Origin of the sequence: Streptomyces sp. WAC 04229 (assembly GCF_003947455.1) — a bacterium.
Taxonomy (GTDB): domain Bacteria; phylum Actinomycetota; class Actinomycetes; order Streptomycetales; family Streptomycetaceae; genus Streptomyces.
The window spans coordinates 1-57,671 of the sequence record NZ_QHJH01000026.1 but is presented as its reverse complement, the minus strand read 5'-3'; the positions used below and the strand labels follow the sequence as shown (position 1 = coordinate 57,671).

General features: G+C 69.3%; 47 protein-coding genes, 1 tRNA gene and 1 pseudogene (1 of these 49 running past the window's edge). 28 read left to right on the top strand and 21 right to left on the bottom strand.

All coding sequences use genetic code 11. The features are described from left to right. Positions 1-703, bottom strand: partial view of an MFS transporter gene (locus tag DMH12_RS10605; RefSeq protein WP_125491314.1) — the 5' portion only. It extends 509 nt beyond the left edge of the window; only the first 703 of its 1,212 coding nucleotides appear in the window; it begins with the start codon at positions 701-703; its stop codon lies off the left edge, out of view. 140 nt (positions 704-843) lie between these two features. Here DMH12_RS10605 and DMH12_RS10600 point away from each other — a divergent pair, with 140 nt between their 5' ends. After that, the gene (locus tag DMH12_RS10600; protein WP_125491313.1) at positions 844-1,308 is read left to right on the top strand and encodes a MarR family winged helix-turn-helix transcriptional regulator; all 465 of its coding nucleotides are present in this window, start codon (positions 844-846) and stop codon (positions 1,306-1,308) included. Positions 1,309-1,347: 39 nt separating this feature from the next. Next, positions 1,348-1,800, top strand: a complete 453-nt coding sequence (locus tag DMH12_RS10595; RefSeq protein ID WP_125491312.1) for a GNAT family N-acetyltransferase — start codon at positions 1,348-1,350, stop codon at positions 1,798-1,800. A 79-nt stretch (positions 1,801-1,879) separates the two neighbouring features. Here DMH12_RS10595 and DMH12_RS10590 read toward each other — a convergent pair whose 3' ends face one another. Together DMH12_RS10590 and DMH12_RS10585 are read right to left on the bottom strand one after the other, a co-directional pair. Then, the gene (locus tag DMH12_RS10590; RefSeq protein ID WP_125491311.1) at positions 1,880-3,265 is read right to left on the bottom strand and encodes a serine hydrolase; all 1,386 of its coding nucleotides are present in this window, start codon (positions 3,263-3,265) and stop codon (positions 1,880-1,882) included. A gap of 81 nt (positions 3,266-3,346) precedes the next feature. Further along, positions 3,347-4,027, bottom strand: coding sequence for a TetR/AcrR family transcriptional regulator (locus tag DMH12_RS10585; protein ID WP_125491310.1), 681 nt, complete (start codon positions 4,025-4,027; stop codon positions 3,347-3,349). Positions 4,028-4,099: 72 nt separating this feature from the next. Between DMH12_RS10585 and DMH12_RS10580 the strand changes: the two genes are divergently transcribed. Next, positions 4,100-5,215 carry an NAD(P)/FAD-dependent oxidoreductase gene (locus tag DMH12_RS10580; protein WP_125491309.1) on the top strand — a complete coding sequence of 372 codons (1,116 nt, stop codon included), beginning with the start codon at positions 4,100-4,102 and terminating at the stop codon, positions 5,213-5,215. A gap of 11 nt (positions 5,216-5,226) precedes the next feature. On the opposite strand, the gene dnaB is transcribed toward DMH12_RS10580, so the two are convergent. After that, positions 5,227-6,705, bottom strand: a complete 1,479-nt coding sequence (gene dnaB, locus DMH12_RS10575; protein ID WP_125491308.1) for a replicative DNA helicase — start codon at positions 6,703-6,705, stop codon at positions 5,227-5,229. A 459-nt stretch (positions 6,706-7,164) separates the two neighbouring features. On the opposite strand from dnaB, the gene DMH12_RS10570 reads away from it, so the two are divergent. After that, entirely contained in the window at positions 7,165-8,502 is a 1,338-nt protein-coding gene (locus DMH12_RS10570) for an MATE family efflux transporter (RefSeq protein WP_125491307.1), read from the top strand. A 92-nt stretch (positions 8,503-8,594) separates the two neighbouring features. Here DMH12_RS10570 and rplI read toward each other — a convergent pair whose 3' ends face one another. The 4 genes from rplI to rpsF all read right to left on the bottom strand — a co-directional run bounded on the left by rplI (position 8,595) and on the right by rpsF (position 10,310). Next, a complete protein-coding gene (gene rplI, locus DMH12_RS10565; RefSeq protein ID WP_007388913.1) occupies positions 8,595-9,041 on the bottom strand; it encodes a 50S ribosomal protein L9 in 447 nt (148 codons plus the stop codon). A gap of 18 nt (positions 9,042-9,059) precedes the next feature. Further along, the gene (rpsR, locus tag DMH12_RS10560) at positions 9,060-9,296 is read right to left on the bottom strand and encodes a 30S ribosomal protein S18 (RefSeq protein ID WP_003949403.1); all 237 of its coding nucleotides are present in this window, start codon (positions 9,294-9,296) and stop codon (positions 9,060-9,062) included. A gap of 44 nt (positions 9,297-9,340) precedes the next feature. Then, positions 9,341-9,940, bottom strand: a complete 600-nt coding sequence (locus DMH12_RS10555) for a single-stranded DNA-binding protein (protein ID WP_122616540.1) — start codon at positions 9,938-9,940, stop codon at positions 9,341-9,343. A gap of 79 nt (positions 9,941-10,019) precedes the next feature. Then, on the bottom strand, positions 10,020-10,310 hold the full coding sequence (rpsF, locus tag DMH12_RS10550) for a 30S ribosomal protein S6 (protein WP_003975025.1): 291 nt from the start codon (positions 10,308-10,310) through the stop codon (positions 10,020-10,022). Between the two features lie 278 nt (positions 10,311-10,588). On the opposite strand from rpsF, the gene DMH12_RS10545 reads away from it, so the two are divergent. From DMH12_RS10545 to DMH12_RS10535, 3 genes are all read left to right on the top strand, one after another. Further along, positions 10,589-10,894, top strand: a complete 306-nt coding sequence (locus DMH12_RS10545) for a hypothetical protein (protein WP_125491306.1) — start codon at positions 10,589-10,591, stop codon at positions 10,892-10,894. Positions 10,895-11,030: 136 nt separating this feature from the next. Further along, the gene (gene femX / locus DMH12_RS10540) at positions 11,031-12,152 is read left to right on the top strand and encodes a peptidoglycan bridge formation glycyltransferase FemX (protein WP_064728796.1); all 1,122 of its coding nucleotides are present in this window, start codon (positions 11,031-11,033) and stop codon (positions 12,150-12,152) included. Positions 12,153-12,213: 61 nt separating this feature from the next. Next, positions 12,214-13,245, top strand: a complete 1,032-nt coding sequence (locus DMH12_RS10535) for an alanine racemase (protein ID WP_064728797.1) — start codon at positions 12,214-12,216, stop codon at positions 13,243-13,245. 78 nt (positions 13,246-13,323) lie between these two features. Here the strand turns inward: DMH12_RS10535 and DMH12_RS10530 are convergent, their stop codons facing one another. Both DMH12_RS10530 and DMH12_RS10525 read right to left on the bottom strand, forming a co-directional pair. Continuing rightward, positions 13,324-14,832 carry a glycosyltransferase family 87 protein gene (locus tag DMH12_RS10530; protein ID WP_125491305.1) on the bottom strand — a complete coding sequence of 503 codons (1,509 nt, stop codon included), beginning with the start codon at positions 14,830-14,832 and terminating at the stop codon, positions 13,324-13,326. A 130-nt stretch (positions 14,833-14,962) separates the two neighbouring features. Further along, complete coding sequence (locus tag DMH12_RS10525) at positions 14,963-17,320, bottom strand: transglycosylase domain-containing protein (protein WP_125491322.1); 2,358 nt, start codon at positions 17,318-17,320, stop codon at positions 14,963-14,965. A gap of 625 nt (positions 17,321-17,945) precedes the next feature. Between DMH12_RS10525 and DMH12_RS10520 the strand changes: the two genes are divergently transcribed. The 4 genes from DMH12_RS10520 (at position 17,946) to DMH12_RS10505 (ending at position 21,723) form a co-directional block, all read left to right on the top strand. Beyond that, positions 17,946-18,623 (top strand): PadR family transcriptional regulator, encoded by a 678-nt coding sequence (locus tag DMH12_RS10520; RefSeq protein ID WP_125491304.1) that lies wholly within the window; start codon positions 17,946-17,948, stop codon positions 18,621-18,623. A gap of 44 nt (positions 18,624-18,667) precedes the next feature. Then, positions 18,668-19,750 carry an inositol-3-phosphate synthase gene (locus DMH12_RS10515; RefSeq protein WP_125491303.1) on the top strand — a complete coding sequence of 361 codons (1,083 nt, stop codon included), beginning with the start codon at positions 18,668-18,670 and terminating at the stop codon, positions 19,748-19,750. 78 nt (positions 19,751-19,828) lie between these two features. Continuing rightward, positions 19,829-21,106, top strand: a complete 1,278-nt coding sequence (locus DMH12_RS10510) for an MFS transporter (RefSeq protein ID WP_125491302.1) — start codon at positions 19,829-19,831, stop codon at positions 21,104-21,106. Between the two features lie 107 nt (positions 21,107-21,213). Further along, a complete protein-coding gene (locus tag DMH12_RS10505; protein ID WP_260474172.1) occupies positions 21,214-21,723 on the top strand; it encodes a hypothetical protein in 510 nt (169 codons plus the stop codon). Positions 21,724-21,863: 140 nt separating this feature from the next. On the opposite strand, the gene DMH12_RS10500 is transcribed toward DMH12_RS10505, so the two are convergent. Next, the gene (locus DMH12_RS10500; protein WP_125491301.1) at positions 21,864-23,315 is read right to left on the bottom strand and encodes a CCA tRNA nucleotidyltransferase; all 1,452 of its coding nucleotides are present in this window, start codon (positions 23,313-23,315) and stop codon (positions 21,864-21,866) included. A 226-nt stretch (positions 23,316-23,541) separates the two neighbouring features. On the opposite strand from DMH12_RS10500, the gene DMH12_RS10495 reads away from it, so the two are divergent. From DMH12_RS10495 to trxA, 7 genes are all read left to right on the top strand, one after another. Further along, a complete protein-coding gene (locus tag DMH12_RS10495) occupies positions 23,542-25,938 on the top strand; it encodes a DUF6049 family protein (RefSeq protein ID WP_125491300.1) in 2,397 nt (798 codons plus the stop codon). Positions 25,939-25,982: 44 nt separating this feature from the next. Further along, entirely contained in the window at positions 25,983-28,451 is a 2,469-nt protein-coding gene (gene murJ, locus DMH12_RS10490; protein WP_125491299.1) for a murein biosynthesis integral membrane protein MurJ, read from the top strand. Between the two features lie 139 nt (positions 28,452-28,590). Then, a complete protein-coding gene (locus DMH12_RS10485; protein WP_125491298.1) occupies positions 28,591-30,288 on the top strand; it encodes a protein kinase family protein in 1,698 nt (565 codons plus the stop codon). Between the two features lie 35 nt (positions 30,289-30,323). Next, positions 30,324-31,058 carry an RNA polymerase sigma factor SigM gene (gene sigM, locus DMH12_RS10480; protein WP_260474171.1) on the top strand — a complete coding sequence of 245 codons (735 nt, stop codon included), beginning with the start codon at positions 30,324-30,326 and terminating at the stop codon, positions 31,056-31,058. Beyond that, positions 31,055-31,972, top strand: coding sequence for an anti-sigma factor (locus DMH12_RS10475; protein ID WP_125491296.1), 918 nt, complete (start codon positions 31,055-31,057; stop codon positions 31,970-31,972). The genes sigM and DMH12_RS10475 overlap by 4 nt, the downstream gene beginning before the upstream one ends. Before the next feature lie 161 nt (positions 31,973-32,133). Beyond that, complete coding sequence (gene trxB / locus DMH12_RS10470; protein WP_125491295.1) at positions 32,134-33,102, top strand: thioredoxin-disulfide reductase; 969 nt, start codon at positions 32,134-32,136, stop codon at positions 33,100-33,102. A gap of 38 nt (positions 33,103-33,140) precedes the next feature. Continuing rightward, positions 33,141-33,473, top strand: a complete 333-nt coding sequence (trxA, locus tag DMH12_RS10465) for a thioredoxin (RefSeq protein WP_125491294.1) — start codon at positions 33,141-33,143, stop codon at positions 33,471-33,473. 81 nt (positions 33,474-33,554) lie between these two features. On the opposite strand, the gene DMH12_RS10460 is transcribed toward trxA, so the two are convergent. The 9 genes from DMH12_RS10460 to rpmH form a co-directional block, all read right to left on the bottom strand. After that, a complete protein-coding gene (locus DMH12_RS10460; protein ID WP_125491293.1) occupies positions 33,555-34,172 on the bottom strand; it encodes a GNAT family N-acetyltransferase in 618 nt (205 codons plus the stop codon). Between the two features lie 296 nt (positions 34,173-34,468). Beyond that, the gene (locus DMH12_RS10455; protein ID WP_125491292.1) at positions 34,469-35,569 is read right to left on the bottom strand and encodes a ParB/RepB/Spo0J family partition protein; all 1,101 of its coding nucleotides are present in this window, start codon (positions 35,567-35,569) and stop codon (positions 34,469-34,471) included. Further along, positions 35,566-36,639, bottom strand: a complete 1,074-nt coding sequence (locus tag DMH12_RS10450) for a ParA family protein (protein ID WP_163015882.1) — start codon at positions 36,637-36,639, stop codon at positions 35,566-35,568. The genes DMH12_RS10455 and DMH12_RS10450 overlap by 4 nt, the downstream gene beginning before the upstream one ends. Before the next feature lie 265 nt (positions 36,640-36,904). Further along, a complete protein-coding gene (rsmG, locus tag DMH12_RS10445) occupies positions 36,905-37,624 on the bottom strand; it encodes a 16S rRNA (guanine(527)-N(7))-methyltransferase RsmG (RefSeq protein WP_125491291.1) in 720 nt (239 codons plus the stop codon). 125 nt (positions 37,625-37,749) lie between these two features. Next, a complete protein-coding gene (locus DMH12_RS10440; RefSeq protein ID WP_125491290.1) occupies positions 37,750-38,262 on the bottom strand; it encodes a R3H domain-containing nucleic acid-binding protein in 513 nt (170 codons plus the stop codon). Positions 38,263-38,277: 15 nt separating this feature from the next. After that, positions 38,278-39,579 carry a membrane protein insertase YidC gene (yidC, locus tag DMH12_RS10435; protein ID WP_125491289.1) on the bottom strand — a complete coding sequence of 434 codons (1,302 nt, stop codon included), beginning with the start codon at positions 39,577-39,579 and terminating at the stop codon, positions 38,278-38,280. Positions 39,580-39,582: 3 nt separating this feature from the next. Next, entirely contained in the window at positions 39,583-39,957 is a 375-nt protein-coding gene (gene yidD, locus DMH12_RS10430) for a membrane protein insertion efficiency factor YidD (protein WP_125491288.1), read from the bottom strand. Then, complete coding sequence (gene rnpA / locus DMH12_RS10425) at positions 39,954-40,325, bottom strand: ribonuclease P protein component (protein WP_125491287.1); 372 nt, start codon at positions 40,323-40,325, stop codon at positions 39,954-39,956. Before rnpA ends, yidD begins: the two co-directional genes overlap by 4 nt. A gap of 21 nt (positions 40,326-40,346) precedes the next feature. Beyond that, entirely contained in the window at positions 40,347-40,484 is a 138-nt protein-coding gene (gene rpmH, locus DMH12_RS10420) for a 50S ribosomal protein L34 (protein ID WP_003975051.1), read from the bottom strand. A 377-nt stretch (positions 40,485-40,861) separates the two neighbouring features. On the opposite strand from rpmH, the gene dnaA reads away from it, so the two are divergent. The 10 genes from dnaA to DMH12_RS39025 all read left to right on the top strand — a co-directional run bounded on the left by dnaA (position 40,862) and on the right by DMH12_RS39025 (position 54,058). After that, positions 40,862-42,874, top strand: coding sequence for a chromosomal replication initiator protein DnaA (gene dnaA / locus DMH12_RS10415; protein ID WP_125491286.1), 2,013 nt, complete (start codon positions 40,862-40,864; stop codon positions 42,872-42,874). Positions 42,875-43,784: 910 nt separating this feature from the next. Continuing rightward, positions 43,785-44,915: a DNA polymerase III subunit beta gene (gene dnaN, locus DMH12_RS10405; protein WP_125491285.1), complete on the top strand. Its 1,131-nt coding sequence runs from the start codon at positions 43,785-43,787 to the stop codon at positions 44,913-44,915. Positions 44,916-45,109: 194 nt separating this feature from the next. Continuing rightward, on the top strand, positions 45,110-45,985 hold the full coding sequence (gene gnd, locus DMH12_RS10400) for a phosphogluconate dehydrogenase (NAD(+)-dependent, decarboxylating) (RefSeq protein WP_125491284.1): 876 nt from the start codon (positions 45,110-45,112) through the stop codon (positions 45,983-45,985). 32 nt (positions 45,986-46,017) lie between these two features. Next, positions 46,018-47,139 carry a DNA replication/repair protein RecF gene (gene recF / locus DMH12_RS10395; RefSeq protein ID WP_122616565.1) on the top strand — a complete coding sequence of 374 codons (1,122 nt, stop codon included), beginning with the start codon at positions 46,018-46,020 and terminating at the stop codon, positions 47,137-47,139. After that, positions 47,136-47,699: a DUF721 domain-containing protein gene (locus DMH12_RS10390; RefSeq protein ID WP_125491283.1), complete on the top strand. Its 564-nt coding sequence runs from the start codon at positions 47,136-47,138 to the stop codon at positions 47,697-47,699. Before recF ends, DMH12_RS10390 begins: the two co-directional genes overlap by 4 nt. A 456-nt stretch (positions 47,700-48,155) precedes the next feature. Further along, positions 48,156-50,216 (top strand): DNA topoisomerase (ATP-hydrolyzing) subunit B, encoded by a 2,061-nt coding sequence (gene gyrB, locus DMH12_RS10385; RefSeq protein WP_185832242.1) that lies wholly within the window; start codon positions 48,156-48,158, stop codon positions 50,214-50,216. A 42-nt stretch (positions 50,217-50,258) separates the two neighbouring features. Continuing rightward, positions 50,259-52,853 (top strand): DNA gyrase subunit A, encoded by a 2,595-nt coding sequence (gyrA, locus tag DMH12_RS10380; protein WP_125491281.1) that lies wholly within the window; start codon positions 50,259-50,261, stop codon positions 52,851-52,853. Between the two features lie 18 nt (positions 52,854-52,871). After that, positions 52,872-53,588, top strand: coding sequence for a DUF3566 domain-containing protein (locus DMH12_RS10375; protein ID WP_185832241.1), 717 nt, complete (start codon positions 52,872-52,874; stop codon positions 53,586-53,588). Positions 53,589-53,688: 100 nt separating this feature from the next. After that, positions 53,689-53,765 (top strand) — tRNA-Ile (locus tag DMH12_RS10370). A gap of 128 nt (positions 53,766-53,893) precedes the next feature. Then, positions 53,894-54,058: a hypothetical protein gene (locus DMH12_RS39025; RefSeq protein WP_185832240.1), complete on the top strand. Its 165-nt coding sequence runs from the start codon at positions 53,894-53,896 to the stop codon at positions 54,056-54,058. Positions 54,059-54,384: 326 nt separating this feature from the next. Here the strand turns inward: DMH12_RS39025 and DMH12_RS10365 are convergent. Further along, positions 54,385-57,579, bottom strand: a pseudogene (locus DMH12_RS10365) (WD40 repeat domain-containing protein); the annotation flags it as partial. Positions 57,580-57,671: the final 92 nt, after the last annotated feature.

Sequence of the window (57,671 nt, the reverse complement as noted above, 5' to 3'; positions counted from 1 at the left end):
CGTCCGCGAACCCCGCGACGTGGGTCATCATCGGCGCGATGTAGGTGATGGCCGCGAAGACGCCGCCGAACCCGAGGACGGTCATGGCCATCGCCAGGAGGACCTGGACGTTCTTGAAGGCGGCCAGTTCATGGCGCAGCCGCACGCCCTCGGGCTTGGGCACGTCCGGGACCAGCTTGGCGACACCGGCCAGACCCACGACGCCGAGCGCGGCGACGACGGCGAAGGTGACGCGCCAGCCGGCGGACTGCCCGATGAGCGTGCCCAGCGGGACGCCGACGACATTGGCGACGGTCAGACCGGTGAACATCATCGCGATGGCACCGGCCTTCTTGTGCGGGGCGACCAGGTCGGCCGCGACGACCGAGCCGATGCCGAAGAAGGCGCCGTGGGCGAGAGACGCGACCACGCGGCCGATCAGCATGACGGAGAAGGCGGGGGCGAGGGCGGAGAGCAGGTTGCCCACGATGAACAGGCCCATCAGCAGCATCAGCATCCGCTTGCGCGGGACCTTGGTGCCGAGGACGGTCATCAGCGGGGCGCCGAACATCACGCCGAGCGCGTATCCGGTCACCAGGAAGCCGGCGGTGGGGATGGAGACCCCGTAGTCGCTCGCGACCTCGGGCAGCAAGCCCATGATCACGAACTCGGTGGTTCCGATACCGAAGGCCCCGATCGCGAGGGCCAGAAGCGCGAGAGGCATGGAGGGGTACACCTTCCCAGAAGATTGCAGGAGCGCTTTGCGTGCGTTCACAATAGTTGCAGACGCGGGATATATGCAAACGCAGACTATTGCATGCCTGGTCTATCCTGGTCTCAGCCACTCCGGGACGGAGGAACCACATGACAGCGACGGACCCCGCGCTCACCGCCCTCTCCCAGGGCTGGTGCGCACTCTCCCTGCTGCACGGGAGGATCGAGGCCCACATCGAGCGCGCACTGCAGGCCGGGCACGACCTGAGCGTGCGCGAGTACGCCCTGCTCGACGTGCTCAGTCGGCAGCACGACGGCGACGGAGGGCACCTGCAGATGAAGCAGGTCGCCGACGCCGTCGTACTCAGCCAGAGCGCGACGACCCGCCTGGTCACCCGGCTCGAGGACCGCGGGCTGCTCGAGCGCTACCTGTGCCCCACGGACCGCCGCGGCATCTACACCAACGTCACCGCGGCCGGCCTCAAGCTGCTGGACGAGGCTCGGCCCACCAACGACGCCGCGCTGCGCGAGGCCCTCGACGAGGCAGCCGCCAACCCCGACCTCGCCCCGCTGGTCCGGGCCGTGGAGACCCTCAAGGCGCCGGTGCCCGCCTAGCCCGACTCGGGGCGCGGCCCACGGACATAGGGTGCGGTCATGGCAGATCTTGAAATACGCCGGACCACCGCAGCGGACATCCCGGCGGTCGTCGCGATGCTCGCCGACGACCCCTTGGGCGCCCAGCGTGAGTCACCGGAGGACCTGAACCCGTATCTGGCCGCGCTCGAACGGCTCGACGCCGATCCGAACCAGCACGTGGTCGTCGCCGTCCGCGACAGCCGTGTCGTCGGCACCCTCCAGCTGACGATCGTCCCCGGCCTGTCCCGGCGTGGCGCCACCCGGTCGATCATCGAGGGTGTACGCATCCACGCCGACGAGCGCGGCAGCGGCCTGGGCACACAGCTCATCGAGTGGGCGGTCGACGAGTCCCGTCGGCAGGGATGCCAGTTGGTGCAGCTCACGTCCGACAAGACCCGCACCGACGCTCACCGTTTCTATGAGCGTCTGGGCTTCTCGGCCTCGCACACGGGGTTCAAGCTCCAGCTGTGAGCAGTACTTCCATCCGGAGCGCCCAACGGCTGGGGGGCCTGTTTCACGTGAAACAGGCCCCCCAGCCGTTGGGCAACGCCTAGCCGATCCCTCGCCAGCCCTCCGGGTCCACCCCGCCCGGCACGGGAGAACCCGCGTCGTACGGCTGCCGAGTGAAGACGAACGATCCCAGGTCCAGGTGGCTCACACTTCCGTCCGGACGTCGTACCGCCTCCAGCAGTTCCCCGGCGTAGTAGCCCTCCAGGCCCGTCCAGGTCCCGTCACCGATGGCCCGGAAGCGCGACCGTCGGCCCTGACCCGACAAGGGCTCCAGCGACACTCCCCCGTCGGAGGTCAGCCGCAGGGCGAAGGCGTGCGTCCCCCAGTACCACTGCCCGGCCAACTCCAGTACGGAGGCGTCCGCCTGCGGCAGCGGGCGCCACGGTTCAGGGATCCGGGGTTCCGCCTCGGCGACGATACGCACGAGGTCGGCACCCACCCCGCCGAGCAGCGGTCCGGAGGTGCAGTTGGTCAGCACCACCGCGGCGACGTCGTCGTCCACGGCGATGGTGAGGTTGGCCAGGAAGCCCGGCAGGGAGCCGGAGTGCCCCACGAGCAGCCGCCCGTCCCGGTGCTGGATCTGCAGTCCCAGGCCGTACGCCGCACCATCCGCGACGTCCGCGGCCTCGACCGCTGCGGCGGGGGCCCGCATCTCCCGGATGGTGTCCGCGCACAGGACCCGGTCGTCCCCCGTGGTCAGAAAGACGGCGAACCGCGCCAGATCCCCGGTGGTGGACCAGAGTTGACCGGCGGGGGCCATCCTGCCGAGATCCTCGGCCGGCTCGGGCAGCATCACGTCGGCCCAGGGATGCACCGCCCAGCCACCCGCGTGCGGAGTGCTCGGGCGCGTCGCCGTGCGCTCCAGGCCCAGCGGCTCCAGCACCTCCCGCCGCAGCACGTCCTCCCACGCGGCACCGCGAAGCTCCTCGACCAGCGCACCGAGCAGGGTGTAGCCGGGGTTGGAGTAGTGGTGCCGGCGGCCCACCGGGTGCAGCAACGGCCGCTCGCCCAGCACGTCGGTGAGCTCGGGCCGCAGTGATCCCGGCGTCCGCTCCCACCACGGCGCGGGCGACTCGGCGGCCAGTCCGCCCGAATGGGCCAGCAGTTCGGCGATCGTGGCCTCACCCGCCCCGGTACCCGGCAGATGCTTCTCCAGAGAGTCACCGAGGTCGAGAAGACCCTCATCACGCAGCCTCAGGACGAGAACAGCCGTGAACGTCTTGGTGATCGAGCCGATGCGGTACTGCACGTTCTCGTCGGGGCCGTGCCCGTCGACCGAGGTCCGCGCACCGTGCCACACGGTCCGTCCGCCCCGGACGACCGCCGCCACGAGCGAGGGCGTGCGCCCCTCGGCCTGTGCCACGGCGATCCGGTGCAGCAACTGCCGACGGGTGGCGGGAAGCAGCTCATCCTGAGGTGTCGTCATGCCCCCAGTCCACCGTCCCGGGCGGTCCACGTCGAGCCGATTACGTCGCGGCCCCGGCCCGTGGCCTGCGCGGCGAGCACGTCACCTTGAGATGCGGGCTTCGATGCCTGCGAGCAGGAAGTCCAGGCCGATCTGGAACGTTTCGTCGGCGTCCAGGTGGGCGGCATCGCGCACCACCGTGGCCAGCGCAGGAAATCGGCCCGTCGCAAAGGTCCGTTCCAGGTAGGGCCCGAGTGAGGTCTGCCAACGCCGCTCGTCCATCCCGGTGGCTCGCTCCGCACGCCGGTCGGCGATCTCCCGGCGCACCGCCCCGATCACGTAGGCGTCGACCGCGGTGACCACCGGCATCACGGCGTCCACGTCGACGCCGTCCAGCGCGGCCACCACGGCCTCGCCCCTGGCCAGCGCGTGCGGCCCGAGCTGCGGTCGCCCACCGAGCAGGTCGGCGAGCCATTCGTGCTCGTGAGCCGCCCGCCGAGTCGTCTCGGCAAGAGACCGCAGCACCTCCCGCCAACTGTCCCCGACCGGCCGGATCTCGGCGTAGACCGCGTCGACCATCAGGTCGAGCAACTCCTCCTTGCCGGCGATGTAGCCGTACAGCCGCATCGGCCCCACACCCAGCGCGGTGGCGACCTTGCGCAGCGACACCGCCTCCAGACCGTCCGCGTCGGCCAGCCGGATCGCCGCTCGCACGATCTTCTCCCGGTTCAGCGGGGCCGGCACGGGTCGTTCCGGCGGCTCCGGCCTCTCCCATACCAACATGCCGCTAACCGTACATCGCATGGAGCGATACAGTGTATCGAGCGGTACGGTGTATCAGCGGGAGGGACAACCATGACATCCACCATCGCCATCGTCGGAGCCGGCCTCGGCGGCCTCGCGCTCGCCCGTGTGCTGCACGTGAACGGCATGGACGCTGTCGTCTACGAGCGTGAATCGTCACGCGTCGCGCGTGGTCAAGGCGGCATGCTGGACATCCACTCCGGCCAGCGGGCGCTGCGCGAGGCCGGCCTGATCGACCAGTTCCACGCCATCGCCCGGGGTGAAGGCCAGGACATGCGCCTTCTGGAGCCGGACGGCACCCTCCTCCTCCAGGAGGACACACCCGACGGCGCCCCACTCGACCGGCCCGAGGTGGACCGCGCCGCTCTGCGCGACCTGCTGCTGGACTCGCTCCCCGAGGACACGGTGCGCTGGGGGCACGCGTTCAGGAGCGCCGATCACGGCCTGCTGCACTTCGCCGACGGCGGCAGTGCCGCGTACGACCTGCTGGTCGGCGCGGACGGCGCGCAGTCCCGGGTCCGCGCGCTGCTCACCGACGCCTGCCCGTCGCACATCGGCCAGAACATCGTGGAGGTCGGCATCCCCGACATCGACCGCACGCATCCCGACCTCGCGGCGATGGTCGGGCGCGGCAACTACTGGGTGCTCGGCGACGGTCTGTCCCTGGCGGCGCAGCGCAACGGCGACGGCCGTGTCCGTATCGGCCTCAGCTTCTACAACACCGGCGAGGACTGGTTCGCCACCAGTGGGATCCCGTTCGACGACCCGCCCGCCGCCCGGGCCCGGCTGATCGAACTGCTCCCCGGCTGGGACGCGCGGTTCACCGCGCTGATCGCGGCCTGCGACGACACGGTCGTGCCGCGACCGATCACCACGCTCCCGGTCGGCCTGACCTGGCCGTCGAGGCCGGACGTCACGCTGCTCGGCGACGCCGCACACCTGATGCCACCGGTGGGAGAGGGCGCCAACATGGCGCTGCTCGACGGCGCCCTGCTCGGCCTCGCGCTGGCCGCGCGCCCGGACGACGTCGGCACCGCCGTCAGCGCGTACGAACGCGAGATGTTCGAACGCACGGGCGCCGCCGCCCGGATGTCCGCCGGCCTCCACGAACTGCTGACCTCACCGGACGCCGCCCAGAAGATGCTCGCGTTCTTCCAGCCGGACTGACGGACCCGCGCTCAGGTCTGCGCCATGTCCACGAACCGCGAGTAGTGGCCCTGGAAGGCGACGGTGATCGTCGCCGTCGGACCGTTGCGGTGCTTGGCCACGATCAGGTCGGCCTCGCCCGCGCGCGGGGACTCCTTCTCGTAGGCGTCCTCGCGGTGCAGCAGGATGACCATGTCGGCGTCCTGCTCGATCGAGCCGGACTCACGCAGGTCGGAGACCATGGGCTTCTTGTCGGTGCGCTGCTCGGGACCACGGTTCAGCTGGGAGAGCGCGATGACCGGGACCTCCAGCTCCTTGGCCAGGAGCTTGAGGTTGCGGGACATGTCCGAGACCTCCTGCTGACGGCTCTCGGCGCGCTTGGAGCCGCCGGACTGCATCAGCTGGAGATAGTCGATCACCACGAGCCTGATGTCGTTGCGCTGCTTGAGACGGCGGCACTTGGCCCGGATCTCCATCATCGACAGGTTCGGGGAGTCGTCGATGTAGAGCGGGGCCGCCGAGACGTCCGGCATCCGGCGGGCCAGGCGGGTCCAGTCGTCGTCCGTCATCGTGCCGGACCGCATGTGGTGCAGCGCCACGCGGGCCTCGGCGGACAGCAGACGCATCGCGATCTCGTTGCGCCCCATTTCGAGCGAGAAGATGACGCTCGGGAGATTGTTCTTGATCGACGCCGCGCGGGCGAAGTCCAGCGCGAGCGTCGACTTGCCCATGGCGGGGCGGGCGGCGATGACGATCATCTGACCGGGGTGCAGACCGTTGGTCAGCGAGTCGAAGTCCGTGAAGCCCGTGGGCACACCGGTCATCTCGCCGCTGCGCGAACCGATCGCCTCGATCTCGTCGAGCGCGCCCTCCATGATGTCGCCGAGCGGCAGGTAGTCCTCGCTGGTGCGCTGCTCGGTGACGGCGTAGATCTCGGCCTGGGCGCGGTTGACGATCTCGTCGACGTCGTCGTCGGCCGCGTACCCCATCTGCGTGATCCGGGTGCCGGCCTCCACCAGGCGGCGCAGGACGGCCCGCTCGTGCACGATCTCCGCGTAGTAGGCGGCGTTGGCGGCCGTCGGCACGGTCTGGACGAGGGTGTGCAGATACGAGGCGCCGCCGACCTTGTTGATCTCACCGCGCTTGGTGAGTTCGGCCGCGATCGTGATGGGGTCGGCCGGCTCGCCCTTGGCGTAGACGTCGAGGATGGCCTGGTAGACCGTCTCGTGGGCGGGCTTGTAGAAGTCGTGGCCCTTGAGGATCTCGACTACGTCGGCGATGGCGTCCTTGGACAGGAGCATTCCGCCGAGGACGGACTGCTCGGCGTCCAGGTCCTGCGGGGGGACTCGCTCGAACGACGGTCCACCGCCGTCCCACGAGCCGTTGTCCGCGCCGCGCTCGTGCTGCTCGTCGCGGCCCCGGCCTCCGTCACCGCGCCGACGGGCAGTAGGCAGACGATCACTGGGACCGCTGTCGGCCCACGGGTCGTCCAAGGGCTCGGAAATGCTCACCGAGCCACCTCCTCCCGTCCGCCGAGCGGACCTCGCCGTGCCCCTCATTTCTACGGCACGGCACTGACAAATAAGACGCCCAACTCCGGTTCTGGCGCGTCGGTTTTGTGATGGTTCACAGGGCGACGGACGGAGCGGGCGCCGGACCACCGTAGGCCGGTCGGCACCGTCAGCCAATCTGGTTATCCACAGGCCATGTGGACGACGGGCCAGATGCTGTGGAGAACTCCGCCAAACCTGTGCACGACCCGGTGGACAGCCCTGTGAACAAGCCCGCAGCCAGATCGCAGAAGCGACCCTGACCTGCAAGTTCACCATCCACGGCCTGTGCAGAAGAAAAACTTGCCCGGTCAGCTCAAGATCACTTCGAACGGTGCCCAGAAGTGCACGGGGAGAGACGGTGGGTAAGGGTTGCAAAAGCTTTGCATCTCTTACCTGTGGACGATTAGATTGGTGCTCATGACACAGGCCCCCGCGCGTCCCCGAACCGTCCGGCGCCGGCACGACCGAGAGATCGTCGCGCTGGCCGTTCCGGCCTTCGGCGCGCTCGTCGCCGAGCCCCTTTTCGTGATGGCCGACAGTGCGATCGTCGGCCATCTCGGCACCGCGCAACTCGCCGGACTCGGGATCGCCTCGGCCCTGCTCACCACAGCCGTCAGCGTGTTCGTCTTCCTCGCCTACGCCACCACGGCGGGCGTGTCCCGGCGCGTGGGTGCGGGTGACCTCCAAGCCGCGATCCGCCAGGGCATGGACGGCATCTGGCTGGCGCTGCTGCTCGGAGCCGCCGTCATCGCCGTCGTACTGCCCACGGCTCCGTCCCTCGTGGAGCTCTTCGGTGCCTCCGACACGGCGGCCCCGTACGCCATCACCTATCTGCGCATCTCCTCCCTCGGCATCCCCGCCATGCTCGTCGTGCTCGCCGCGACGGGTGTCCTGCGCGGACTCCAGAACACGCGGACCCCGCTCTACGTGGCCATAGGCGGCTTCGTCGCCAACGCCGTCCTCAACGTCCTGCTCGTCTACGGCGCCGGCCTCGGCATCGCGGGATCCGCCTGGGGCACCGTCGTCGCTCAGTACGGCATGGCCGCGGTGTACCTGTGGGTCGTGGTGCGCGGAGCGCGACGCCACGGGGCGTCCCTGCGTCCGGACGCCGCCGGCATCCGGGCATCCGCTCAGGCCGGGATGCCGCTGCTCGTGCGCACACTCTCGCTGCGGGCGATTCTCATGATCGCGACGGCCGTTGCGGCCCGCCTCGGAGACGCCGACATCGCGGCCCACCAGATCATCCTGTCCCTGTGGAGCCTGATGGCCTTCGCCCTCGATGCCATCGCCATCGCCGGTCAGGCCATCATCGGACGCTACCTGGGCGCCGGGGACGCCAAGGGTGCCCGCGAAGCCTGCCGCAGGATGGTGGAGTGGGGTGTCGCGGTCGGCGTCGTACTCGGACTGCTCGTGGTGCTCTCCCGCCCAGCGTTCCTGCCCTTGTTCACCGGTGACTCCGCGGTCAAGGACGCCGCGCTACCGGCGCTGGTGATCGTGGCCGTCGCGCAGCCGATCTGCGGAGTGGTCTACGTCCTGGACGGTGTCCTGATGGGTGCGGGTGACGGCCCGTACCTGGCCTGGGCGATGCTGCTGACCCTGGCGGTCTTCACTCCCGCGGCCCTCCTCGTCCCCGCCGTCGGCGGAGGGCTCACCGTGCTGTGGGCGGCCATGACGCTGATGATGGGGATGCGGCTGGTGACGCTGTGGCTGCGCACCAGGTCGGGTCGCTGGATCGTCACGGGCGCGACGCGGTGACCGTTTCACGTGAAACACAATGAAGAGGGGGCCGTATCTCCCAGCTGGGAGATACGGCCCCCTCTCACATCGCTTCAGCGAGAGCAGAGCGCTCAGGCAGCGACGACCTCGACGCTGACCTTGGCGTCAACCTCGGGGTGCAGACGCACGGACGTCTCGTGAGCGCCCAGGGTCTTGATCGGCGAGCCCAGCTCGATGCGGCGCTTGTCGACCTCGGGGCCACCGGCAGCCTTGATCGCCGAAGCGACGTCGGCCGGGGTAACGGAACCGAAGAGACGACCGGCGTCGCCGGAGCGGACGGCCAGACGGACCTTCACACCCTCGAGCTGGGCCTTCACCTGGTTGGCCTGCTCGATGGTCTGGATCTCGTGGATCTTGCGAGCGCGACGAATCTGCTCGACGTCCTTCTCGCCACCCTTGGTCCAGCGGATCGCGAACTTCCGCGGGATCAGGTAGTTGCGAGCGTAACCGTCCTTGACGTCGACGACGTCGCCCGCGGCACCGAGGCCGGAGACCTCGTGGGTGAGGATGATCTTCATTGTTCGGTCACCCTTCCCTTATCGCGCGGTGGAGGTGTAGGGCAGCAGCGCCATCTCACGGCTGTTCTTCACGGCCGTGGCGACGTCACGCTGGTGCTGGGTGCAGTTGCCGGTCACGCGGCGGGCACGGATCTTGCCGCGGTCGGAAATGAACTTCCGCAGCATGTTCGTGTCCTTGTAGTCCACGTACGTGACCTTGTCCTTGCAGAACGCGCAGACCTTCTTCTTCGGCTTGCGCACAGGCGGCTTAGCCATGATGTTTCTCCTGTGTGATCAAGAAGTGTGGGGTGGAGCCCGCCCTAGAAGGGGGGCTCGTCCGAGTAGCCGCCACCGCCGCCGGAGCCGCTGGAGCCACCGCCCCAGCCGCCGCCCTGACCGCCGCCGCCCTGCTGGCCACCGGCGGGAGCGCCGGTCGCCCAGGGGTCGTCGGCCGGAGCGCCGCCGCCCTGCTGGCCGCCACCGGGGCCGCCGCCCCAGCCGCCGCCACCCTGGCCGCCACCGCCGCCGTAACCGCCCTGGCCACCGCGGCCCTGGCCCGAGGTCTTGGTGACCTTGGCCGTGGCACTGCGCAGGCTGGCACCGACCTCGTCGACGTCCAGCTCGTAGACCGTGCGCTTGACGCCCTCACGGTCCTCGTAGGACCGCTGCTTCAGCCGGCCCTGCACGATGACGCGCATGCCTCGCTGGAGCGACTCGGCGACGTTCTCCGCCGCCTGACGCCAGACCGAGCAGGTGAGGAAGAGGCTCTCGCCGTCCTTCCACTCGTTGGTCTGGCGGTCGAAGGTGCGGGGGGTCGACGCGACACGGAACTTCGCGACGGCCGCACCGGACGGGGTGAAGCGCAGCTCGGGGTCGTCGACAAGATTGCCGACGACCGTGATGACGGTCTCGCCTGCCATGGGGGTACCTCTCGGCGGGTTTGCTGCTCTGGCTGCTTGGTTGCTGCTACTCGGATCCCGGGATCAGCTGAGCGGAAGCTCAGTGCATCTCGGGACGGAGGACCTTGGTCCGGAGGACCGACTCGTTCAGGTTCATCTGGCGGTCGAGCTCCTTGACGACCGCAGGCTCGGCCTGCAGGTCGATGACCGAGTAGATGCCCTCGGGCTTCTTCTTGATCTCGTACGAGAGACGACGACGGCCCCAGGTGTCGACCTTCTCGACCTTTCCGCCGCCGTCACGGACGACAGAGAGGAAGTTCTCGATCAGCGGGGAGACAGAACGCTCCTCGAGATCGGGGTCGAGGATGACCATCACCTCGTAGTGACGCATGTGGAACCCACCTCCTTTGGACTCAGCGGCCACGGTCGTTCCGTGGCAGGAGGGTTGCGATGCGTTGGCACCGGCATCAGCGAGTAAACCAGGACCCACTGACAATCGGGCCTCCTCCAGGAAGGCGGCCCGGCCGTGGGAGGCAGCAGACACCAGTGCAGAAGGTACAGAGTACCCGGCCGCGCGCTTGCGGTTGAAATCCGCCCCTGAGGGGACACAATCGATACCCAGCGGATGTGATAGGGCGACGACGCACTGCCTTCGGCAGGAGGTTCCCCATGGCACAGATCATGCGACCGGCAAGGCCCCGGACCGGGCTGCTGGCCACCGACGGCAAACCGCACCCCCTCCAGCACGCGCTGCTCGCCGCGACCGTGGTGCTCGGCGTGCTCGCCCTCGCCACGGCGAGCTTCCGGGGTCTGCACGTCCTGACCTCCTGGGCGGGACTGCTCGGTGTCCTGACCGGCGGATACGGCCAGTACGTCTCCGAGACGACGCGGGAGCGCTTCGGTCTGATCCTGGGCCTGGGAGCCTCCGCGGCCGGACTCTTCTTCGGCATCTACCACGGCGGACTCATCGGCTGAGCCGGTCGTCGCCCGACCGCCGGACCACGGCTTCCAGCCGTACGCCGGACGGGGCGCTCACAGGGCGCAGTAGGCTTCGCGCGAGAGCCGGAGCCCCTGTACCCATGGGGACACACCAGCCCGAGGAGCGCCCCGAATGAGCCTGACCCTGAGGACCATCAGCCGCGAGCAGCATCTGGCCTACATCCAGAGCCTGCCGGCGGCTAGTCACATGCAGGTCCCCGCATGGGCAGACGTCAAGGCCGAATGGCGCTCGGAAAACCTCGGCTGGTTCGACGACCGGACCGGTGAGCTGGTCGGCGCGGGTCTGGTGCTGTACCGGCAGCTGCCCAAGATCAAGCGCTACCTCGCCTACCTCCCCGAGGGCCCGGTCATCAACTGGTTCGCGCCCAACCTCCAGGAGTGGATGGAGCCGATGCTGGCGCACCTCAAGCAGCAGGGCGCCTTCTCGGTGAAGATGGGCCCGCCGGTGATCATCCGGCGCTGGGACGCCACGTCCATCAAGAAGGGCATCCAGGACCCCGACGTCAAGCGCCTGCGGGACATAGAGGCCGACCACATCGAGCCGCGCGCCTTCGAGGTGGCCGACAAGCTGCGCCGCATGGGCTGGCAGCAGGGCGAGGACGGCGGCGCCGGCTTCGGCGACGTGCAGCCCCGCTACGTCTTCCAGGTGCCGCTGGCCAACCGGTCCCTGGAAGAGGTCCACAAGAACTTCAACCAGCTCTGGCGCCGCAACATCAAGAAGGCCGAGAAGGCCGGCGTCGAGGTCGTCCAGGGCGGCTACCACGACCTGGAGGAGTGGCAGCGCCTGTACGAGATCACGGCCGTGCGCGACCACTTCCGGCCGCGTCCGCTGTCGTACTTCCAGCGCATGTGGGCGGCCCTCAACAACGAGGACCCCAACCGCATGCGGCTGTACTTCGCCCGGCACAACGGGGTGAACCTGTCGGCGGCGACGATGCTGGTGGTCGGCGGGCACGTCTGGTACTCCTACGGCGCCTCCGACAACATCGGCCGCGAGGTCCGGCCGTCGAACGCCATGCAGTGGGCGATGCTCCGCGACGCCTACGCCCTCGGTGCGACCGTCTACGACCTGCGCGGCATCTCCGACTCCCTGGACGAGAGCGACCACCTCTTCGGTCTGATCCAGTTCAAGGTGGGTACGGGCGGTCAGGCGGCCGAGTACCTCGGCGAGTGGGACTTCCCGCTGAACAAGCTGCTCCACAAGGCGCTCGACATCTACATGTCGCGCCGCTGACCCCGCACCCACCCCTCATCCCGCACCTCTGACAGCCACCAGAAAGGTTCCAGGTCCGGCCATGGCGCTCACGCTCTACGTCGACACCGCGCGCTGGCGGGCGCACCACAAGCACGTGCAGGAGCAGTTCCCCGGGCTGGTCCCGGTCTGCAAGGGCAACGGCTACGGCTTCGGGCACGAACGGCTGGCGGAGGAGGCGACCCGGCTCGGCTCGGACGTACTGGCCGTGGGCACCACCTACGAGGCCGCCCGGATCAAGGACTTCTTCGGTGGTGACCTGCTGGTCCTGACGCCGTACCGGCGCGGCGAGGAGCCCGTTCCGCTGCCCGACCGCGTCGTGCGCTCTGTGTCGTCCATCGACGGCGTGTACGGCCTCGTCGGCGCCCGTGTGGTCATCGAGGTCATGTCCTCGATGAAGCGGCACGGCATCAGCGAGCAGGACCTGCCCCAGCTGCACGCCGCCATAGAGAACGTCCGGCTGGAGGGCTTCGCCATCCACCTGCCGCTCGACCGTACCGACGGCTCGGACGCCGTCGAGGAGGTCATCGGCTGGATGGACCGGCTGCGCGCGGCCCGGCTGCCGCTGCACACCATGTTCGTCAGCCACCTCAAGGCCGATGAGCTGGCCCGGCTCCAGCAGCAGTTCCCCCAGACCCGGTTCCGCGCCCGGATCGGCACGCGGCTGTGGCTCGGCGACCACGAGGCGACCGAATACCGCGGTGCGGTCCTGGACGTCACGCGGGTCGCCAAGGGCGAGCGCTTCGGCTACCGGCAGCAGAAGGCCGCCTCGGACGGCTTCCTGGTGGTCGTGGCAGGCGGTACGTCGCACGGTGTGGGCCTGGAGGCTCCGAAGGCGCTGCACGGCGTCATGCCGCGGGCCAAGGGCGTCGCCCGGGCCGGCCTCGCCACGGTCAACCGCAACCTCTCGCCGTTCGTCTGGAGCGGCAAGCAGCGCTGGTTCGCGGAGCCTCCGCACATGCAGGTGTCGATCCTGTTCGTGCCCTCGGACGCGGCGGAGCCCACGGTGGGCGACGAGCTGGTGGCCCATCTGCGGCACACCACCACGCAGTTCGACCGCATCCTCGACCGCTAGCGCGTCGGTCAAGGCAAGGGCGGTACACGGCGTTTCCGTGTACCGCCCTTCTCCATGTACGGCCCCGCACGCGTTCGCTCAGAGCGAACTGCCGGTCGGCCGTCGCGTGCCCCACTTCACCCGTGGGCCCTCGAAGCGGACCGTGTGTTGATCGGTCCGAGTAGCGGGGCCCAGGACGAAGACGTCCTCGGCGCCGTCGAGCACGCCGCCCGAAGGGTCGTCGTCACCCGTCCGCCGGACCGGGTCCCGGTCCGGCATCAGGATGTCGCGCACCACCATCACGCAGAGGAACAGCGTTCCCAGCAGATGCACGGCGATGGCCCAGTGGTAGCCGTCCGTGGGCAGGCCCTTGTGGGCGTCGCCGCTGGTCGTGTACGCGAGGTACATCCAGATACCGAGGAAGTAGGCGACCTCGCACGCCTGCCAGATCAGGAAGTCCCGCCACTTCGGCCGGGCCAGCGCGGCCAGCGGCACCAGCCACAGCACGTACTGCGGTGAGTAGACCTTGTTGGTGAGGATGAAGGCCGCCACGATCAGGAAGGCGAGCTGGGCGAACCGCGGACGCCGGGGTGCGGTCAGCGTGAGCGCCGCAACGGCGCCGCAGCACAGCAGCATCAGCAGGGTGGCAAGGGTGTTGACGGTCTCGGTACTGGGCGGGCTGTCGGTGTTCTGGACCAGGATCAGCCAGAAGGAACCGAAGTCCACGCCGCGTTCCTGGCTGAATGTGTAGAACTTCGACCAGCCGTCGAAGGCGAACAGCATCACCGGCAGGTTGACCACGAGCCAGGCGCCGGCCGCGCCTCCCAGGGCTTTTCCGAACTCCCGCCATCTACCCGCGCGCCAGCACAGGACGAGCAGGGGGCCGAGAATCAGGAAGGGATAGAGCTTGGCGGCCGTGGCGAGGCCCAGCAGCACGCCGAAGGCCAGGGGGCGCTCCCGGGACCACATCAGCATCGCGGCGGCCGTCAGGGCGACCGCCAGCAGGTCCCAGTTGACGGTGGCGGTCAGTGCGAAGGCGGGCGCCAGGGCGACCAGCAGACCGTCCCAGGGGCGCCGGGTCTGCGTGCGGGTGACGCAGACCGCGATGACGGCCGCGCAGACCATGAGCATCCCGGCGTTGACCATCCAGTACCACTGCTCCTGGTCCTGGATGGTGCCGCTGCCCGGCGTGAGCCAGGTCGCCACCTCCATGAACACACCGGTCAGCACGGGGTACTCCAGGTACTCCATGTCGCCGGGGAGCTTGTCGAAGTACGGCACGAGTCCGTCGACGAAGCCACGCCCCTGGTAGAGGTGCGGAATGTCCGAGTAGCACGCGTGCGTGTACTGGGAACTGGCGCCGAAGAACCAGGCCCCGTTGTAGCAGGGCGCCTTCTGGATCAGACCGAGGGCGAACATGCCGATCGCCACGAGTGCGATCACGCGCACGGGGGTCCACCAGGACCTGCCGAGCAGGGCGCGTCGGCCCACGGGGCCGCCGATCAGCTCGCTGCCGGCCGCGGCGACCGTGTCCTCCCTGGTCGGCCGCACCGGGTCCGGCTCGTGCACGCTGGCTGGCGTCGATTCTGCACTGGGCATGGGGCACATCCTGCCGTACGCACCTGGGGACACGCGGGGGCCGCCGCACCCTGATGGATGCGGCGGCCCCTGTTTCACGTGAAACTTGCGACTGTTCCCCGTGTTTCACGTGAAACAGTCAAGCCGGGCGCTTTGACCGCTAGCCGTTCGGACCCCGGATGAATCCGCCGTCGTCCTCTTCGCCCGTTTCACTGGGTGATGTCGACGGCGATGGACTGTTGCCGGTTCCTCCCGAATCGTTGCCGCCGTTGTCGTTGCCCCCGTTGTTCCCGTCGTCGCAGTTGAAGTCGAAGGGACCGCAGGACTCGGTCGGCGTGGGGGAGGGGGTGACCTCCGTCTTGCTGGGCGACGGCGTCGGGGACGGACTCGGCTTCTCCTCCGTCACGGAGGGCGAGGGAGTCGGGGTCGGCGACGGGGCGTCGTTGATGACCTCGCCGATGGGCTCGGGCTTCGGGAACTTCTCGGCCTTCTCGCCCTTCAGCGCGTCTTCCATGTAGTCCTGCCAGATCACGGACGGGAAGGACGCACCGTGGATCTTCTCCTCGCCGCCCGTTCCGTACATCTCCAGGAACGAACGGTTCTTGATGGTCTCGTCGTCCGGGTAGCGGAACATGCTGATCGCGGTCGACAGCTGCGGGGTGTAGCCGACGAACCAGGCCGACTTGTTGCCGTCCGTCGTACCGGTCTTGCCCGCCACCTCGCGCCCCTGGAGCTGGGCGTTGGTACCCGTGCCTTCCTCGACGACGGTCTTGAGGACGTCCGTGACGTTGTCCGCGACCTTCGCGGTGAACGCCTGCTTGGTCTCCACCTTGTGCGAGAAGAGCGTGCCGTCCTTGTTCGTCACCTTGGTGACCGAGAACGGATCACGCTGCTTGCCGCTGTCCGCGAAGGTGGCGTACGAGCCCGCCATGCGGATGGCGCTCGGGTCCGAGACACCGATGGAGAAGGACGGGTAACCCGCTCCCGCCAGGCTGTTCTCCAGGAGTCCCGAGTCGACCGCGGACTCCTTGACCTTGTCCAGTCCGACGTCCATGCCGAGCTGGACGAAGGCGGAGTTCACCGACTCCCGCATGGCCTCGCGAAGGTCGATCTGGTAGTCGGGCGCCTCACCGACGGAATCCTTGCCGTCGTTCTCCTGGCGCCACTGCTCGCCCTTCTCGTTCTGCCAGATCGACCCGTCGTAATTCTTGATCTTGAGGTTGTTCTTGCCGCTGTACAGGCTCTTCGGGGAGACGACCGTTCGCTCGTCCTGGGGTTGGGTCTCGGCGCCGTCGGGATCACGCACGCCCCACTTCATCGCAGCCGCGAGCACGTACGGCTTGAAGGTCGAACCGACCTGGGCGCCGGTGACGTCGGCGTTGTTGGTGAAGTGCTTGGTGGCGTCCTCACCGCCGTAGATGGCCTCGATGGCACCCGTCTCGGGGTTCACCGAAGCCCCGCCGAACTGGACGTGGGTGTCCTTCTCGGGGCGCTTCTTGGGGTCGATGTTCTTCTTGTAGACCTTCTGTACGGCCTTCTCGAGCTCGTCGACCTTCTTCTTGTCGAAGGTGGTGTAGATCGAGTAGCCGCCCTTCTCCAGCTGCTGCTCCGACACCACGTCGCTCTTGACCACGGAGGACTTGGCCAGCCTGACGAGGTAGCCGATCTGGCCGCCCAGCTGGGCGTTCGACTCCGGGTTCTTCCACTTGGGGAGATCGGTGTACTTCGCCCGGTCTGCCTGGCTCAGATGCCCGTACTCCACCATCTTGTCGAGGGTGTCCTGCATCTGGTTCCTGGCGCGTTCCTGGTTGGCCTCGGGCGTGGCCGCCGGGTCGATCGAGGTCGAGCCCGCCGGGTCGTAGTACGTGGCGCCCTTGAGGACCGACGACAGGAAGGCGCACTGCCCGGCGTTCAGGTCGACGGCGTCCACGTTGAAGTACGCCCGTGAGGCGGCCTGGATGCCATAGGCGCCGCGGCCGTAGTACGCGGAGTTGAGGTAGCCCTCGAGGATCTTGTCCTTGGGCTCCTCGGCACCGACCTTGATCGAGACGAAGATCTCCTTCACCTTGCGGGAGATCGTCTGCGACTGGTCGTTCAGCATCGCGTTCTTCACGTACTGCTGGGTGATGGTGGAGCCACCCTGCGTGTCACCGCCCTTAGCCATGTTGAACACCGCGCGGGCGATGCCCTTGGGGTCGATGCCGCTGTCGGAGTAGAACGTCTTGTTCTCCTGGGAGATGATCGCGTTGCGCATGTCCTTGGGGATCTGGGAGAGGTCGACGCTCTGCCGGTTGCGCTCACCACCCGTGGCGACCATCCGGGTGCCGTCGGCCCAGTAGTAGACGTTGTTCTGCGCCGTGGCCGAGTCGTCGACGACGGGGACGCTCACCATCGCGTAGGCAATGCCCGCGGCGGCCACCATGGTGCCGAAGAAGCCGATGCACAGCCCGGAGACGAGCTTCCAGGAGGGCACCCAGCGGCGCCACCCGTCCCGGTCGTAGCGCGGATAGTCGATCATCCGCTTCTTACCGGCCACGGCGGCGGCCCGCCGGCCGCCGCGGCCCGCCTCGGCCGCTCTGCGGCGGCCACCGCCCCGCTGTGCCGCGCGCCGGGCTTCGGCGCGACTGCCGTACGGACGTTCCTCGCTCTCCGGACCGTACGAGCCGGACGGAGACCCTGTGGCGCCTCGCGGCGCCGCACGGCGGCCGGAGGACGAGCCGGACTGGCCGCGTCGGGCCGCGGCACGTCCGCCTCCCTGCGGCTGCGGCGCTTTGCGACGGTGCTCGCTCATCGAACGACTACTCCTCGGGCAGGCGCACCTTTGCGCACCTGGAAAAGGCGGCTGGTTTCCGGTCCCCCCGAAGTACGGATGCGGCCCCTTCCGCATTCACCCGTACTGCACCAGGGACAGGGACGCCCCCGGGCGTCACGCGGTTCCCGGTGGTTTGCATGGCGCACAGACTACGCACCGCCAAAACCCCCGAGTCCCGAAGTTCACCTCAAATCAGGCAACTTGCTCACGATGAAACCCTGATGTGATCCCGTTCACCACGCCCGCTCTTGTCGCACGCGCAACCTCGTTCTATCGTGCTGATGTATCGACTCGATACATCAGAGCGGCATAAGGGCGAGAGGAGGCGACGATGAGCCGGCGATCCGGCATCCTCGAGTTCGCCGTACTCGGCCTGCTCCGCGAGTCCCCCATGCACGGCTATGAGCTGCGCAAACGGCTCAACACATCACTGGGTGTGTTCCGGGCGTTCAGCTACGGGACGCTCTATCCCTGCCTCAAGACGCTGGTCGCCAACGGCTGGTTGATCGAGGAACCCGGGAACATCGGCGAGGCCGCGGCCTCCCTCACGGGACGTCGCGCCAAGATCGTCTACCGGTTGACGGCAGACGGTAAGGAACATTTCGAGCAGCTCCTTTCACAGACGGGCCCGGACGCGTACGACGACGAGACGTTCGCCGCTCGCTTCGCGTTCTTCGGGCAGACGTCGCGTGACGTACGCATGCGCGTGCTCGAGGGCCGGCGCAGCCGGCTGGAGGAGCGTCTGGAGAAGATGCGGGCCTCCCTGGCCCGCACCCGGGAGCGGCTCGACGACTACACGCTTGAGCTGCAGCGCCACGGAATGGAGTCCGTGGAGCGTGAGGTGCGCTGGCTGAACGAGCTCATCGAGAGCGAGCGGGCGGGGCGGGATCTGCGAGGTCCCGCCGCCGAGGGGACCGCACATCAGGACACGACATCTGGAGCGACGGGCGGCCTGCCCCGGCCGGGGGACGACCCCCAGCCGGACACGCCCGGCGACACCGCCACGTGAGCGCCCAGTCAGGGCCTCACTCGTACACACAGGGAGCAACCGGAATGGGTTCGGTTCGCGTAGCCATCGTCGGTGTGGGCAACTGCGCCGCATCGCTGGTTCAGGGCGTCGAGTACTACAAGGACGCCGATGCGGAGTCCAAGGTCCCGGGCCTGATGCACGTCCAGTTCGGCGACTACCACGTCCGTGACATCGAGTTCGTCGCCGCCTTCGACGTGGACGCCAAGAAGGTGGGCCTGGATCTCGCGGACGCCATCGGCGCCTCCGAGAACAACACCATCAAGATCTGCGACGTGCCGAACAGCGGCGTCCAGGTCCAGCGCGGCCACACGCTCGACGGTCTCGGCAAGTACTACCGCGAGACCATCGAGGAGTCCGCCGAGGAGCCGGCCGACATCGTCAAGGTCCTCAAGGACAAGCAGGTCGACGTCCTGGTCTGCTACCTGCCCGTCGGTTCCGAGGACGCGGCGAAGTACTACGCCCAGTGCGCCATCGACGCCAAGGTCGCCTTCGTCAACGCCCTCCCGGTCTTCATCGCCGGCACCAAGGAGTGGGCGGACAAGTTCACCGAGGCCGGTGTCCCCATCGTCGGTGACGACATCAAGTCGCAGGTCGGCGCCACCATCACGCACCGCGTCATGGCGAAGCTGTTCGAGGACCGGGGCGTCGTCCTGGACCGCACGATGCAGCTGAACGTCGGCGGCAACATGGACTTCAAGAACATGCTCGAGCGCGATCGCCTCGAGTCGAAGAAGATCTCCAAGACGCAGGCCGTCACCTCGCAGATCCCCGACCGGGACCTCGGCGAGAAGAACGTGCACATCGGCCCGTCCGACTACGTCGCGTGGCTGGACGACCGCAAGTGGGCCTACGTCCGCCTGGAGGGCCGCGCGTTCGGCGACGTCCCGCTGAACCTGGAGTACAAGCTCGAGGTCTGGGACTCCCCGAACTCCGCGGGTGTCATCATCGACGCCCTGCGCGCCGCGAAGATCGCCAAGGACCGCGGCATCGGCGGCCCGATCCTGTCGGCGTCGAGCTACTTCATGAAGTCCCCGCCGGTCCAGTACTTCGACGACGAGGCCCGTGCCAACGTCGAGAAGTTCATCGCGGGCGAGGTCGAGCGCTGAGGCGCGAGGACTCAGCTCCGCAGAAGGTCCCCGGGTCGCGTGACCCGGGGACCTTTCCCGTATGTGAGGCTGTGCCTCATGGCCGTCGTCCGTGACCTGCGCGTCCTGCTGCGCCTGAAGGGCTTTCGGCGCCTGCTCGCCGTGCGTCTGCTCTCCCAGGGCGCCGACGGCGTCTACCAGGTCGCGCTCGCCACCTACGTCGTCTTCTCGCCCGAGAAGCAGACCTCGCCCGCCGCGGTCGCCTCCGCGATGGCGGTCCTGCTGCTCCCCTACTCCCTGGTGGGCCCCTTCGCCGGCGCCCTGCTGGACCGCTGGCGCCGCCGCCAGGTCTTCCTGTACGGCAACCTGCTGCGCGCCGTCCTGGCCTCGGTGACGGCGCTGCTGATGATCGCCTCCGTCCCGGACTGGCTCTTCTACATCTCCGCGCTCTGCGTCACCGCCGTCAACCGCTTCGTTCTCGCGGGGCTGTCCGCCTCGCTGCCCCGGGTGGTCGACGCCGAGCGCCTGGTGATCGCCAACTCACTCTCCCCGACGGCCGGCACGCTGGCCGCGACGGCGGGCGGCGGCCTGGCCTTCGTCGTACGCCTGGTGATCGCGGACTCCGACGCGGCCGTGGTGCTGCTCGGCGCGGCTCTGTACCTGTGCGGGGCGCTCGCCTCGCTGCGCATCGCCGTCGAGCTGCTGGGCCCCGACCCCGGGCGCATCCCGCCGCGGGTCGCCACCGCGCTCGCCGGCACCGCCCGCGACCTGGTGGCAGGGGTGCGCCACCTCGCCGCACCCGCTCGGCGGGAGGCGGCCTGGGCGCTCGCGGGCATGACACTGATGCGGTTCTGCTACGGCGCCCTGCTGGTCATGGTGCTGATGCTGTGCCGGTACGCCCTGACCTCGGACACGGAGGAGGGGCTCGCCCTGCTGGGGCTGGCTCTCGGTGTCTCCGGGGCAGGCTTCTTCGCGGCCGCTGTCGTCACTCCCTGGGCGGCGGGGCGGCTGGGGCCGGGCCGCTGGATGGCCGTGTGCGCGGCCGCGGCCACGGTGCTGGTCCCGGTCCTCGGCCTGCCGTTCGCCACGGTGCCGCTGCTCGCGGCGGCGTTCGTGCTGGGCCTGACCACGCAGGGGGCGAAGATCGCGACCGACACCGTCGTGCAGTTCTCGGTCGACGACTCCTTCCGCGGGCGGATCTTCTCCGTCTACGACGTGCTGTTCAACGTCGCCTTCGTCGGCGCCGCCGGTGTGGCCGCCCTGATGCTGCCACCGGACGGCCGTTCGGTACCGCTGGTCTTGACGGTCGCCGTGATGTACGGAGCAGTTGCTGCGGCTATGGCCCGGTTTGAGAGCCGGTATGTGTCACATCAGTGACACAGAGCCCCACCGGAGTACGGAGTTGTCAGCGGGACCCGATAACTTACGTGCGTCTTATCTCGCGGCATGTCCGCGACACGTGCCTATTTCCAGGGGGACCCCCAGTGACCACTCAGCCGCCGCCGCAGGGCAACCCGTTCGCCCAGGGCCAGCCGCAGGCTCCGCAGCAGCCCCAGGGACAGAACCCCTACGCGCAGGGGCAGCAGGGCTTCCCGCAGCAGCCCGGTCAGCCCGGCGTCCCCCCGCAGGGTGCGCCGTACGCGCCGGTCCCGCCGGAGCCGGCCCGCCGCAAGCCGAGCTTCAAGATGATCAAGAACATCGTCATCGCCGTGATCGTCGTGGGTGTCGCGGTGGGCGGGTACATCGCCAGCCGGGACGACGCCGAGCAGGCAGCCGTGGGCGACTGCCTGAAGTCCGCCTCGTCGTCCTCGGACCGCATGGAGGTCGTGGACTGCTCCTCCTCGGAGTCCGAGGGCAAGGTCCTCAAGAAGGTCAAGGGGCACTTCACCTCGACCAGCGCCGAGACCGAATGCCGGAAGGTCGAAGGAGCCACTGGCTTCTACGCCGAAACGGGCGACGGTGAAGAGTTCCTGCTCTGCCTCGGCGAGGCCTGAGAAATCCAGGGCTCAGCCCGACCAATGCTTCGGGGTCATGTTTCACGTGAAACATGACCCCGAAGCACATGGGGACGGCGCCCCAGCGGCAGCGCGTCAGAGAGGGCGCTACGTTTCACGTGAAACGTAGCGCCCTCTCCTCATGCAGATTCCGCGCGCTGCGCCCACCATTCCTTGAGCGCAGCCACCGCCACGTCGTGTTCCATCGGGCCGTTCTCCAGGCGGAGCTCCAGCAGGTGCTTGTAGGCCTGGCCGACGGCCGGGCCGGGGGGGACTCCGAGGATCTCCATGATCTGGTTGCCGTCCAGGTCGGGGCGGATCGCGTCCAGTTCCTCCTGCTGCTGGAGCTGGGCGATCCGTTCCTCCAGCCCGTCATACGCGCGTGCGAGAGCCGATGCCTTGCGCTTGTTACGGGTCGTGCAGTCCGACCGGGTCAGCTTGTGGAGCCGGTCGAGCAGCGGGCCGGCGTCACGGACGTACCGGCGGACCGCGGAGTCCGTCCACTCGCCCGTGCCGTAGCCGTGGAAGCGCAAGTGCAGCTCGACCAAGCGGGAGACGTCCTTCACCAGGTCGTTTGAGTACTTGAGCGCGGTCATGCGCTTCTTGGTCATTTTGGCCCCGACCACCTCGTGGTGGTGGAAGGAGACCCGGCCGTCGCTCTCGAAGCGGCGCGTGCGGGGCTTGCCGATGTCGTGCAGCAGGGCGGCCAGGCGGAGCGTCAGATCGGGACCCTCGCTCTCCAGGGCCATCGCCTGCTCCAGGACGATGAGCGTGTGGTCGTAGACGTCCTTGTGCCGGTGGTGCTCGTCACGCTCCAGGCGCAGCGTCGGCAGCTCGGGCAGGACTCGGTCGGCGAGGCCGCTCTCCACCAGCAGGGTCAGTCCCTTGCGGGGGTGCGAGGAGACGACGAGCTTGTTCAGCTCCTCCCGGACCCGCTCGGCCGAGACGATGTCGATACGGCCGGCCATGTCCTTCATGGCGGCCACCACCTCGGGCGCGACCTCGAAGTCGAGCTGCGCCGCGAAGCGCGCGGCACGCATCATCCGCAGCGGGTCGTCCGAGAAGGAGTCCTCCGGAGTACCCGGCGTGCGCAGCACACGCGCCGCGAGGTCGTCGAGCCCGCCGTGCGGATCGATGAACTCCTTCTCCGGAAGCGCGACCGCCATCGCGTTCACCGTGAAGTCGCGTCGGACGAGGTCGTCCTCGATGGAGTCGCCATAGGACACCTCCGGCTTGCGCGAGGTGCGGTCGTACGCCTCGGAGCGGTAGGTGGTCACCTCGATCTGGTAGCCGTCCTTCTGCGCCCCGACCGTGCCGAAGGCGATCCCGACCTCCCAGACGGCGTCCGCCCACGGGCGCACGATCTTGAGTACGTCCTGCGGTCGGGCGTCGGTCGTGAAGTCCAGATCGTTGCCGAGCCGTCCGAGCAACGCGTCCCGGACCGAGCCGCCGACCAGGGCGAGAGAGAACCCGGCCTCCTGGAAACGGCGGGCAAGATCGTCGGCGACGGGGGCGACCCGCAGCGGTTCGCGCATCGCGGGGGACGGCTCCGGGCTCGGGGCGCTGGGGCTGGCTTCGTTGACGTTCGGCACAAAAGAACAGGGTACGTGGCCCGGGCGGAGCCAGGCGCCCCCATTGATCGCGGCCCGAAATCCCCCAGTGCGGCCCTGCTCCCTTTATAGGCGCAGATAAAGGGCGGCCCGCCCTCGCAGGCGATCTTGTGGCGTACGCCGCGGCACTTCCTCTCGGCGCACATCGTTACCATGCGTGGACGCACATTCCGACGACCACTGATCACGACGAGGGACGGGCGAGCGCGTGGCCGAGGCGGCAGACTTCCAGGGGACCAGTCCCTCTCCTGCCCGCCGGTGGCGCCGGCGCACCACGGCACTGCTCGCCGGGGCGCCGCTGCTGGCCGGCCTGGTCCAGCTGCCCGCCGCCGGAGCGGCACACGCCGACGGCAAGCCGCCCGCCCGGGCCGACGCCGATTCGGGCCCGGTGTCCGTCGCCGTCGACTCGCTCACCCCCTCGGCGCCCACGGACGGGGACACGGTGACCGTGTCCGGCACCGTCACCAACAACGGCAAGCAGGCCGTCACCGACGCCCACGTGGGCCTGCGCGTGGGCCCCGAGGTGGAGACCCGCTCGTCCGTCGACTCGATCGCCAAGGAGAGCGACGACCTCCAGGGATCCATCGCCCCGGAGATCGAGAACAAGTACACCGAGAAGTTCTCCAAGCTGGTCCCGGGCGTGGCCGAGCACTTCAACATCTCCGTGCCCGCCGACGACCTGAACCTCGGCGAGGACGGCGTCTACGAATTCGCCGTCTCGCTCTCCGGGCAGACCTCCGCGCAGCCATGGGAGCAGATCCTCGGCATCCAGCGGACCTTCCTGCCGTGGCAGCCCGGCGGGGCCGACACCAAGACCCGGACGACGGCCCTGTGGCCGCTGATCTCCACCACGCACATGGCCGCCGAGACGGGGCCGAACGAGGAGCAGACCCCGGTCCTCCTCAACGACGACCTGGCCAAGGAGATCTCCCCCGGCGGCCGGCTGAACCAGATGCTGACGCTGGGCAAGGATCTCGACGTCACCTGGGTGGTCGACCCGGACCTGCTGGCCTCCGTCGACGCGATGACCGGCAGCTACCGCGTCCGGGACGGCGACAAAACCGTCGCCGGAACCCATCAGGACGTCGCCAAGCAGTGGCTCGCCGACTTGCAGGACGCGGTGGCCGACAAGGAGGTCGTCGCCCTCCCCTTCGCCGACCCCGACCTGGCGTCCCTGGCTCACAACGGCACGGCCGTCACCGGCTCGCTGAGCCAGCTGAAGAGCGCCACGGACGTCATCGAAGACACGGTCGGGACAATCCTCCACGTGAAGCCGAGCACCGAGTTCGCCTGGCCCGTGGACGGCGCCGTCGACCGGTCGATCGTCAAGGTCGCGACCTCCGCCGGCGCCGACAAGGTGATCGCCCGCAGCGACAGCCTCCAGGAGAGCAACGGTCTGTCGTACACGCCTTCCGCCGCCCGGCCCGTCGGCGGCGGCACCACGGCCGTCGTCGCGGACGCACGGCTGTCCACGGCGTTCGAGGGCGACCTGACGAAGGCGTCCTCGTCCACACTGGCGGTGCAGCGGTTCCTCGCCCAGAGCCTGGGCCTGGGCCTCCAGACCGGAAAGCAGCGCAGCGTGGTCATCGCACCGCAGCGCATGCCGTCCGGGAGCCAGGCACGCGCCATGGCCGAGGCGCTGCGCGCCCTGCAGGGGAGCAACTGGTCCGAGTCCCAGAAACTGGAGGCCGCCGCGGCGGCCAAGCCGGACCCGGACGCGACCACGAAGGTCCCGGGGACCTCGTCGTACCCCTCGGAACTGCGCAAGAACGAGCTGCCGCGATCGGCGTTCGAGGAGATCGCCCGGACCCAGGGCACGCTCGACAATTTCCAAGTCGTCCTGTCGAACCCGTCCCGCGTGGTGACCCCCATCGGACGTGCGCTCAACCGGGAGATGTCCGTGTCCTGGCGGGGCCGGGCCACCGAGGCGGAGTCGTTCCGCGACGGCGTGAAGCGCTACCTCGACGGGCTCACCGGCCAGGTCAAACTGATCGACAAGTCCGAGACCAAGCTCTCCGGCCGCAGCGCCACCATCCCGGTAACGGTGCAGAACAACCTGGTGCAGGACGTCGGGCCCCTGGTACTGCGGCTCACCTCGACCAACCCGACCCGCCTGGAGATCGACGGCGACCGATACGAGGAGCAGCCGATCTCGGTCTCCGGCGGCCACAGCCAGTCGGTGAAGTTCACCACGTCCGCCAATGCCAACGGCCGGGCGACGGTGATCGCCCAGCTGTACACGATGGACGGACGCAAGTACGGCGAGCCCGTCACCTTCGACGTGAAGGTCACCGAGATCACGGCCACCGTGATGCTCGTCATCGGCGGCGGTGTCCTGCTGCTCGTCCTCGCCGGCTTCCGGATGTACACGCAGCGCAAGCGTGCCGCGGCCCGGGACGCCGGGAAGGACGGGTCCGACGGGTCGGAGGCGTCCCAGGACCCCGAAGACGGGCCGGAGAACCCGGACGGCACCGAGGAGCGTCTCAAGAAGGAGTCCGAGGCATCGGCCCGGGCAGGCGACCCCGAGCAGCCGGGTGACCCGACACCAAACACCGCAACGGGAAGCACTGACCCGTCCGGCACGGGTGAGAGAGTGGACCGTTGAGGATGTCGTGGCCGGTCGGCCCGGGACGATGAGGTGGGGTAGCGATGAACGCGCCGTACGACGGTGACCGCGGTCGGTCCGCGGACGGCTCGGGCCACCCCGAGGACCCGCCGCAGGACCCCCGTCAGACGCCGCCGCAGCCGCCCGCGGACATGTACCTCCAGGACGCCTACGACCAGGACCCCTACCGGGCACAGGACCTCTCCGCCCAGGACCCGGTCTCCGAGGCGCTCTACGACCGCGCCGCGCACCCCCCGCCGCCGCCGGGCGCGTACCCGCCGCAGCAGCCGCTGTACTCCCAGCCGGCCCAGTCGCCGCACGCCCCCGACCCACGCGTCTGGGGGCAGACCCCGGCCCCCGAACCGGAGGGCCCGACGCAGTACCTGCCGTACGGCGACGACCCGCGGACGACCCAGTTCGTCGGCGTGGACGACCTGGTCACCCAGGCCGGTGACCAGCGCCACGAGCCGGACGCCTTCGCGCACCTCTTCCGCGACCAGCAGCAGGGCGGCGGCCACCCCTCGTACGACGACCACACCGGCGTACCCGCGCCTGCCCAGGCACCGGGGCCGTACGGCGCTCCCCAGGGACCGGCCCAGTACGGCGGCCCGCAGGGACCGGCCCAGTACGGCGGCCCGCAGGGACCCGCTCAGTACGGCGGCCCGCAGGGACCCGCTCAGTACGGCGCTCCGCAAGGGCCCGCCCCCTACGGAAACCCTCCGGCACCCGGCCAGTACGGCGGCCCGGCACCGGGGCATGAGCAGCACGCGCCACCCGCTCCCGGCCAGTACGCTGTCGCCCCGACCCCGGAAGCGGCCGAGGCGCCCCTCGTGGAGCCCGAGCCGGCTCCCGCGGCCGCTCCGGCCGGCACGGCCAAGAAGGGCGGGCGCGCGGGTGGCCTCCTGAAGTCGAGCGCCGTGATGGCCGCGGGCACGATGGTGTCGCGGCTGACGGGGTTCATCCGGTCGGCGCTGATCGTCTCGGCTCTGGGCGTCGGGCTGCTCGGAGACACCTTCCAGGTCGCCTACCAGCTGCCCACGATGATCTACATCCTCACCGTCGGTGGCGGCCTCAACTCTGTCTTCGTGCCGCAGCTCGTCAGGGCGATGAAGGACGACGAGGACGGTGGCGAGGCCTTCGCCAACCGTCTGCTGACCCTCGTCATGGTGGCGCTGGGCGCCCTGACCGTGATCACGGTCTTCGCCGCCCCCCTGCTGATCCGGCTGCTGTCCAACCCCGTCGCCAGTGACCCGGCCGCGAACGAGGTCGGCATCACCTTCGTCCGCTACTTCCTGCCCTCGATCTTCTTCATGGGCCTCCATGTGGTGATGGGGCAGATCCTCAACGCCCGCGGCAGGTTCGGCGCGATGATGTGGACGCCGGTCCTCAACAACATCGTCATCATCGTGACCCTGGGGATGTTCATCTGGGTCTACGGCACCGCGGAGAACTCGGGGATGAAGGTCACCAGCATCCCGCCGGAGGGCGAGAAGCTGCTCGGTATCGGGGTGTTGCTGGGCCTCATCGTCCAGTCCCTGGCCATGATTCCCTACCTGCGAGAGACGGGTTTCCGGCTCCGGCTGCGCTTCGACTGGAAGGGCCACGGACTCGGCAAGGCCGTCACCCTCGCCAAGTGGACGGTCCTGTTCGTGCTCGCCAACCAGGCCGGCGCCATGATCGTCATTCAGCTCTCCACCGCGGCCGGCAAGGCCTCGCCCGTCGACGGCACCGGCTTCGCCGCCTACGCGAACGCGCAATTGATCTGGGGCCTGCCCCAGGCCATCATCACCGTCTCCCTGATGGCAGCCCTGTTGCCCCGCATCTCCCGCTCGGCGTCCGAGGAGGACGGCGGAGCGGTGCGGGACGACATCTCCCAGGGTCTGCGCACCACGGCCGTCGCCATCGTCCCTGTCTCCTTCGCATTCGTCGCGCTCGGCATTCCGATGTGCACGCTCATGTTCGGTTCCTCGGGCACCGGCGAGGCCACCAACATGGGCTACATGCTGATGGCCTTCGGCCTCGGCCTCATCCCGTACTCCGTCCAGTACGTCGTCCTGCGCGCCTTCTACGCCTACGAGGACACCCGGACGCCCTTCTACAACACGGTCATCGTGGCCGCGGTCAACGCCGCCGCCTCGGGACTCTGCTTCCTCCTGCTGCCGGCGCGCTGGGCCGTGGTCGGCATGGCCGCCTCCTACGGCCTGGCCTACGTGATCGGCGTGGGCATCGCCTGGCGCAGGCTGCGCAAGCGGCTCGGCGGCGACCTCGACGGCGCCCGGGTGCTGCGGACGTACGCCCGGCTGTGCATCGCCTCCGTCCCGGCCGTCCTGCTCGGTGGCGCGGCCTGCTACGCCATCACCAAGTCGCTCGGTCAGGGTGTCGTGGGTTCGTTCGCCGCGCTGCTGGCCGGCGGGCTGCTGCTGTTCGGTGTCTTCTTCGTCGCCGCCCGCCGGATGCGCATCGAGGAGGTCAACTCTCTGGTCGGCATGGTGCGCGGACGCCTGGGACGCTGAGACCCGGGGTAGGCGCACAACCATCGTCCGCCGCCGTGTGTCGTGCATAGCGCCGGACTGTGGGCACAATTGGGTTCGGCGTCGGACGCGCACATCGGGAGTCGGCCGACGCGCATCGAATGGGGAGGCAGGAACGACGGTGGCGGAACGGAGCACAGCTGCCGTCGACGTGGCAGACAACAGCGGTGATGAGCCGCTGACCGCACAGGCGGACCAGTCCACGGCCGACGGGGTGGCCAACAACCGGGAGCGGGACACGGACAGCGACGAGGCACAGGGGACCCCCACGAGCGAGGAAACCGGCAAGGCCTCGCCTCCCGAACTGCACAGCGGGCACAAGCTCGCCAGACGCTACCGCCTCGAGGAGTGCGTCACCCGTCTGGACGGCTTCAGCAGTTGGCGGGCCGTCGACGAGAAGCTCCGCCGCGCCGTCGGAGTCCACATCCTGCCGACCGACCACACGCGGGCCCGCTCCGTGTTGGCCGCGGCACGCTCCTCCGCGCTGCTCGGCGACCCCCGCTTCGTCCAGGTGCTGGACGCCGTCGAGGACAACGACCTCGTCTACGTCGTCCACGAGTGGCTCCCCGACGCCACAGAGCTGACCGCCCTCCTCGCCTCCGGCCCGCTGGAGGTGTACGACGCCTACCAGATGGTCAGTCAGGTGTCCTCCGCCATGGCGGCCGCCCACCGTGAGGGCCTTGCCCATCTGCGGCTGAGCCCCAACGCGGTGCTGCGTACGTCGTCGGGCCAGTGGCGGATCCGCGGCCTCGCCGTCAACGCCGCACTGCGCGGCATCAGTTCCGCGTCCCCGCAGCGCACTGACACCGAGGCCATCGGCGCCCTGCTGTACGCCACGCTCACCCAGCGCTGGCCGTACGAGAGCGACGCCCACGGTCTGGCCGGTCTGCCCAAGGACATCGGGCTGATCCCGCCGGACCAGGTCCGCGCGGGCGTCCACCGCGGCCTGTCCGAACTGGCCATGCGGGCGCTCGCCAACGACGGCGCGACCGCTTCCCGGCACGAGGCTCCGTGCACCACGCCGGAGGAGCTGGTGAAGGCGATCGGCGAGATGCCCCGCATCCGCCCGCCGGAGCCGTCGTACACCGCACCGCCCGACTACCAGCGCACCGCCTACCAGCAGGGCGCCTACGGCCGTCCGGCACCGCGCCCCGGCGCCACCCAGGCGGTGCAGACGCCGCCGCCCCCGCTGCAGAGCCGCACCGGCAAGGCACTGAAGTGGAGCGTCTCCGCTCTGCTGATCGCCGCCCTCGGCCTGGGCAGCTGGCAGCTGGCGGACGCGCTCATGGAGCGGGGTGGCAAGTCCGACGACCAGAACCAGACGCAGACGACGGACGGCGACAACGACAAGAGCCCGGAGAAGCCGGCCGCCGGCGGGCAACCGGTCGCCATCACGGGCGCGCGCGACTTCGATCCCCTCGGTGACGGCTCCGAGAAGCCGTCCGACGTCGGCAATGTCTACGACGGCGCTCCCGGTACCTACTGGCAGACCGACTACTACAGGAGCGCCGACTTCGGGCGCCTGAAGTCGGGGCTCGGCGTCGTCCTCGACCTTGGCAAGGTCCAGCAGGTGGGCGAGGTGACCGTATCGTTCGTCGGAAACACCTCCGTCGAGCTCCGGTCCGCCGGAACGGATACCACCGAGCCGCAGAGCATCGACGGGTACACGAAGGCCGCCGAGGGCACCGGCACTACGGTGACGCTCAAGCCCGGAGAGCCACTCCAGGCGCGCTACCTGCTGGTCTGGCTCACCCAGCTGCCGCCGACGGACGACGGCAATTTCCGCGGAAGAGTCGTGGACGTCAAGGTGACCAGCTGACGCGTTCGTGAGTCGCCCGCGGAGGGAGGGGAGTCGTGCAGGAAGAGCCTTCGCTCGGCGACATGAGCGATCAGGACCTTTTGACCAGCCATGTCGACGGCCACCCCGACGCCTTCGGTGAGCTCGTACGCCGTCACCGCGACCGGCTCTGGGCCGTGGCCCTGCGGACGCTGGGAGACCGGGAGGAGGCAGCCGACGCCGTTCAGGACGCGCTCGTCTCCGCCTACCGGGCCGCCCACACCTTCCGCGGCCAGGCGGCCGTCACGACGTGGCTGCACCGGATCACCGTAAACGCCTGTCTGGACCGGGCGCGCAAGGCCGCTTCCCGGAAGACCGCTCCGGTCGACGACACCGAGCGCCTGGAGCAGCTTCTGGAGCCGCACGAGTCGGCCTCCGCTCCCGCCGAGCGCAACGACCTGCACCGCCAACTGCTGAAGGCCCTGGGCACCTTGCCGGCCGACCAGCGGGCGGCTCTCGTCCTGGTGGACATGCAGGGCTACCCCGTCGCCGAGGCCGCCCGGATCCTCGACGTGCCGACCGGCACGATCAAGAGCAGGTGCGCCCGGGGCAGAGCCAGACTCCTGCCGCAGCTCTCCCATCTGCGCCCGGAGGGCAGCGGTGGGAGCGGCGAGGACAGGAAGTCCGGCGCCGAGCGGAACCGGACGCCGGGGACATCCGTCCCACCGGCAGCGGAACCGCTCCGTGCGGGTCCGCCGGAGAACGGGTCGAGCGATTCAGCCGCAGTGAAGGGCGGAGGTGGACGAGCGTGACGTCGTCGACGACAGACAAGGCCGGGCACCCGGACGTCGCGGAGATCTCCGACCTCGCCGAAGGCCTCCTCCCGACCACCCGGACGACAGACATACGCCGGCATCTGGAGGGGTGCGACCTCTGCGCGGACGTCTACGCCTCCCTGGAGGAGATCCAGGGACTGCTCGGCGCCCTGCCGGAGCCGGAACGGATGCCGGACGACGTGGCCGAGCGTATCGACTCCGCCCTGGCGGCCGAGGCGGCGCTGGACGCCACCGCAGGGGAAGCCGCGTCCAGCGACGACAGCGCGCGTGTTTCACGTGAAACATCGGCACTGCCTCCGGCATCGGCGGCAGCCGACCGTCCCGCCGGGCATGCCCGTCCCTCCTCCACCGGCCCGGGCCGCAAGGACCGCCGTCGTGGCGGCAGGCGCCGGATCGCCGTACTCGGCGCCGTGGCCGCCGCTGCCGCCATCGGCCTCGGTTCAGTCGTCGTGTCCTCCCTGACCGGGGGCAGCCGATCGGACGACACCGCCCACGGACAGCAGTCGGCGCCGGCGGACACCTTCTCCGAGGGCAAGCTCCAGGACAAGGTCACCGGCCTCCTCGCGGGCGAGCAGGCCAACGAGAGCGGACCGCGCACCCCCCGCACCTTCGGCACGGAGTCCGGGAACGGCAACGAGACCGGTGCCGAGAACCATGTCTTCAAGCAGCCGACGATCCCGGAGTGCATCGAGAAGGGCATCGCCCGCGACGACGCGGTGATCGCTACGGAGAAGGGCATCTACCAGGGCAAGGACGTCCTGCTCGTGGTCCTGCCCGACGCCTCCAACGACTCGCGGGTCACCGCCTACATCGTCGACTCGTCGTGCGTACGGGAGCCAGCCGTCAGCAAGGCGGAGATCCTCCTGCAGCACTCCTACGCACGCCCGTAGCAATCAGCTTCTCCCCTCCCGTCCCGCGCCCCGGCGCCGTTCCCGTGTGCCCGGGCACGGCGGGAATGCGCGCCCCGTAGGATCCGTTAGGTGGGGTGAGAGTTCCGAGTGCAGCTTCACCCGGCCCCGAAGAAGCTAGTCCAGAGACGAGGAATGCAGCCGTGAGCGACGTCCGAAACGTGATCATCATCGGCTCCGGGCCCGCCGGCTACACGGCGGCCCTGTACACCGCGCGTGCTTCGCTGAAGCCGCTGGTGTTCGAAGGAGCCGTCACCGCGGGCGGAGCACTGATGAACACCACCGAGGTGGAGAACTTCCCCGGTTTCCAGGACGGCATCATGGGCCCTGAGCTCATGGACAACATGCGCGCCCAGGCCGAGCGCTTCGGCGCCGAGCTGATCCCCGACGATGTCGTCGCCGTCGACCTGTCCGGCGAGGTCAAGACCGTCACCGACACCGCGGGCACGGTCCACCGGGCCAAGGCCGTCATCATCACCACCGGCTCCCAGCACCGCAAGCTCGGCCTGCCGAACGAGGACGCCCTCTCCGGACGCGGCGTCTCCTGGTGCGCGACCTGTGACGGGTTCTTCTTCAAGGACCAGGACATCGCTGTGATCGGCGGTGGTGACACCGCGATGGAGGAGGCCACGTTCCTCTCCCGCTTCGCCAAGTCGGTGACGATCGTCCACCGCCGGGACACCCTGCGCGCCTCCAAGGCGATGCAGGAGCGCGCCTTCGCCGACCCGAAGATCACGTTCGTCTGGGACAGCGAGGTTGCGGAGGTCCAGGGCGACCAGAAGCTGTCCGGCCTGAAGCTGCGCAATGTGAAGAACGGCGAACTCTCGGACCTGCCGGTGACGGGCCTGTTCATCGCGATCGGCCACGACCCGCGCACCGAGCTCTTCAAGGGCCAGCTCGACCTGGACCCGGAGGGTTACCTGAAGGTGGAGGCTCCGTCGACCCGCACCAACCTGACCGGTGTCTTCGGCGCCGGTGACGTGGTCGACCACACCTACCGCCAGGCGATCACCGCGGCCGGCACCGGCTGCTCCGCCGCTCTCGACGCCGAGCGCTTCCTCGCCGCGCTCAGCGACGAGGACAAGGCGGAGCCCGAGAAGACCACCGTCTGACCCCCCATCCCCCGCACCAACCAGTTAAGGAGCCCGCCGTGGCCGGCACCCTGAAGCATGTGACCGACGACTCCTTCGAGCAGGACGTCCTCAAGAACGACAAGCCCGTCCTGGTGGACTTCTGGGCCGCCTGGTGCGGTCCGTGCCGCCAGATCGCGCCGTCCCTCGAGGCGATCGCCGCCGAGTACGGCGACAGGATCGAGATCGTCAAGCTGAACATCGACGAGAACCCGGGTACGGCCGCCAAGTACGGCGTCATGTCCATCCCGACCCTGAACGTCTACCAGGGTGGCGAGGTGGCCAAGACCATCGTCGGCGCCAAGCCGAAGGCCGCGATCGTTCGCGACCTCGAGGAATTCATCGCCGACTGACGTTTCACGTGAAACACGAGGGGGCCGACCCGGATGGGTCGGCCCCTTCGCTTACGGCAGCCGCCTCATCCTGGCTCGCCGCTAGAGCGGACGCAGCGCGGGTTCCTTCTGCACGGCTCCGAGCAGACGGTCCAGCGCCAACTCCACGTCTTCCTTCCAGGACAGCGTGGACCGCAGATCCAGCCTTAGCCGCGGATGACGGGGGTGGGGCCGGACCGTCTTGAAGCCCACCGCCAGCAGATGCTCCGCGGGCAGGACACAGGCCGGCTCCTTCCAGCGTGCGTCCCCGAAGGCCTCGATCGCCTTGAAGCCCCGGCGCAGCAGATCCTTGGCGACGGTCTGAACCATCACGCGACCGATCCCCTGTCCCTGGTAGCCCGGCACCACGAACGCCGTGATCAGCTGCACAGCGTCGGACGAGACGGGGCTTGTGGGGAAAGCAGCCGAGCGGGGCACGTAGGCCGGCGGGGCATAGAGAACGAAGCCCACCGGCACGTCATCGACGTAGACCACCCGGCCGCACGATCCCCAGTCGAGCAACACGGCCGAGATCCATGACTCCTTCTCCAGGGCGGGCGTCCCGGCCTTTACCGCGGCTTCGCCGCTGACGGGATCCAGTTCCCAGAAGACACACGAGCGACAGCCCTGGGGAAGGTCCTGAAGGTTGTCCAGCGTGAGCGGTACGAGCCGGCGCCCCATGAAGGCTGTTCCTCGCTTCCTTCGCCTGCCGCGTCACGAGCGGCTGTCAGAGCGCTCCGTTCCCTGAGCAGGCTGCCGATGAAGCCACCGACCGCGCCCAGCCCCAAGCCCGCGCTCACCAGTCCGGTGCGGCCCATCGTGCGCATGGCCCCTGCCTTCCTCTCAGAGGTACTGCCAGGTGATGTCGCATCCCGATCGCATCGTATCCACGATGCGCTGGCCTCGACACCGACGCAAAGCAAAGGGCGGGCCGTGTTCCGGTATGCACCGGACACGGCCCGCCCTGGCGGCCTGCTTCAGGAGTCGAGGTCTTCGTCCTCGTCGTCCAAGAGCCCCTTCTGCAGCACGGGCCCTTCACCGGGGGCGAGGCTTCCGAGGATCCGCTCAAGGTCGTCCATGGAGGCGAACTCCACGGTGATCTTGCCCTTCTTCTGCCCCAGGTCGACCTTCACTCGGGTCTCGAAGCGGTCGGACAGCCGCGTCGCCAGGTCGGACAGCGCCGGGGAGACCAGGGAGCCGGCACGCGGGCCCTTGGCGCGCTGCGGCTTCTGGGGCCGGGAACCCATCAGGGTCACGATCTCCTCGACCGACCGCACGGAGAGCCCTTCGGCCACGATGCGGTGCGCGAGGCGGTCCTGCTCCTCCGGGTCGTCGACGGAGAGCAGCGCCCGGGCATGCCCTGCGGACAGCACGCCCGCGGCCACCCGGTTCTGCACCTTCGGCGAGAGCTTCAGCAGACGCAGCGTGTTGGAGACCTGGGGCCGGGAGCGCCCGATCCGGTCGGCCAGCTGGTCGTGCGTGCAGTTGAAGTCCTTCAGCAGCTGGTCGTAGGCGAAGGCCTCTTCCAGCGGGTTCAGCTGGGCACGGTGCAGGTTCTCCAGAAGGGCGTCCAGGAGAAGCTTCTCGTCCTCGGTGGCCCGGACGATGGCCGGGATGGCTTCCAGCTCCAGCTCGCGGCAGGCCCGGAAACGGCGCTCGCCCATGATCAGCTCATAGCGACCGTGGCCGATCGGCCGGACGACGACCGGCTGGAGGAGCCCGACCTCCCTGATGGACGTGACCAGCTCAGCCAGCGCGTCGTCATCGAAGTCCTTACGCGGCTGCTTCGGGTTCGGCGTGATGGCCTCGAGAGGGACCTCGGCGAAGTGCGCCCCCATGGGGGCCCGGAGACCTTCCGTACCACCGGATGCCGCCGACTCCTCTGTTTCACGTGAAACTGGGGGCAGCGTGGCCACCTTCGCCGCGGCCACCCCACGCTCGTTCGGAAGCAGTGGCATCGTCCCCGGAGAAGCGGAGGCCGCGTTCCCCAGCGCTGCCGAAGCCACCGACTTCTCCGTCGGGGCGTTGGGGATCAGTGCGCCCAGACCACGGCCCAGCCCCCTCCGTCGCTCACTCACTGGATCCCCTCCACCATGTTCGGGTCATTCTGCGCGCCGAGGTGAGCGTGCGTCGCCTCGTACTGGACGCCCACACCCTTCAGCGCCATCTCACGTGCCGCCTCCAGATAGGAGAGGGCTCCACTCGATCCTGGATCGTAGGTCAGTACCGTCTGCCCGTAGCTCGGGGCCTCGGAGATGCGGACCGAGCGGGGAATGCTCGTCCGCAGCACCTCTTCGCCGAAGTGGCTGCGTACCTCGTCCGCGACCTGGGACGCGAGCCGCGTCCGGCCGTCGTACATGGTGAGCAGGATCGTCGACACATGCAGCGTCGGGTTGAGGTGCCCTCGGACCAGGTCGACGTTGCGGAGCAGCTGTCCCAGGCCTTCCAGTGCGTAGTACTCGCACTGGATCGGGATCAGCACCTCCTGGCCCGCGACAAGCGCATTGACCGTCAGCAGGCCGAGGGAGGGCGGGCAGTCGATGAGGATGTAGTCCAGCGGCTGCTCGTATGAGGCGATCGCCCTCTGGAGCCGGCTCTCCCGGGCGACCAGAGAGACCAGTTCGATCTCGGCACCGGCGAGATCGATCGTGGCGGGCGCGCAGAACAGACCCTCGACATCCGGGACCGGCTGGACCACTTCCGAGAGTGGCCGGCTCTCGACGAGTACGTCGTAGATGGAGGGGACATCGGCATGGTGATCGATGCCCAGGGCGGTGGACGCGTTGCCCTGCGGGTCCAGGTCGACGACCAGGACTCTGGCACCGTGGAGGGCGAGTGAGGCGGCAAGGTTGACGGTCGTCGTCGTCTTGCCCACACCGCCCTTCTGGTTGGCCACCACCATGACCCGGGTCTGCTCGGGTCGCGGCAGCCCTTCGCCGGCGCGCCCCAGAGCCTCCACCGCCAGTTGGGCAGCGCGACCGATCGGAGTGTCGTCCATCGGAGGCGGTGTTTCACGTGAAACATCCGCTCCCATCGACTCGGTACGGGGACCGGGGACCGGATCGGTCATCGGTCCCGCGATATTGGCGTCGGACCGCAAGGATTCACTCTCCTCGACTTCAGGCTCGCAATGAACAGAGCCTCCCATGCCTTCGGGGTCATGAACCAGTGAGGCCTGGTGTTCTGTGGAGAAATCCACCTCTGTGGACAACTCCGCCCCCTCTCCGAGCGACCCGAGAGGCTTTCGGTCGCGGGGGTCGGCCGCAGCGCGGCCGCGACTGATGATGCCGTGCAGCAGTGAGCGACGTTTCACGTGAAACACGATGCACAGCGCGCGATGCCGAACTCCCGCGACACTCCGGCATGCGTAGGTTTGGCAGCTTGTGTGGAGTACGGCCGGACGCCAGGACGGGTCAGCCGCGACGCCGACGCGTCCGCCCCGTCCGAGCCGCCTTGGCCCGCTTGGCGGCGAAGCGCACACCACCAGGGCTCTCACCGACCTCGACCCGCACCACGGTGGACAGAGGATCCACGACACCCTCGCCCACCTGAAGGACGGAAGTCTTCTCGGCACCCAGCTTGCTCAGCGCGGTGGCCGCCGCCCTCAGCTCCTCCTCCGCCGTGTCGCCCTTGAGCGCGAGCATCTCGCCGTACGGGCGCAGCAGGGGAATCCCCCAGGTGGCGAGGCGGTCGAGCGGTGCTACGGCACGAGCCGTCACCACATGCACCGGCGGCATCTTGCCCATGACCTCCTCGGCCCGGCCGCGCACGACGGTCACATGATCCAGGCCCAGCAGCTCCACGACCTCGGTCAGGAAGTTCGTGCGCCGCAGCAGCGGCTCCAGCAGAGTGATCTTCAGGTCGTCCCGGACCAGAGCCAGCGGAATCCCGGGCAGACCGGCGCCCGACCCGACGTCGCACACCGTCACGCCCTCGGGCACGACCTCCGAGAGCACCGCACAGTTCAGCAGATGCCGCTCCCACAGGCGGGGAACCTCACGCGGGCCGATCAGACCGCGCTTCACCCCCGCCTCGGCAAGCAGCTCCGCGTAGCGGACCGCGTCCGCGTAGCGATCGCCGAACACGTCACGTGCCTGCTCGGGTACAGGGGGAAGCTCCGCTGCCTCCGTCACGGGGACCGTCCTTCCGTACGGCGCCCGGCGCACCAGGCGCCGGTGCCAGAACCACCAGAACTATCAGGCTGACAAAACTCGGCCCCGCCTGCGCAACAGACGGGGCCGGAGAACGAGAAAAGCGATCAGGCGGGAAGCACGACGACGAAGCGCTCGGGCTCCTCGCCCTCGGACTCGCTGCGCAGCCCTGCGGCCTTGACCGCGTCGTGCACGACCTTGCGCTCGAACGGGGTCATCGGCTTCATCCGCACGGACTCGCCGCTGCTCTTGACCTCGGCCGCGGCCTTGGCGCCCAGCTCGGACAGCTCGGCGCGCTTCTGGGCGCGGTAACCGGCGATGTCGAGCATCAGCCGGCTGCGGTCACCGGTGTCCCGGTGCACGGCCAGGCGCGTGAGCTCCTGCAGAGCCTCCAGCACCTCACCGTCCCGGCCGACCAGCTTCTGGATGTCGCGGCTGTTCGAGTCGCTGATGATCGAGACAGAGGCACGGTCTGCCTCGACGTCCATGTCGATGTCGCCGTCGAGGTCGGCGATGTCGAGCAGGCCCTCCAGGTAGTCCGCGGCGATCTCGCCCTCCTGCTCGAGGCGGGAGAGGGTGTCTGCGCCCTCGGCAGCGGCGGCGGTGGTGCCTTCCGTCACGGGATGGACTCCTTCTTACTTCTTCGACGGGGACTTGGGCCGCTGCGGGCCCTTGCGCTGCCCGGACTGGGCCTTGCTGCGGGTGCCGCCGCCCTTCTGCTGGGCGGGCTTCTGCTGTCCGGACTTCTTGGCGGCATCGGCGGGCTTGGCGGCCTGCTTGCCGTCCTCCGGCTCGTCGGACTTGGTGAGCGAGGTCTTCGCCTCCGCCTCACCGGCCGGCTTGGTGGACTGGTGGCGCTGCGACTTGCTCTGGCGCTTGGGCTGCTGACGCTTGGGCGTGCCGGTGGCGACGGCCGTGCCGTCCTCGCTCTGAGCGGCCGCGGAGGCATCGCTCTTGATCACGTTGCCGTCGGGCTGGGCGGCGAGACCCGCCTTGTTCAGGCCGTTGATGAACTTGCGCTCGAACTCGTTGCGGTCCCGGCCCTTGGCCACGATGGCCTTCACGACGGCCCTCTCGCCCCGGCCGCGCGTCTTGCCGTGCTCGGTGACGCTCTTGTGCAGCCGCTCGAGGTAGGAGGCCTGGGCCTTGGAACCCGGCGTCGGGTTGTTGCGGATGACGTACATCTGCTGGCCCATGGTCCACACGTTGGTGGTCAGCCAGTAGACGAGGACACCGACGGGGAAGTTCACACCGAAGACGGCGAACATGACCGGGAAGACGTACATCAGCATCTTCTGCTGCTGCATGAACGGCGTCTTCACCGTGGTGTCGACGTTCTTCGTCATCAGCTGGCGCTGGGTGAAGAACTGCGACGCGGACATCAGCACGATCATGATCGCGGTGACGACCCGCACGTCGGTCAGCGAGGCGTTGAGGGCGGCGACGTCGCTCTCGCTGCTGAAGAACTTGGAGGCCAGCGGGGCACCGAAGATGTGGGCCTGCTGCGCGCTCTCCAGGAGCTTCTGGTTGACCGCACCGACGGTGTCACCGGACGCGATGCCGTTGAGCACGTGGTACAGGGCGAAGAAGAACGGGGACTGCGCCAGGATGGGAAGGCACGAGGAGAGCGGGTTGGTGCCCGTCTCCTTGTACAGCTTCATCATCTCTTCGGACTGACGCTGCTTGTCGTTCTTGTAGCGCTCCTGGATCTTCTTCATCTCCGGCTGGAGCGTCTGCATACCGCGCGTCGCCTTGATCTGCTTCACGAAGAGCGGGATCAGGCAGATGCGGATGAGGACCACCAGGGACACGATGGACAGGCCCCAGGCCCATCCGGTGTCAGGTCCGAAGATCGCCCCGTACACCGTGTGGAACTGGACGATGACCCAGGAGACGGGCCAGGTGATAAAGCTGAACAGGCTGGCAATCGTGTCCACTAATCATGCTCCTTGGGCATGGGGCGAGGTCTCTGCGGCCGGGCCCGAGGGGCCGGAGGGGCTCGTGGGAGCCGTCCGTCCTTCGGTGGCCGGTTCGGCGGCGGAGGGCCCGCCCTTACGTGCACGCCAGGCGTCACGCAGCATTTCGTGCCACCGCGGGCGCTTGCGCGGCGGGACATGGTCCACGCCGCCCAGCGACCACGGATTGCATCGCAGGATGCGCCATGCCGTGAGCGCCGTGCCCTTGACGGCTCCGTGCCGGTCGATGGCCGTGTAGCCGTAGTGGGAGCACGACGGGTAGTACTTGCACACCGGCCCCAGCAGCGGACTGATCGTCCACTGGTAGAGCTTGATCAGAGCCAGTAGCGGGTACTTCATCGCGCGCCCCCTCCCAGTAGCCGCTCCAGGGCGGCGTCCAGGTCTCGGGCCAGCTGTGCATGGTCGGCGTCACCCGCACCGGGCAGCGCTCGTACGACTACCAGGCTACCGGGGGGCAACAGGTGGATCCGGTCGCGCACCAGATGGCGAAGCCTGCGCTTCACCTTGGTGCGCACCACCGCGCCTCCTACAGCTTTGCTCACGACGAAACCCGCACGTGTCGGGGGAGCGCTCTCCCCAGGCGCGTGCGGGTCCGTGGCACCGCTTCGAAGGTGGACGACGAGTGCCGGGCGGCCGGCCCGGCGTCCTCGTCGTACCGCGGTCGCGAAGTCCTCGCGCCGCCTCAGCCGGTTCTCGGTGGGCAGCACGACGTCATGACCTGATCGGGATCAGGCGGACAGGCGGGCGCGACCCTTGCTGCGGCGAGTCGCGAGAATCGCGCGGCCGGCACGGGTACGCATCCGCAGCCGGAAGCCGTGGGTCTTGGCGCGACGGCGGTTGTTCGGCTGGAAGGTGCGCTTGCTCACTCGGGGGCTCCAGAAAGAATCGGGTGTTGGCGGGGTGCCGTCCTGGCTGTCACCGTGCGCCCACGAGTAGCTCGCGTTACGCCCGAGTGCACCGCTTTTCGATCACCTTGGACGTGACCTGTGCCCATCGGAGGCAGGCGGCAGCAGCCATCGACAACTCGACCTGGTTACGGTACGTGGGACTGCGCCATTCGGTCAAACCAACGGGGACCGGGAGACACTTGTCCACAGGCTGGGGACAACAACTTGAACCCTACCGGCCGCGCTGACTACCGTGGCTGAACTCCGATTCGTTCCCTTATCCCTGCCCCACCCGAGTTTCATCCCGACCCGTCCCCGAATCACACCTTCGAGGGACTCATGAGAGAGCGTGCCCTGTGGCTGACGTACCTGCCGATCTTGCCGCAGTGTGGCCACGCGTACTGGAGCAACTCCTCGGGGAAGGCCGCGGGCAGGGCGTCGAGTCGAAGGACGAGCACTGGATCCGGCGCTGCCAGCCGCTTGCGCTGGTCGCCGACACCGCCCTGCTCGCCGTACCGAACGAATTCGCGAAAGGCGTGCTGGAGGGCCGTCTCGCCCCCGTCGTGAGCGAGACCCTCAGTCGCGAGTGCGGCCGCCCGATCCGCATCGCGATCACCGTCGACGACACCGCGGGCGAACCCGCCGGCCCCGCCCCGCAGGCGCCGCCCAGCCGTCCCCAGCCCCGCTACGAGGAACCCGAGCTCCCCGCTCCCGGTCAGGGCCGCGACGACTACGAGGGCTACGGCCGCCACCGCGCCGACCAGCTGCCCACCGCCCGGCCCGCCTACCCGCAGGAGTACCAGCGCCCCGAGCCCGGCTCCTGGCCGCGCCAGACGCAGCAGGACGACTACGGCTGGCAGCAGCAGCGCCTCGGTTTCCCGGAGCGGGACCCCTACGCCTCACCGCCGCAGGAGCCGTACGGCCAGGACCCGGCGCCGTACCCCCACGACGCGTACCAGCAGGACTACCGGCCGCAGTCCCCGGAGCGCCCGCCGTACGACCAGCAGCGCGGCGACTACGACCAGCAGCGCGGGGAGTACGACCAGCAGCGCGGGGACTACGACAAGCCCCGCGGCGACTACGAATCCCCTCGGGGCGACTACGAGCAGTCTCGGGGCGACTACGAGCCCCCTCGCGGCGAATACGAGCCCCCTCGCGGCGAATACGACTCCCCGCGCGGTGAATACGACCAGCGCGGCCCCCGCCGGGACCTGCCCGAGCCCCCGTCCGGCTCCGGGCGCGTGCACCGCGGCGGCCCCGTCGGCCCCGGTCCCGCCACCGGCGCCCCCGGACCGCTCGCGGCACAGCCGGCACCGGCGACCGGACCGGGCGAGCCGACCGCGCGCCTGAACCCGAAGTACCTCTTCGACACCTTCGTCATCGGCGCCTCCAACCGCTTCGCCCACGCGGCGGCCGTCGCCGTCGCCGAGGCGCCCGCGAAGGCCTACAACCCGCTCTTCATCTACGGGGAGTCGGGGCTGGGCAAGACCCACCTGCTGCATGCCATCGGGCACTACGCGCGCAGCCTCTACCCGGGCACCCGCGTGCGCTACGTGAGCTCCGAGGAGTTCACCAACGAGTTCATCAACTCCATCCGCGACGGCAAGGGCGACAGCTTCCGCAAGCGCTACCGCGAGATGGACATCCTGCTCGTCGACGACATCCAGTTCCTGGCGGACAAGGAGTCGACGCAGGAGGAGTTCTTCCACACCTTCAACACGCTGCACAACGCCAACAAGCAGATCGTGCTCTCCTCCGACCGGCCGCCCCGGCAGCTGGTGACGCTGGAGGACCGGCTGCGCAACCGCTTCGAGTGGGGCCTGACCACCGACGTCCAGCCCCCCGAGCTGGAGACGCGCATCGCGATCCTGCGCAAGAAGGCCGTGCAGGAACAGCTCAACGCCCCACCCGAGGTACTGGAGTTCATCGCCTCCCGGATCTCGCGGAACATCCGCGAGCTGGAGGGCGCGCTGATCCGGGTGACGGCCTTCGCCTCGCTCAACCGGCAGCCGGTCGACCTCGGCCTGACGGAGATCGTCCTCAAGGACCTGATCCCGGGCGGTGAGGACTCCGCGCCCGAGATCACCTCCACGGCCATCATGGGCGCGACCGCCGACTACTTCGGCCTCACCGTCGAGGACCTGTGCGGCACCTCGCGTGGGCGCGCGCTGGTGACGGCCCGGCAGATCGCCATGTACCTGTGCCGTGAGCTGACGGACCTCTCGCTGCCGAAGATCGGCGCCCTGTTCGGCGGCCGGGACCACACCACGGTGATGCACGCCGACCGCAAGATCCGCAATCTGATGGCGGAGCGGCGCTCCATCTACAACCAGGTGACCGAGCTGACCAACCGCATCAAGAACGGCTGACGGCCGCCGGCACCGGCCCCACAGGCGCCTCCGGACACTCCGGGGGCGCCTTTCGCGTGCCCGGGGACGCGTGCGTCGTGCCCGAGGACGCGTGCGTCGTGCCCGGAGGTCGTACGCCCGTCCCAGCCACTGTTCGATTAACTGCGGGGTTACGGCCGTCCTCCACAGATCGGGCCACTTTTTTCCGTCCACACCTTGGGGACTGGGAAGTTGTCCCGATCCTGTCCACAGGCCAGGCTGTTGAGGGATCATCAGGGCAGGTCAGCTCCCTGTGGATTCGTGGACGAACGATCTCCACAGGCTGTGGACGACGAGAGGTTCCACAAGCTGTGCATCGAGTTGTCCACGGGCAACCCACAGGCTGGAGCCGGTTGTCCCCAACGATCATGGGCTTCTCCACATGTCTGTCCACTGTTCGGCAACACGACGCGCCCTGTCACCGCGTCGAGTGAAAGGCGTCACATCAGGGTGCCGGGTTGGGCTGTGGGAAACGTGGGTAAAGCTGGGGACGGCGTTGGGGAGAAGTCGCCTCTCCCTGTGCACGGAGTGTGCAGAACTTTCTGTTCTCCACAGATACGCCCGGTTGTCCACGGGCTCCGCCCACAGGACCAGTGGACAAAATTCCTGCTCTGACCTGGGAAAACGCGGTTATCCACGGTATCCACAGGCCCTACTACTACTCCTGACCTTAGAGAGAGCGGAATTCGTTTCGAAGCGGGTCCTGTGCACAACTCGCTCTCCGGTGCCCGACCGCCCCTCGTCACGACTTGACCCCGAAGGGCACCTACTGTCAGTGGGGTGCGTCAGACTGGTCCCCGGTGTTCCGGTCCCGTGGGGAACGACGACACCGACCCAGACGACGAAGGCCAGGCAGAGCGAGCAGCGCCGGCAACAGCAGGAGGCGGCAACAGTGAAGATCCGGGTGGAACGCGACGTACTCGCGGAGGCCGTGGCCTGGGCGGCGCGCAGCCTCCCGGCCCGTCCGCCGGCGCCGGTCCTCGCCGGCCTGCTGCTGAAGGCCGAGGAGGGGCAGCTGAGCCTGTCCAGCTTCGACTACGAGGTCTCCGCGCGGGTGTCGGTCGAGGCCGAGATCGAGGAGGAGGGCACGGTGCTCGTCTCTGGCCGCCTGCTCGCCGACATCTCCCGCGCCCTCCCCAACCGGCCGGTGGAGATTTCCACAGACGGTGTACGGGCGACGGTGGTCTGCGGCTCCTCGCGGTTCACCCTCCACACCCTGCCGGTGGAGGAGTACCCGGCGCTGCCGCAGATGCCGGAGGCGACGGGCACGGTCCCCGGCGAGGTCTTCGCCGCGGCCGTGCAGCAGGTCGCGATCGCCGCGGGCCGCGACGACACGCTGCCCGTGCTCACCGGTGTGCGCATCGAGATCGAGGGCGACTCGGTGACGCTGGCCTCCACCGACCGCTACCGCTTCGCGGTCCGCGAGTTCCTGTGGAAGCCGGAGAACCCGGAGGTGTCCGCGGTCGCGCTGGTGCCCGCCAAGACGCTCCAGGACACCGCAAAGGCGCTGACCAGCGGCGACCAGGTGATCATCGCGCTGTCCGGCTCGGGCGCGGGCGAGGGCCTGATCGGTTTCGAGGGGGCCGGCCGCCGGACGACGACGCGGCTGCTGGAGGGCGACCTTCCGAAGTACAAGACGCTGTTCCCGACGGAGTTCAACAGCGTCGCCGTGATCGAGACCGCCCCCTTCGTGGAGGCCGTCAAGCGCGTGGCCCTGGTCGCCGAGCGCAACACCCCGGTGCGGCTCAGCTTCGAGCAGGGCGTGCTCATCCTGGAGGCCGGCTCCAGCGACGACGCACAGGCTGTGGAAAGGGTCGACGCCCAGCTGGACGGCGATGACATCTCGATCGCCTTCAACCCGACCTTCCTGCTGGACGGCCTGAGCGCCATCGACTCGCCGGTCGCCCAGCTGTCCTTCACGACGTCCACGAAGCCGGCGCTGCTCAGCGGCAAGCCCGCGCTGGACGCCGAGGCGGACGAGGCCTACAAGTACCTGATCATGCCGGTGCGGCTGAGCGGCTGAGCCGTCCGCACCGTCGGTGGTTGTCCACAGGGTGAGGAAACCCGCAGGTGGGGCGTACGTCTGAGCGCGTATGCCCACAGCTGTGCACGGGCGTGCGGGTTTAGGCTCGGCGCGGGTACGAAAGTGCCGCGGCACGCATCCGGCGGGTACGGAGGTGCCGCCTTGCCACCTCGCACACCTAAGGAAAGCAACTGATGGAGCTCGGTCTCGTCGGCCTCGGCAAGATGGGCGGCAACATGCGCGAGCGGATCCGCCGCGCAGGCCACACCGTCGTCGGATACGACCGCAATGCGGACCTCGCCGACGTCCACAGCCTGGAAGAGCTTGTGGGCAAGCTCAGCGCCCCGCGCGTGGTCTGGGTCATGGTCCCAGCCGGCGAGGCCACCCAGGCCACCGTCGACCGGCTCGGCGAGCTGCTGGAGCCCGGCGACGTCGTCGTGGACGGCGGCAACTCCCGCTGGACGGACGACGAGAAGCACGCGGAGGAGCTGGCGGCCAAGGGCATAGGCTTCGTCGACTGCGGCGTCTCCGGCGGCGTGTGGGGCCTGGAGAACGGCTACGCGCTGATGTACGGCGGCGACGCGGAGAACGTCGCCAAGGTGCAGCCGGTCTTCGACGCCCTCAAGCCGGAGGGCGACTTCGGCGCCGTGCACGCCGGCAAGGTCGGCGCGGGCCACTTCGCGAAGATGGTCCACAACGGCATCGAGTACGCGATGATGCAGGCCTATGCCGAGGGCTGGGAGCTGCTGGAGAAGGTCGACTCCGTGGAGAACGTCCGCGAGGTCTTCCGGTCCTGGCAGGAGGGCACGGTGATCCGGTCCTGGCTCCTCGACCTGGCGGTCAACGCGCTCGACGAGGACGAGCACCTCGGCGACCTGCGGGGTTACGCACAGGACTCCGGTGAGGGACGCTGGACGGTGGAGGCCGCGATCGACAACGCGGTGCCGTTGCCGGCGATCACCGCGTCGCTGTTCGCGCGGTTCGCGTCCCGGCAGGACGACTCCCCGCAGATGAAGATGATCGCCGCGCTGCGGAACCAGTTCGGCGGTCACGCGGTCGAGAAGAAGTAGGCACCACCAGTTGGGGAGGTCGGCGAACGACCATGCACGTCACGCATCTGTCGCTGGCCGACTTCCGTTCGTACGCCCGGGTCGAGGTGCCCCTGGACCCGGGCGTCACCGCCTTCGTCGGTCCGAACGGGCAGGGCAAGACGAACCTGGTCGAGGCGGTCGGCTACCTCGCCACCCTCGGCAGCCACCGGGTCTCCTCCGACGCGCCCCTGGTGCGCATGGGTGCCGAGCGCGCCGTGATCCGCGCCCAGGTCAGACAGGGCGACCGGCAGCAGCTGATCGAGCTGGAGCTGAACCCGGGCAAGGCCAACCGGGCCCGCATCAACAGGTCCTCGCAGGTCAGGCCCCGTGACGTACTCGGCATCGTGCGTACCGTCCTGTTCGCGCCCGAGGACCTGGCGCTGGTGAAGGGCGATCCCGGGGAGCGGCGCCGGTTCCTGGACGAGCTGATCACCGCCCGCTCCCCGCGCATGGCGGGGGTGCGCTCCGACTACGACCGCGTCCTCAAGCAGCGCAACACCCTGCTGAAGTCCGCCGCGCTCGCCCGTAGGCACGGCGGCCGCACGATGGACCTGTCCACGCTCGACGTCTGGGACCAGCACCTCGCGCGCGCGGGCGCCGAGCTGCTCGCCCAGCGCCTCGACCTGATCGCCGCCGTGCAGCCGCTGGCCGACAAGGCGTACGAGCAGCTGGCCCCGGGCGGCGGCCCCGTCGCCCTGGAGTACAAGCCGTCGGCGCCGGGCGAGGCGCACACGCGCGAGGACCTGTACGAGCAGCTCATGGCAGCGCTCGCCGAGGCGCGCAAGCAGGAGATCGAGCGGGGCGTCACCCTGGTGGGGCCGCACCGGGACGATCTGCTGCTCAAACTCGGCTCCCTGCCCGCCAAGGGGTACGCCTCCCACGGCGAGTCCTGGTCGTACGCGCTGGCGCTGCGGCTGGCCTCGTTCGACCTGCTGCGGGCCGAGGGCAACGAGCCCGTCCTGGTCCTCGACGACGTCTTCGCCGAGCTGGACGCGCGGCGCCGGGAGCGGCTGGCCGAGCTGGTGGCACCCGGCGAGCAGGTGCTGGTGACGGCCGCGGTCGACGACGACGTGCCGCAGGTGCTCGCGGGGACGCGGTTCACGGTCGCGGAGGGCACGGTGGAGCGCGTATGAGCACCGAGGAGCCGGTCCCGGAGGAGCAGCCCGGGCCGCGGGGTGGGAATCCCGGACCGTCCGGCGTCGACCTCGCGCGCGTGGCGCTCAGAGCGGCGCGGGAGGCGGCACGCGCGCGTGGGGACGCGGCGCAGCAGAAGAAGCAGGCGCGGCGCGGAGGCCTGCGCTCAGGGGCGCGGGCCGACGGGCGGGACCCGATGGCGCTGGGGTCGGCCATCAACCGGCTGATCACCGAGCGCGGCTGGGAGACGCCGGCCGCGGTGGGCGGCGTGATGGGCCGCTGGCCGCAGATCGTCGGCGAGGACGTGGCCAAGCACTGTGTGCCGGAGCGGTACGACGAGGACGAGCGGGTGCTGGTGGTGCGCTGCGACTCGACGGCCTGGGCGACGAACCTGCGGCTGCTGGCGCCGACCCTGGTGGCCCGGCTCAACGAGGACCTGGGGCACGGATCGGTCCGGATGATCAAGGTGCTGGGCCCCGGAGGTTCCGGGGGTCCCGGGCGCCGTTACGGTCCGTTGCGCGCGCCCGGCAGCCAGGGTCCGGGTGACACCTACGGGTGAGCTGCGGGCGCTTCACGGGTGACGGGCGGGCACTCTGGCGCCCCGTCACGCATGGGTGATGTACCTCACATATTCGGTCGTCGTTGATCGGTGTGAACCGTCGGCGACCGCTGCGGCGTACCCCTGCGTGCGCTCGTGAATCACGATCTGACTCCCAAGTAGCCAAGGGTTGACGTCTCGAAGCGCTGAGTGCCGTTGTGAGCCTCTTGAGGCCCCCTTCCGCATATCGGGAGTCGGGCGATGCTGGTTCAGGGCGGCACATGCGGACTCAGGTACCGGCAAACCCCCATCAGTGTCAGTGGTACCGGTAGACTGGGAGAGAATCCCGCCCCGAACGTGGGGACCGTTCGGGACTAGCTGAGCAACGCTGATCAAGGCTTACCAACGCAACATGCCGCAGCCGCTCCGGCAACCCGCCGACGAGCCCGGCTCGTGCTGTGCCAGAAAGGGCGCTTCGTGGCCGATTCCGGCAACCCCAACGAGAACAACCCGTCCACCGACACCGGCGTGAACGACGTGGTGAGCACTTCGAACGGCGCGGCCTCCGCCTCGTACGACGCCAGTGCCATCACCGTGCTCGAGGGTCTGGACGCGGTCCGCAAGCGACCCGGCATGTACATCGGCTCGACCGGTGAACGCGGCCTGCACCACCTGGTGCAGGAGGTCGTGGACAACTCCGTCGACGAGGCGCTGGCCGGCCACGCGGACACCATCGACGTCACGATCCTCGCCGACGGCGGTGTCCGGGTCGTCGACAACGGCCGTGGCATCCCGGTGGGCATCCACCCCGTCGAGAAGAAGCCGGCCGTCGAGGTCGTCCTGACGGTGCTGCACGCGGGCGGCAAGTTCGGCGGCGGCGGTTACGCGGTCTCCGGTGGTCTGCACGGCGTGGGTGTCTCCGTCGTGAACGCCCTGTCGTCCCGGCTGTCCGTCGACATCAAGTGCGACGGCTACCGCTGGACCCAGGACTACAAGCTGGGCGTCCCCACCGCGCCGCTCGCCCAGCACGAGGCGGTCGAGGACTCCGGTACCACGGTCACCTTCTGGGCCGACCCGGACATCTTCGAGACCACCGAGTACTCCTTCGAGACGCTGTCGCGGCGCTTCCAGGAGATGGCGTTCCTCAACAAGGGCCTGCGCATCAACCTCACCGACGAGCGCGAGTCGGCGAAGGCCACGGCCGGTGCGGACGAGGCGGGCGAGGACGAGAAGCACGAGGTCAAGACCGTCTCGTACTACTACGAGGGCGGCATCGTCGACTTCGTGAAGTACCTCAACTCCCGCAAGGGAGAAGTGGTGCACCCCACCGTGATCGACCTGGAGGCTGAGGACAAGGACCGCAACCTGTCCCTCGAGGTCGCGATGCAGTGGAACGGCGGCTACACCGAGGGTGTCTACTCCTTCGCCAACATCATCCACACCCACGAGGGCGGTACGCACGAGGAGGGCTTCCGTGCGGCGCTGACCTCGCTCATCAACAAGTACGCGCGCGACAAGCGGCTGCTGCGCGAGAAGGACGACAACCTCACGGGTGACGACATCCGCGAGGGTCTGACGGCGATCATCTCGGTGAAGCTGTCCGAGCCGCAGTTCGAGGGCCAGACCAAGACCAAGCTGGGCAACACGGAGGTCAAGACCTTCGTGCAGCGTGTGGTCTACGAGCACCTCGCGGACTGGCTCGACCGCAATCCGAACGAGGCGGCGGACATCATCCGCAAGGGCATCCAGGCGGCCACCGCGCGTGTGGCGGCCCGCAAGGCCCGCGACCTGACCCGCCGCAAGGGTCTGCTGGAGACGGCGTCGCTGCCGGGCAAGCTGTCCGACTGCCAGTCCAACGACCCGACCAAGTGCGAGATCTTCATCGTCGAGGGCGACTCCGCCGGCGGTTCCGCCAAGTCCGGCCGGAACCCGCAGTACCAGGCGATCCTCCCGATCCGCGGCAAGATCCTCAACGTCGAGAAGGCGCGCATCGACCGGATCCTGCAGAACCAGGAGATCCAGGCGATGATCTCCGCGTTCGGCACCGGTGTGCACGAGGACTTCGACATCGAGAAGCTCCGCTATCACAAGATCATCCTCATGGCGGACGCCGACGTCGACGGCCAGCACATCAACACCCTGCTGCTGACCTTCCTGTTCCGCTTCATGCGGCCGCTGGTCGAGTCCGGGCACGTGTACCTGTCCCGCCCGCCGCTGTACAAGATCAAGTGGGGCCGGGACGACTTCGAGTACGCGTACTCCGACCGTGAGCGCGACGCGCTGATCGAGATGGGCCGCCAGGCCGGCAAGCGCATCCGTGAGGACTCCGTGCAGCGCTTCAAGGGTCTCGGTGAGATGAACGCCGAGGAGCTGCGCATCACGACCATGGACCAGGAGCACCGCGTCCTCGGCCAGGTCACGCTCGACGACGCCGCGCAGGCCGACGACCTGTTCTCGGTGCTGATGGGCGAGGACGTCGAGGCCCGGCGCGCGTTCATCCAGCGCAACGCCAAGGACGTCCGCTTCCTCGACATCTGAGTCGGTCTCAGCTGACCGCACCAGGAAGGACCTTCACCAGCAATGACCGACGAGAACACCCCTGTGACGACGCCCGAGGGCGACGCCCTGGCGATGCGTGTCGAGCCCGTCGGGCTCGAGACGGAGATGCAGCGCTCGTACCTCGACTACGCGATGTCCGTCATCGTCTCGCGCGCGCTGCCCGACGTCCGTGACGGCCTCAAGCCCGTGCACCGCCGCGTGCTGTACGCGATGTACGACGGCGGCTACCGCCCCGAGCGCGGCTTCTACAAGTGCGCCCGCGTCGTCGGCGACGTCATGGGCAACTACCACCCGCACGGCGACAGCTCCATCTACGACGCGCTGGTGCGCCTCGCCCAGCCGTGGTCGATGCGGATGCCGCTGGTCGACTCCAACGGCAACTTCGGCTCGCCGGGCAACGACCCGGCGGCGGCCATGCGCTACACCGAGTGCAAGATGGCGCCGCTGTCGATGGAGATGGTCCGCGACATCGACGAGGAGACCGTCGACTTCACGGACAACTACGACGGCCGCTCCCAGGAGCCGACCGTCCTGCCCGCCCGCTTCCCGAACCTGCTGATCAACGGTTCGGCCGGTATCGCGGTCGGTATGGCGACGAACATCCCGCCGCACAACCTGCGCGAGGTCGCCGCCGGCGCCCAGTGGTACCTGGAGAACTACGAGGCCTCGCACGAGGACCTGCTCGACGCGCTGATCGAGCGCATCAAGGGCCCGGACTTCCCGACCGGCGCCCTGGTGGTGGGCCGCAGGGGCATCGAGGAGGCGTACCGCACCGGGCGTGGTTCGATCACCATGCGCGCGGTCGTCGAGGTCGAGGAGATCCAGAACCGCCAGTGCCTGGTGGTCACGGAGCTGCCCTACCAGACCAACCCCGACAACCTGGCGCAGAAGATCGCCGACCTGGTGAAGGACGGCAAGATCGGCGGCATCGCCGACGTCCGCGACGAGACGTCGTCCCGCACCGGCCAGCGCCTGGTGATCGTCCTGAAGCGGGACGCGGTCGCCAAGGTCGTCCTGAACAACCTCTACAAGCACACCGACCTGCAGTCGAACTTCGGCGCCAACATGCTGGCCCTGGTCGACGGTGTGCCGCGCACCCTCTCCCTGGACGCGTTCATCCGCCACTGGGTGAACCACCAGATCGAGGTCATCGTCCGTCGTACGCGCTTCAGGCTGCGCAAGGCGGAGGAGCGGGCGCACATCCTGCGCGGCCTGCTCAAGGCCCTGGACGCCATCGACGAGGTCATCGCGCTGATCCGGCGCAGCGACACCGTCGAGATCGCGCGCCACGGCCTGATGGGCCTCCTGGAGATCGACGAGATCCAGGCCAACGCGATCCTGGAGATGCAGCTGCGCCGCCTGGCGGCTCTGGAGCGCCAGAAGATCGTCCAGGAGCACGACGAACTCCAGGCGAAGATCCGCGAGTACAACGAGATCCTCTCCTCCCCGGCCCGGCAGCGCGGCATCGTCAGCGAGGAGCTGGCGGCGCTCGTCGAGAAGTACGGCGACGACCGCAAGACGAAGCTGATCCCGTACGAGGGCGACATGTCCATGGAGGACCTGATCGCCGAGGAGGACATCGTCGTCACGGTCACCCGGGGCGGCTACATCAAGCGCACCAAGACCGACGACTACCGGGCGCAGAAGCGCGGCGGCAAGGGCGTACGGGGCACGAAGCTCAAGGAAGACGACATCGTCAACCACTTCTTCGTGTCCACCACCCATCACTGGCTGCTGTTCTTCACCAACAAGGGCCGGGTCTACCGGGTGAAGGCGTACGAGCTGCCCGACGCCGGCCGGGACGCGCGCGGGCAGCACGTGGCGAACCTGCTGGCCTTCCAGCCGGACGAGACGATCGCCCAGATCCGCGCGATCCGCGACTACGAGGCGGTGCCCTACCTGGTCCTGGCCACCAAGGCGGGCCTGGTGAAGAAGACGTCCCTGAAGGACTACGACTCGCCGCGTTCGGGTGGCGTGATCGCCATCAACCTGCGCGAGCAGGCGGACGGTTCCGACGACGAGCTGATCGGTGCCGAGCTGGTCTCGGCCGAGGACGATCTGCTGCTGATCAGCAAGAAGGCGCAGTCGATCAGGTTCACCGCGTCGGACGACACGCTGCGGCCGATGGGCCGTGCGACCTCGGGCGTCAAGGGCATGAGTTTCCGCGAAGGGGACGAGCTGCTCTCGATGAATGTTGTTCGAGCCGGTACGTTCGTGTTCACTGCCACCGACGGCGGTTACGCGAAGCGGACCTCCGTCGACGAGTACCGCGTCCAGGGTCGCGGCGGCCTCGGCATCAAGGCCGCCAAGATCGTCGAGGACCGCGGGTCGCTCGTGGGTGCGCTGGTGGTCGAGGAGCACGACGAGATCCTCGCCATCACACTCTCGGGCGGTGTGATTCGTACGCGAGTCAGCGGGGTCAGGGAGACCGGCCGTGACACCATGGGCGTTCAACTGATCAATCTGGGCAAGCGCGATGCCGTCGTCGGCATCGCACGCAACGCCGAGGCGGGACGCGAGGCGGAGGAGGTCGACGGCGATGTCGTCGTCGACGAGTCCGCCGAGGGTCCCGAGACCACCGGCACGGACGAGGGTGAGGCGCCCTCGGCCGAGTAGCACGAGGAGAGAGTCATCGTGAGCGGAGCCACGGGCGCCGGGTCGGCCGGTACCTCCAGGGGTACGGAAACGGGCGGCGGCGGCCGTGGCTCCGCCGCGCGTGCGACCGATCCGCACACGACTCAGCTGCGCAAGATCGACGACGGCGCGACCGACTCGCAGACGTCGCAGAAGCATGGATCCCAGGGGGGAACTGTGACGGACACCCGAGGCCAGCAGACTCAGCAGGCGGCCTCGCCGCTGCCGGGGGATCGGCAGCCCCAGCAGCCGGGCGGGCCGTACCACCCGCCGCAGGCCTACCAGACCCAGGGCGGCAACGCGTCCGCCGTGCGCCGCCCGCGCACCGGCGCGCGTACCACGCCGCGGGTCCGCAAGGCGCGCCTGCGCGTGTCGAAGGCCGACCCGTGGTCGGTGATGAAGGTCAGCTTCCTGCTCTCCATCGCGCTGGGCATCTGCACGATCGTCGCTTCCGCCGTGCTGTGGATGGTCATGGACGCCATGGGCGTCTTCTCCACCGTCGGCGGCACGATCTCCGAGGCGACCGGCTCCAACGAGTCCAACGGCTTCGACCTGCAGTCGTTCCTGTCGCTGCCCAACGTGCTGCTGTTCGCCACGGTCATCGCCGTCATAGACGTCGTCCTCGCGACGGCGCTGGCCACGCTCGGCGCGTTCATCTACAACCTGTCCGCCGGCTTCGTCGGGGGCGTGGAGCTGACGCTCGCCGAGGACGAGTGATCGTCCCTCCGGGACCCCGCGACAACCGATTTTGGGACTGCCCTCCTCGTGCGCTAATCTTCAGGAGTCAGCGCGCGGGACATACACCGCAGAGCGCGGCGGGGCTATAGCTCAGTTGGTTAGAGCGCATCCCTGATAAGGATGAGGCCACAGGTTCAAATCCTGTTAGCCCCACCAGCGAGAAGACCCCCAGTCGGCAACGGCTGGGGGTTTTTGACATGCACGGCTGACATCAACGGCGGTCACGGAACCAGCCCCTGCGTCCCGGCGTCGTGCTTGGTACGCACGCTTCGTCGAGGAGGACTGTGGAAGGCGATCCGCCGTGGTGGGCGATCTTCGTGATCTCAGCCGGGGTGACAGTGGTTCTCGGGGCGATCTTCCTGTCCGTCGTCGCCGCGGTGGCTCTCAGCGTGCTCTGGGTGCGCGGCAGGTTCCGCCGCCGCTCGTCCAGCGGGCACGTCAGCCGCTGAGCGGTCCTTCCAGGAGTCCGGCGAGCATGCCCACCGCTTCCCGCTTCCCGCTCGCCGTCGCCCACGACGTGTATGGACGTCGTCCCTGGTCCGCGGGCCCGTAGGGGCGTGCGTGGGGATGGAGCTGGGGAAAGTGGTGGGCCGGGGTGGGTCGGGACGCCAGGGGCGCGGGGCGTCAGCGGCTACATCGCCTCGATGAGAAGGCCCGACCGCTGGCGACGGGGGATGCGCCAGCGGTCGGGCTGTGGCCAAGGCTAACAAGGGCCGGTGCGTCATGGGTGCCGACTGGTCGGTCGGGTGGACGAGGTGTGACCGGGGTCACTTTTTCAAAAGTCGCACGGCGGCTCGTAGTCCAGGCGCGGCAGGTACTCGTTCCACTTCTCCTCGGTGAGTACGTTCCGGGTCGCCGAGCAGATGCGGTCGATGGCGTCGTCCACCCCGAGGTTCCAGAGCCGGACGGTGTCCGTTCCGCTCGACACCCCCAGCATGTGACGCACGGGGCTGAAGGAGAGGAAGCTCCCCGCCTTGGCGTTGGGGCTCATCGACTGGCCGATGGGCGCGGCCTCGGCGGGCGTCGTGACGTTCCAGAGGCGGACGGTGTTGTCGTTGGCGCCGCTGGCCAGGGTCTCGCCGTCCTGGCTGAAGGTCAGGGACACCACCGAGTCGGTGTGACCGGCGAGTGTCGACGCGGCCCGTCCGGGTTCGCCGCCGCCGGGAACGGCCCAGAGGCGGACCGTGCCGTCGTCGCTGCCGCTGGCCAGGGTGTGGCCGTCCGGACTGTAGGCGAGGGCGTTGACGGGCCCGAGGTGCCCGGAGAGGGGCGTACCGCGGGCGGTGGCGTGCGCGGGGTCGCTCACGTCCCAGAGCCGTACGGTGTCGTCCGCGCCGCCGCTGGCGAGCGTCCGCCCGTCGGGGCTGAAGGCCAGGGTGTTGACGTATCCACGGTGGCCGCTCAGCGGCCGGCCCAGGCGGCGCGGATGGGACGGGTCCCCGGTGTTCCACAGCTGGACGGTGCGGTCGTCGTAGGCGGTGGCCAGCGTGCGGCCGTCGGGGCTGAACGCCAGGGTGTCGGGGCCCGCGTAGCGGGTGCGCAGCGGTACCGGCGGTCCGTGGGCGGTGGGGTGGGCCGGGTCGCCGACGTTCCAGAGACGGACCGCGTCCGCGGAGAGCACCGCCAGGGTGTCGCCGTCCGGGGAGAACACCAGCGACCGTATGTCGCCCTCGCCCTCGCCCGGGCTGAAGGGCTCGCTCAGTGACACCGGCCGGGCGGGGTTCGTCACGTCCCACAGGCGGACCCGGCCGTCGCGGGCCGCCGTGGCGAGCACGTGCCCGTCCCGGCGGAAGGCGCCGATCCTGCCGATCATGTCGGACGTCGGCAGCGACCACAGGCGCACCTTGCTGTCGCCGCTGCCGGTGGCGAGGGTCCGCCCGTCGGGGCTGAAGCCGAGGGCGTACATCTCACCGCTGCTCCCGGCGAGGGGCATGCCCACCTGGGACGGGTAGGACGGGTCGCTGACGTTCCACAGGCTCGCCGTGCTGTCCGCGCTGCTCGCGGCGAGCATGGCGCCGTCGGGGCTGAAGGCCACCGACCAGATGGGGCCGGTGTGGCCGGTGAGCGGAGCGCCCGCGGATCTCGCGCGGTCCGGGTCGGCCACGTCCCAGAGCCGTACGGTGTCGTCCGCGCTCCCGCTGGCGAGGGTGTGTCCGTCGGGGCTGAAGGCCACGGAGTGGATCAGGGCGCCGTGACCTGCCAGCGGTGCGCCGACCGGCTCCGGACGGTCCGGGTCGGCCACGTCCCAGAGCCGGACCGCGTTGTCGTCGCCACCGGCGGCCAGGGTCCGTCCGTCGGGGCTGAACGCCACCGAGCGCACCGCCGCCGTCGCGCCGCTCAGGGTGGCCAGGGCCCGCGGCCGGCGCGGGTCGGCCACGTTCCACAGGCGCACCGCGTGGTCGTCGTGGGCGGAGGCGAGGGTGCGGCCGTCGGGGCTGAAGTCGAGCAGGTAGACGGTACCGCCGTGGCCGGTCAGGGGTGCGCCGAGCGGACGGGGACGGCTCGGGTTCCGTACGTCCCAGAGCCGGATCGTGCCGTCGTCGGAGGCGCTGGCCAGGGTGCGGCCGTCCGGGCTGAACACGGCGGTGCTCACCCAGCTCCTGTGCCCGGTGAGGGGCTTTCCCAGCTGTTCCGGACGGGCCGGGTCCGACACGTCCCACAGCCGGACGGTCCGGTCGTAGCTGGCCGTCGCCAGGAGTCGCCCGTCGGGACTGAAGGAGGTCAGGTAGACGGCGCCGGTGTGCCCGAGGAGCGGGGTGGCCAGTGGCGCGTTCACGATGGATATCAGCCGGTTGCGGACGTCCTCGTCGTCCGGTCGCAGGCGGTGCGCCGCCAGGTCGAGCTGGGCGGACAGCGACGGGTCCGTGTCCTCGACGCGGTCCGCCTCGGCGACCACCTGCTCGAACACCGCGTCGTTGCGCTGCTGCCAGGCGATCACCGCCGATCCGACGGCCACCAGGGCGAGCACGACCAGCGTCGACACCGCGGCGCGCCGGATCAGGACGGTGCGCCGGCGCAGTCTGCTCGCGGCGGCCAGGAAATCGACCGCGCTGCGGGTCAGGAAGGTGCCGCCCGCCGAGTCCGCCCAGCCGCGGGCCTGTTCCAGTCGGGAACCCCGGTAGAGCAGCGAGGTGTCGCGGTCCGACTCCTCCCAGGCCCGGCCGTCCTCCTCCAGTCGCTGGCGCAGCAGGTTGCCGGCGCGGTCCTCGTCGATCCAGTCGCGCAGCCGCGGCCAGGCGTGCAGCAGCGCCTCGTGGGTGATCTCCACGGCCTCCGCGTCGAGGGTCACCAGGCGGGCCCGTACCAGCGCCTCCAGGGACTCCTCGGTCTTGCCGGGGTCCCTCGACTCCTGCGCCAGCCGCCGTCGCGTACTGCGTCTGCGGGTCGCCTGGGTGTCCTCGCCCAGCCGGACCAGTCTGAGCAGCAGCAGCCTCGCCGCCGTGCGGGCCGCCGGGTCCAGGTCGGACCAGGCCCGCTCGGCGGTCCCGGCCACAGCACCCTGGATGCCGCCCGCCGCGCGGTACCCGGCGAGCGTCAGCCGGCCCGCCTTGCGCCGCTGCCAGGTGGCGAGCAGGGCGTGCGAGAGGAGGGGCAGCACGCCCGCGTCGTGGGTCCCGTGCGGGCCGTCGGTGCTCACCTCACGGATGATCAGCTCGGCGAGGCCCGGTTCGAGTTCCATGCCGACGGCCTTGGCAGGTGCGGTCACCGCCTCGCGCAGTTCCGCGGTGGTCAGCGGCCCGAGCACCATGTGCCGGTGCTGGAGCGCGTCGGCCAGTTCGGGATGGCGCAGGCACTGCTCGTAGAAGTCGGCGCGGATGCCGAGCGTTACGAGGACCGGCGCCGCCTCTCCCGGACGGCCCGGCGTGCAGGCGGCCTGCAGCAGCGCGATGAACGCGCGCCGCTCGGACTCGTCGGGGCAGAGGGTGAAGGTCTCCTCGAACTGGTCCACGATGACGACGGGACGCGCGGACGGCGACTCCGGCTCAGCCTCGGACTCGTGCCCCGCCCCCGCCCCCGGCCGCGCCCCCCCCGGCCGCCAGGACCCCGACCTCCGCCGTCATG

Coding starts and splice junctions, on each gene's coding strand:
- rpsF (WP_003975025.1), bottom strand. CDS start 10,310: ATGCGTCACTACGAGGTGATGGTCATCCTCGACCCCGATCTCGAGGAG.
- DMH12_RS10390 (WP_125491283.1), top strand. CDS start 47,136: ATGAGCACCGAGGAGCCGGTCCCGGAGGAGCAGCCCGGGCCGCGGGGT.
- DMH12_RS10600 (WP_125491313.1), top strand. CDS start 844: ATGACAGCGACGGACCCCGCGCTCACCGCCCTCTCCCAGGGCTGGTGC.
- gyrA (WP_125491281.1), top strand. CDS start 50,259: ATGACCGACGAGAACACCCCTGTGACGACGCCCGAGGGCGACGCCCTG.
- DMH12_RS10590 (WP_125491311.1), bottom strand. CDS start 3,265: ATGACGACACCTCAGGATGAGCTGCTTCCCGCCACCCGTCGGCAGTTG.
- rpsR (WP_003949403.1), bottom strand. CDS start 9,296: ATGGCTAAGCCGCCTGTGCGCAAGCCGAAGAAGAAGGTCTGCGCGTTC.
- DMH12_RS10450 (WP_163015882.1), bottom strand. CDS start 36,639: ATGGGAGGCTCTGTTCATTGCGAGCCTGAAGTCGAGGAGAGTGAATCC.
- DMH12_RS10520 (WP_125491304.1), top strand. CDS start 17,946: ATGAGCCGGCGATCCGGCATCCTCGAGTTCGCCGTACTCGGCCTGCTC.
- DMH12_RS10545 (WP_125491306.1), top strand. CDS start 10,589: ATGGCACAGATCATGCGACCGGCAAGGCCCCGGACCGGGCTGCTGGCC.
- DMH12_RS10510 (WP_125491302.1), top strand. CDS start 19,829: ATGGCCGTCGTCCGTGACCTGCGCGTCCTGCTGCGCCTGAAGGGCTTT.
- DMH12_RS10595 (WP_125491312.1), top strand. CDS start 1,348: ATGGCAGATCTTGAAATACGCCGGACCACCGCAGCGGACATCCCGGCG.
- murJ (WP_125491299.1), top strand. CDS start 25,983: ATGAACGCGCCGTACGACGGTGACCGCGGTCGGTCCGCGGACGGCTCG.
- femX (WP_064728796.1), top strand. CDS start 11,031: ATGAGCCTGACCCTGAGGACCATCAGCCGCGAGCAGCATCTGGCCTAC.
- DMH12_RS10515 (WP_125491303.1), top strand. CDS start 18,668: ATGGGTTCGGTTCGCGTAGCCATCGTCGGTGTGGGCAACTGCGCCGCA.
- DMH12_RS10525 (WP_125491322.1), bottom strand. CDS start 17,320: ATGATCGACTATCCGCGCTACGACCGGGACGGGTGGCGCCGCTGGGTG.
- rplI (WP_007388913.1), bottom strand. CDS start 9,041: ATGAAGATCATCCTCACCCACGAGGTCTCCGGCCTCGGTGCCGCGGGC.
- DMH12_RS10570 (WP_125491307.1), top strand. CDS start 7,165: ATGACACAGGCCCCCGCGCGTCCCCGAACCGTCCGGCGCCGGCACGAC.
- DMH12_RS10555 (WP_122616540.1), bottom strand. CDS start 9,940: ATGGCAGGCGAGACCGTCATCACGGTCGTCGGCAATCTTGTCGACGAC.
- DMH12_RS10535 (WP_064728797.1), top strand. CDS start 12,214: ATGGCGCTCACGCTCTACGTCGACACCGCGCGCTGGCGGGCGCACCAC.
- DMH12_RS10580 (WP_125491309.1), top strand. CDS start 4,100: ATGACATCCACCATCGCCATCGTCGGAGCCGGCCTCGGCGGCCTCGCG.
- yidD (WP_125491288.1), bottom strand. CDS start 39,957: ATGAAGTACCCGCTACTGGCTCTGATCAAGCTCTACCAGTGGACGATC.
- gnd (WP_125491284.1), top strand. CDS start 45,110: ATGGAGCTCGGTCTCGTCGGCCTCGGCAAGATGGGCGGCAACATGCGC.
- DMH12_RS10530 (WP_125491305.1), bottom strand. CDS start 14,832: ATGTGCCCCATGCCCAGTGCAGAATCGACGCCAGCCAGCGTGCACGAG.
- DMH12_RS10585 (WP_125491310.1), bottom strand. CDS start 4,027: ATGTTGGTATGGGAGAGGCCGGAGCCGCCGGAACGACCCGTGCCGGCC.
- DMH12_RS10460 (WP_125491293.1), bottom strand. CDS start 34,172: ATGGGGCGCCGGCTCGTACCGCTCACGCTGGACAACCTTCAGGACCTT.
- recF (WP_122616565.1), top strand. CDS start 46,018: ATGCACGTCACGCATCTGTCGCTGGCCGACTTCCGTTCGTACGCCCGG.